The organism is Polaromonas sp. (assembly GCF_036676035.1).
Taxonomy (GTDB): Bacteria; Pseudomonadota; Gammaproteobacteria; order Burkholderiales; family Burkholderiaceae_C; genus Polaromonas.
Window position 1 is genome coordinate 1 of sequence record NZ_JAKFDR010000059.1, and the last position, 54,332, is coordinate 54,332.

Below are 54,332 nucleotides of genomic sequence, written 5' to 3' on the forward strand. Positions count from 1 at the left end.
AGAGTTGGCTGGTGCGGGTACGTGGCCGTGTGCAAGGCATCGGCTATCGGGAAGCCTGCGTGCACCGCGCGCAGGCGCTGGGCATCACCGGCTGGGTCCGCAACCGCATGGACGAGTCGGTAGGGGCGATGCTGCAGGGCTCGCCCGAGCAGCTTGCGGACATGTGCGACTGGCTGCGCGATGGCATGCCCGCAGCACTTGTTGACGAGCTTGACGTCACGGAGGTGCAGCCACCGTTCCCTCGCTTCGACCACTTCGACCGCTTGCCCACCCTGTAAGGACAAGCAAACCGCGACGGAGAAAGAACGAGTTCATACAGTGAAACTTCTCCGACGGACTTTTATTTAACCCGATGGACTTTATTCATGGCGATCACGCGCTCTGCGCGCCATGCCCGTCATTCGACAGTCACACTCTTCGCAAGGTTCCGCGGTTTATCCACATCCGTGCCCCGCGCACACGCCGTGTGATAAGCCAGCAACTGCAACGGCACCACATGCAGCAGCGGGCTCAAGGCGCCATAGTGCTCGGGCATGCGGATGACGTGCACGCCTTCGCTACTGTCGATGCGGCTGTCGGCGTCGGCCAGCATGTAGAGCACACCGCCGAGGGTCAAACGCTTGCACATGGCCGTCGTACTTCACGGCGCTATCCCGAACATTTCTGGGATCGGTTCATGAAGGCAGCCTCTTCACAGGATGAACCCGGTATTGATGAAGTTTGATGCGTGGGTGCGGACGATCGAGTTCAGCAAGCGCTTGCCGGCCTCGGTCTCCTTGACCGCTACCATCGAGCGGATGGAGAAGGCGCGCAGTGCATCGGAAACAGAAAGGGTGCCCTCGGCGGAGTCCTTGCGGCCTGCGAAGGGGAATACGTCCGGACCCCGCTGGCACTGGGAATTGATATTGACCCGGCAGACCTGGTTGACCAGCGGGTCGACCAGTGCACCGATCTGCACCGGGTCCGAGCCGAACACGCTGACCTGCTGGCCATGGTCCGACGAAATTACGTACTGCAGGGCCTCCTCGGCATCGTCGTAGGCCATGACAGGAACCACCGGACCGAACTGTTCCTCCCGGTACAACCTCATGCCCGCGCGCACCGGATAGACCACGGCAGGATGGAAAAGGGTGCCGCAGTAGGTGCCACCCTTGCTGTTGATGATTGAAGCGCCCATGCCTGTCGCTTCCTCAATGGCCGACGTCATGTACGCCGTGCGGTGGGGACCGGGCAGCGGCGTGATGTTGACACCCGGCTCCCAGGGCATGCCGATCTTGAGCTTGCTGACTTCTTCCGAGAACAGTCGCAGGAATTTGTCCACGAGGGAGCGATGCACAATAAGCATCTTGAGCGCCGTGCAGCGCTGTCCGTTGAAGGACAGGGCGCCCAGCACACACTCCTTGACCGCCAGCGCCAAGTCTGCGTCGGGCATGACGATGGCGGCGTTCTTGGCGTCGAGCCCGAGGATAGCCCGCAGGCGGTGCGACTTCGGGTGCTGCTTCTTCAAATGATCTGCCACCCTGCTCGACCCTATCAGCGCCAGGACATTGATCTTGCCCGACGCAAGCATGCGTGGCACCACAACTTCACCCGCCGCGTAGATGGTGTTGATGACGCCTTTCGGAAAGGCCGTGCGAAACGCCTCAAGCAGAGGTGAGAACAGTAAAGTCCCGTACTGAGGAGGCTTGAACACGACGGTGTTGCCCATCAGCAGCGCGGGAATCAGGGTGCAGAAGGTCTCGTTCAGGGGATAGTTGTACGGCCCCATGCACAGCACCACGCCCAGCGGTGTGCGCCGCACTTGGCCGATCGTGCCTTCCACCACGGTAAAACGGGAGCTGTTGTTGTCCAGCGCCTTTAGCGCCGCGATGGTGGCCAGGATGTACTCGATGGTGCGGTCGAATTCCTTGCGCGAGTCGGCCAGGCTCTTGCCGATCTCCCACATGATCAGTCTGACCACGATTTCCCGCTGCGCCGCCATCTGGCGCACGAAATCCTCCATGCATTCGATGCGCCCGCCCACGGACATCGTCGGCCACCGGCCCCGGCCACTGTCGTACGCGGCGACCGCCGCTTCCAAAATCTCATCGCTCTGCGCTTCTCCCATCCAGGGGTAGCTGCCAATTTTCACTTGAGAAACGCTTCCGTCTTGCGCCCGTATGCAGATCGGAGACAGAACATCCTTGGTTTCGCCATCCCACTTCTCCAGACGGCCTGCAACGACATAAGTCCTCTGGTGAATCTGCCCCTCCATGCGGTGCACTTCGGGAATTTCTTCCTCCTTAGGGAAAAGCCTGCTCAATTCTTCAAACTGATTCACTTGCATTCCAATGGTTATCGGACCGCTTACCCGATCTTTGAGGGTTGGATTGGCGAGGCAGGCTGTCTGGGTGCCTTTTTCATACTTTCGCGCGGGCTGCCCGGGACCGCCGCGTCCCGCTATTTCAAAAACTTCAGCTGGTTCGAAACCACCGTCAGCTCCACAAACGATGAGGCGCTTCGCGTGCCGCTGCTGAAGGCCAAAGGGAAACCGCTGAGGCTGAAGGCCGGCATTTGCTCCAGCGCCGCGCCCAAAGCCGCGGCGCTCGGCTCGCGGGGTTTTGCCCGCTTCAAGGCTTCCGTCAGCCACCGGGCGGCGATGTAGCCCTCCATGCTGGCGAAGTCGGGTTTGACCTGGCTGGCGGTGCAAAAGCCCAGGAACTCGCGCGAGATCGCTGTGGTGCCGCCCCACGGAAACGGCACGACCTGCGCCACGGATATTCCGACCGCGAGCTGACCCAGCTGATCGAGCAGCACCTGGCCGCCCACGGTGGACACGGTATAGAAACTCCCGCCGAAACCAGCTTTGCGCGCGGCCCGCACGAAAGCCGCGCTGGCGCTTGGGTTGGCCGCCAGGATGATGGCCTGGGGATTGGCTGCAACGAGTGCTGCAACAGCCGGGCCCACGTCGGCGCTGCCTCGGGAAACGCTGGCGCTCACGCTGCTGGCGAGCTTGGCGGTATCGGCCGCCTGGGCGAACGAATCCCTGATCTCCCATCCCGCCGATTCGTATTCGAACAGCAGTGCCACCCGGGTGATGCCGGTGGAACTGGTATGCCGGATGATCTGGCGGATTTCGTCGCGGTGGCCGGCACGCAGCAGGTAGACGTTGGTGTTGTCGCGTTGCCGCAGCACGTCCATGCCGCTGACCGGCGCGATGAAAGGCACGCCTTCTTCCATCGCTCCCTGCATTCCCTCGCGGTTGGCACCTGGCCCGGCGAAGCCGAAGAAGCCGACGGCTCCGTGCGTGCTGGCCAGGAGCTTGGCGTTGGTGGTTGCGCGCTCAACCACGCCGCCGTCATCGAGCGTAACGAGTTCGATGCGATAGCCACCCGCGCCGCCCTGGCTGTTGGCCAGGTTGAACCATCCCAACGCGGCGTCGCGGAACTGTCGCCCCACCGCGCCGTTGGAGCCCGTCAGCGCAGTCGACTGGCCCAGCCGCAGCACGCCATCCGCGGATGGCTTCCTGGCCGCGAAGCCAAGGGTCGGCCGCGCCAGCACGGCCGCCGCCGCACAGGCCAGCGTGATGGCCTGTCTTCGGTTGGTCATCATGAGAATCTCCTTTTTGATGCGGCGGCCCGGGACGGGGCGGCCGACCTACCAGCGAAGCGCAGCCGTGTGCACAGGCGCATCCCACAGGGATTTCATTTCCTCGTCCAACAGGGTGACGGTCAGCGAGGCGCCAGCCATCTCCAGCGCAGTCGTGTAGTTGCCGACCAACGACCTTGCCACCTTCAGGCCCTGGCCCGCAAGCAGTTGGTTCGCGCAGTGGTACAGCAGGTACAACTCGATCAGGGGCGTGCCCCCGAAGCCGTTGACGTGCAGCAGAACCTCTGAGCCGGGCAAGGGCCGCAGGTCGCCCAGAATGGCAGCCATCAACTCGTTGACCAGCTCCTGCGCAGGGCGCACCAGTCCGCGCCGGCGCCCGGGCTCCCCATGGATGCCCACGCCGAATTCCATCTCGTCCTCGGCGATATCGAAGGTCGCCCGCCCCGCCGCCGGCACGGTACAGCTGGTGAAGGCCACGCCCATCGACGCGGTACAACTGTTGACCTTGTCCCCCAGCGCCTTGCACTGATCCAGGCTGGCACCGGCCTCGGCCGCCGCGCCCACCAGCTTTTCCACGATCAGCGTGCCGGCCACGCCGCGCCGCCCGGTGCCGTGGGTCGAACGCTCCACGGCGACGTCGTCGTTGACGAGCACGGTCGCGCAGGGCTGCTGCATCATCTCCGCGGCCATCTGGAAGTTCATCACGTCGCCAGCGTAGTTTTTGACGATGAACAGCACGCCCTTGCCGCGGTCCACCGCCGCCGCCGCGGCCATCATCTGGTCTGGCGTCGGCGAGGTAAACACCTGGCCGGGGCAGGCCGCATCGAGCATGCCTGTGCCTATCAAGCCGCAGTGCAGCGGCTCGTGGCCTGAACCGCCACCGGATATCAGGGCCACCTTGGGTTGCGGCAACTGCTTGCGCGTGACGAAGGTTGGATCCAGGTGCAGGGTCAGCAGGTCGCTGTGCGCGGCGGCCAGTCCTTGCAGCGATTCCTGCAGCAGTTGCTCCACATCGTTGACGAATTTTTTCATGATGCTGCTCCGATGGTCAGCATGTCGCACACAGCGAACAGCGCGACCTGACTGGTCTTCGCACCGGGGTCGATATGCCCCAGGGCGCGCTCACCGAGGAAATGGGCCCGGCCTTTGGTCGCGATCATGTCGCGGGTGGCCAGCATGTTGAACTCCGCTGCTTCTTTGAGGCGGGCACACAGCGTGCCCTGGTCGCAGCCCTCGTCGGCCAGGCGCAGCAGCAGCCGCGAGGCGGGGATGAGCACGTCCAGCATCGTCTTTTCACCCAGGTCGGCTTTGCCGCGGCTCTTGATGGCTTCGACACCTGCGGCCAGGGCGCGTGCAAAGTGCTTCGCATCCGGCTCGGCCGAGCCTTCCAGCTCCCTGCCCATGGAGATGAAGAAGCTGCCGATCAGCGGCCCCGAAGCGCCGCCTATGGTGCTGAGCAGTTTCATGCCGATGCGGTTGAACGCCTGCGCCGGCGACAGCGGCACCAGTTCGGGCGTGATCACGGCGATGGCTTCGCAGCCCCGCCGTACGTTGATGAAGTGGTCGCCGTCGCCGATGGCGCGATCCAGCGATTCGATCTGCTGCTCGTTGGTCAGGATGGCGGCATGTACCGCCTGGGCGGCCGTGATGATGTCTTGAGTGTTCATGGGGTGGATCTCGTTAGGAATAGGGTCTCAGGCTGCAAGCCGCTTTCCGGCCTGGTCGAACAGCAGGCGCTGGCCAGCCGGAAAACGCAGGCGGATACGGGACTGGGGAGGAGGCGCGACGCTTTGCATCAGGCGGGCGCGCACCTCCACGCCGGCGTGCTCGGCGATGACGTGATGCTTGAGCAGGGAGGACTCGATGACTGTGCACTCGAAGCCATCGTTCTCACCTGCCAGTTCCACGTCCTCGGGCCGAATGCCGACGCAGGCCGCCGCGGCCGGATGCTGGCCGACGAACCAGCCCGCCGGCAACACGTTGATCGCCGGCGAACCAAGCCGCTGCGCCACCTGCACCGACACGGGCGCCTCGTAGATCTCCTCGGGTGTACCGACCTGCTGGATGTGGCCGGCTTCCAGGATGGCAATGCGGTCGGCCAGCGTGGTGGCTTCCACCTGGTCGTGCGTCACGTAGACCACGGTGGTGCCGCTTTGGCGTTGCAGGCGCTTGAGTTCCACGCGCAGTTCCTCGCGCAGCTTCGCGTCCAGCGAAGACAGTGGCTCGTCCATCAGGTAGACACGCGGCTCCCGCACCAGGGCGCGGCCGATGGCTACGCGCTGCATCTCACCGCCGGACAGGGCCGTGGCCTTGCGCTGCAATTTGCTTTCGATGTGCAGCGTGGCGGCGACCCGTTCCACCCGCCGCCGGATTTCGGCCTCGGGAATGCGGCGCAGCGGTGCGCGCAGCGGAAACGCCAGGTTGTCGAACACCGTCAGATGCGGGTACAGCGAATACTGCTGAAAGACGAAGGCGCAGTCGCGCTGGGCCGGCGCTGCGGTGGTGACGTCTTCGCCGTCCATGCGCACCAGGCCAGCCTCGGGTTGCTCCAGCCCGGCGATGATGCGCAGTGTCGTGGTTTTCCCGGCGCCGCTGGGCCCCAGCAGCACGAAGAACTCGCCGTCGGCGATCTCCAGCTGCAGATCGGTCAACGCCGCGATGTCGCCAAAATGTTTGTGGATGCCGTGTAGGGAAATACTAGCCATGGCGCATACTCGGTTGGTGGGCGATAGTGGTGGCGCTGGGCAGCAAGCGTTCGGTGGCCGCGTCGAAAAGCACCACCCGTTGGGTGTCGAAGGCCAGGCCGACCTGCTCTTTCAGGACCGGCCGTACCGACTTGTCGGCCAGCACTTTCAGCGGCCCCGCATCGGTCTGAACCTCGGCGACCCAGTGCGAGCCGAAGTACTCGACGTGCTGCACGCGGCCGTCCAGGCTGCCCTCGCCCGGCGCCCGCAGGCGCACGTGTTCGGGCCGCACACCCATCAGCACCGATGAGGAGGGGGCCTCGACCGCAGGCACGTCAATCTTTGTCCGTGCCACCCATACGCCCGTGTTGCCGCGTACCACGGGCGCATCGACGTTGAGCAGGTTCATCGGCGGGCGGCCGATGAATCGCGCCACAAAGAGGCAGGAGGGGAAGCTGTAGACGCCATGCGGGTCGTCGGCCTGGAGGATTTCGCCCTCGTTCATCACCACGATATGGTCGGCCAACGCCATCGCCTCGTTCTGGTCGTGCGTGACGAACACGGTGGTGGTCTTCAGCCGGTCGTGCAGCCTGCGCAGCTCCACGCACATCAGTTCGCGGAACTCGGCGTCCAGCGTGCCCAGCGGTTCGTCCATCAGGAAGGCCTTGGGCTGGCGCACGATGGCGCGGCCCAGCGCCACGCGCTGCCGGTCACCACCGGCCAGGCCGGTGACCCGCGAACCCAGCAGGTGCTCGATGCGCAGGATGGCGGCGACTTCATTGACGCGCCGGTCTATCTCGGCGCGCGACACGCCCTCATTGCGCAGCGGAAACTCCAGGTTGCCGCGCACCCCCATGTGGGGATAAAGCGCGAACAGCTGGAACACCATCGCGATGTCGCGCTCGCGCGGCCTGAGATAGGTGACGTCCTGGTCGTCCAGCGTGATGCTGCCGCCCGTGGGGTACTCCAGGCCGGCGATCATGCGCAGCGTGGTCGTTTTTCCGCAGCCCGAGGGGCCGAGCAGCACGACGAACTTGCCGCTTTCGAGCACCAGCGATGAGCCGCGCACTGCGGTGAAGTCGGCAAAGCGCTTTTGCAGGTTTTGGATTCGTATTTCAGACATATCAGTGTTCCGGAAGCTTGCCTGCGATGGAGTAGCCAATCACGCCGGCCAGCAGCACGGTGAAGGCATAGCTGTAGACCTCGATGGACCAGGGCTGCATCAGCATCACCAGGCCCAGGCCGATCAGGGTGGCGGTGCCACGTTCCCAGGGCGCGCGGCGCAGCCAGCGGGGGGATTTGCGGGACTTCATTTTCGAATGGCTCCGAAGGTCACGCCGCGCAGCAGGTGCTTGCGCAGCAGCACGGTGAAGACCAGCACCGGCAGCAGGAACAGCGTGGTGCCGGCCGCCATGGCGGGCCAGTCCAGGCCACCCTCACCGATGATGGTGGGAATGAAGGGAGGCGATGTCTGCGCCGTGCCGCTGGTGAGCAGCAGCGCGAACGCGTACTCGTTCCAGGCAAAGATCAGGCAGAAGATCGCGGTGGTGGCGATGCCGGTGGCGGCCTGCGGCAGCACTACCTTGACGAAGGCCTGCCAGCGGGTGTAGCCGTCCACCATGGCCGCTTCCTCGTATTCGCGCGGGATTTCGTCCATGAAACCCTTGAGCAGCCACACCGCCAGCGACAGGTTCACGACGGTGTACAGCAGGATCAGGCCCAGGTGGGTGTCGTTGAGCCCCAGGTGGCGAAACATCAGGTAGACGGGAATGGCCACCGCGATCGGCGGCATCATCCGGGTGGACAGGATGAAGAACAGCCAGTCGTCCTTGCCCGGCACCCGAAAGCGCGAGAACGCATAGGCCGCCAGTGTGCCCAGCACCACCGACAGCAGGGTCGAACCAAAGCCGATCAGCAGCGAATTGAGGTAACGGTCTGAAAAGCGCGAGGGTCCGGCCAGGATCATCTGCTGTTCACGGACCAGGCCTTCGTACCAGCTCGTGGCCGGTGGTTGCGCCGCCAGTTCTTCTGCGGACACGCGCGAGCGTGTGGTGAACAGGTTGACGTAGCCAATCAGGGACGCCTCGGCCACCACCTTGGGCGGATAGGCAATGGCGTCCTGCGGGGTGCGCAGGCTCGTCATGAAAATCCACGCCAAAGGGACCAGCGAGATGATGGTATAGGTGATGACCAGGACTCCGGCGAACCATTTGGCGAGTGACGTCGGCTCCAGCGGGCTGTGGGGGATGGTTTTCATCTCTGTTTCACCTTGTCCAGGAAACGCACCGTCACGAGCGACATGCCGTAGATCGCGACGAAAAGGATGATGGCGAAGGCCGAGCTGTAGCCGGTTCGCCATTTCTCGAAAGCCTCGCGCTTGAGGTGGATCGATGCCAGCTCGGTCACCGAGCCGGGGCCGCCATTGGTGAGGTTGTCCACCAGGTCGAACATCTTGAAGTTCTCGATCGAGCGGAACAGCAGTGCCAGGATGATGAAGGGCATGACCATCGGCAGCGTGATGCGCCAGAATTTTGTCCACTCCGAGGCCCGGTCGATCTCGGCCGCCTCGTACAGATAGGGAGGAATGGAGCGCAGCCCGGCCAGCAGCAGCAGCATCACGTAAGGCGTCCACATCCAGGTGTCCACCAGCACGATGGCCCAGGGCGAGAGCTGCGTGTCGCCCAGCATGGTGAAGTTGCCGGCGCCGCCGAAGAGGCGCGCTATTGCGTTGAAGATGCCGTACTGCGGCTCGAAGAAATACTTCCAGAAGGTGCCGACCACCGCCGGCGCCAGCATCATGGGCAGCAGGATCGCCGTGCTCCAGAAGCTGTGCGACTTGAACTTGCGGTTCAGCAGCAGGGCCAATGCGAAGCCCAGCAGCAGTTGCAGGGCAATCGACCAGCACAGGAAATGCGCCGTGGTCCGCATGTTCTCCCAGATTGCCTCATCGCCAAGTACGCGCTGGTAGTTGGACAAGCCCAGCCACACCACTTCTGCATTGGGCCGGTTGGCACGGAAGTTGGTGAATGAGAGATAGATCGTCCACAGCAACGGGAAGATGTTGAAGGCCAGCAGCAGCAGGATAGTGGGGCCCACGAAGAGCCAGGCCAGCGCCCGGTCTGACAGCCCCCGCAGGGCCAGGAGCGGACGCTGCCCTGACGCGGCGGGGGCGGCCCGATGGGCGGAGCCCACCGGTTCCGGGAGACTGGCGCTGGGTACCGCCGCTTGCGGCGGTACCCATTGCGTGAATTCCGTGGATTTCACTTGATTTTCCCGTCTTCCTTGAACACCTGGGTCCAGTCCTTCAGCAGCGCGTCCAGCGCGGCGTTGGGGGTGCCCTTGCCGGCGACCACGTAGTCATGCACGCGGGCCTGCATGGCCAGCATCAACTGCGCGTAGCTCGGCTCGGCCCAGAAGTCCTTGACGATCTTCATCGAGTCAATGAACACCTTGGCATAGGGCGTGCTGGTTTCGAAGCCGGGCGCTTCCAGAATGGACTTCATGCAGGTGAATCCACCACCATCCCACCACTTCTTCTGGATGGAAGGCTGCGCGAACCACTTCATGTACTGCAGCGCCATGTCCTTCTTGTCGGAGTACTTGACCACCGAGATGCCCTGGCCGCCGAGTTGCGCGAGTTGCTTGTCGCCCTTGGGGATGGGGAAGAAGCCGGTCTTCTCGCCGCCGACCTGCGGGTCCTTGGAGATACCAGGGAAGAAGGCGATGAAGTTCATCTGCATCGCCACCTGGCCCGACTTGTAGGCGTCCAGGTCCTCGGTCATGTAGGCGTTGCTGTGGCCGGGCGGCACGCAGCAGTCGTACAGGTCCTTGTAGAACTTCAGCCCCTTCACGGCGCCGGGGCCGTTGATGTAGCCGTTCATGTCGTATGGCTTCTTCGGGTTGTCGTACTCCATGCCATGGGCGTACATGGCGTTGGTCACGCCCATCGTGATGCCTTCGGAGCCGCGCTCTGTGTAGAGCGCGGCGCCGTACACCTTCTTGCCATCAATGACGCGATTCTGGAAGAACTGGCCGATCTGCTTGAACTCGTCCCAGGTCTTGGGCGGGGCCAGTTCGCGGCCATGCTTGCTCTTGAACTCGGCCTGCAACTCGGGGCGGGCGAACCAGTCCTTGCGGTAGGTGAAGGCCACCGCGTCGCCCATGGCCGGCAGCGCCCAGTAGTTCTTCGTGCCCTTGGGCCAGGTCGAATAGCCCTCAACGGTCGCCGGCATGAAGTCGCCCATCTTGATGGCGTTCTTGTCGAAGAAGTCGTTGAGCTTGACATAGTGGCCCTCGGTGGCGGCCGAGCCGACCCACTGGCTGTCGCCGATCAGCAGGTCGCACAGCTTGCCCTTGGAATTGAGCTCGTTGAGCATGCGCTGCGCGAAGTTCGGCCAGGGCACGAACTCGTACTTCATCTGGATACCGGTCTTGGCAGTGAAGTCCTTGGACAGTTCCACCAGCGCGTTGGCCGGGTCCCAGGCGGCCCAGCACAGGGTCAGCTGCTTGTCCTGCGCGCTTGCGCCCAGCGCTGTCAATCCCAGCGCGGCCCCGGCCAGCAGGCGCCAGAGGGTTGATTTGGCTTTGCTCATGTGTTCGTCTCCTTACGGTGCGTGGCGGGCCACGCTTGGGTTGCAAATGAAAGCGGCGATTCGAGTGCATCCGCCCGCCTGTTTTTCGGCATCATCCGCCGATCAGCCTAGGTCGATTGACTTTGTCTGATGTGATTGATGGTAATCACATCATTTAATACATCAATCAATACAAACCCTAATAGTCAAGAAGATCAAGATTCCAGCCGTTTTCCAAGGCACTCCGCCTTGGGTGATCGAAATTGCGGTACATTCTGAGCAGGAAGGGCGGCCGCAAGATTGATTTATTTGCCAATCACCTTGGCCGCAAACCCATCGATCCAATGGCAGCCACCATCAACCAGATAGCGGAAGCTGCGGGCGTGAGCACCGCAACGGTCGATCGCGTGCTGAACAATCGGCCGGGCGTCAACCCGGCCACGGTGGACCGGGTCCGCACCGTGATGCAGGCGCTGGGCGCCGCCAGTCCAGCCCGCGGCCGCCCACGGTCCACGCCCAACTACCGCTTCGGGTTTGTGCTGCCCGCTTCGCGGCGTGGTTTTTTCGACATCATCGACCGCGTAGTCGCTCAGGCCGCTGGCGACTTCAGGCACCAGCACATCACTGAGATCACCCATCGCCTGCCCAACCAGGACGGCGCCGACTTCGCTCAGGAATTGGCCAAGATGACCGATCTGGACGGCATCGCCCTGCTGGCCCCTGACGTGCCGCAGGTCAAGCTGGCCATCAATGAACTGGCGCGCAGCGGCGTGCATGTGGTCACCCTGTTTTCCGACGTCGCCGGTTCGCTGCGCGAGACCTTCGTCGGCGCGGACAACCGCGCCGCCGGGCGGACTGCGGGCATCCTGCTGGGCCGCTGCCTGCCGCACGGCGAGCCCGGTCGCTGCGCCATGCTGTCCCCGGCAACACGATTCGCCGCCGAGATCGACCGGCGCATCGGCTTTGCCCAGGTGCTGGAGGAGCGCTTTCCCAATGCCCGGCTGATCGAGCTGTCCGACATGCCGGAATCGGAAGACCAGGCCTACACATTTGCCCGGCAATTCCTAGCCCCAGCCCAAACCGACGGGAAGCTGCACGCCCTGTACAACCTGGGCCCGGGCTCGCATGGCGTCAGCCGCGCCCTGCAGGAGTTGGGTTACGACAGCTCGCTGGGATTCGTGGTGCACGACCTGCTGGAGATGCACCGCTCGCTGCTGGTGGCCAACGTCGTCTCTTATGTGCTGCAGCAGGACGTGTACTACGCCATCATGACCGCCGCCAAGGTACTGCGGCTGCTGTGCGAAGACGTGCGCGGCGCGCTGGCCGTGAGCAACCCCCGAATAGAAATCATCACTGCGGAGAACCTCGCGTGACAAGGCACGCCCGCGGTGACCATAATCGGCCCACCATCCACTACGAGCCGCGATGAAGAAATTCACCAACCTCCCGAGCGACCTTGTGTTTGAAAGCATGCTGGGGTTCGGGGCCGCCCATGCCCAGCTGGTGACCGTGCATCTGGACCCGCTGTTCGTCACGCGCAAGAACCCCACGCCGTCCAAGGTGGCGCTGATCTCCGGCGGTGGATCGGGCCACGAGCCGCTGCATACCGGCTTCGTCGGCACCGGGATGCTCGACGCCGCCTGTCCCGGGCAGGTGTTCACCTCGCCGACGCCCAACCAGATGCTGGCTGCGGCCAAGGCCGTCGGCGGCGAGGCGGGTGTACTTTTCATCGTCAAGAACTACGCCGGCGACGTGATGAATTTCCAGATGGCCATGGACATGATGGACAGCGAATACGCCTGGGTCCTGGTCAACGACGACGTGTCGGTCGACGCAGCCGGGCATCCCACGGGCCGCCGCGGCGTTGCCGGAACGCTGGTGGTCGAGAAAATGGTCGGCGCGGCCGCGGAGCGCGGCGCCGACCTGGCCGCCTGCAAGCGCCTGGGTGACCGCGTGAACGCCTGCACGGCCTCCATGGGGGTGGCTTTCAGCAGCTGCACCGTGCCGGAGGCGGGCGTGCCGACTTTCGAGATCGGCCCTGACGAAATGGAGATCGGCGTGGGCATTCATGGCGAACCCGGGCGCCGGCGCGGGGCGTTCCAATCCGCCACCGTTATCGTTGAAGAGCTGATGGACGCGATCCTGAAAGACTTGAACCCGAAGCAGGGGCAAGAGGTGCTGCTGCTCGTCAACGGCCTCGGCGGAACGCCGTTGATAGAGCTATACCTGCTGTACCAGCTGGCCAGCGAGCGCCTGAGCCATGCCGGCCTGGTTCCGGTGCGGTCGCTGGTCGGCAACTACATCACCTCGCTCGAAATGGCCGGCGCCTCCCTGACCGTGACGCTACTGAACGAAGAGTTGAAGGCACTTTGGGATGCTCCGGTGACAACGCCGGCCTTGCGGTGGTAGCCGTCCTGCGGGCGCCGCCCGTCAATCGTTCCTGCCAGGAGCCTAGTTACGACTTTACCCAGCAGTCCGTAACGAAAGCGACGCCACCTATGCTGTCATTCTGAGCAACGCGAAGAGTCTTGCCGGCATACCGGGCTCCTTCGCGGAGCCTGTCCTGAGCGCGGGCTAAGGGCTCAGGATGACAAAGTATGTCGCACTACTTTCGGACTGCTGAGTAATTGCTCAGAATACCTTCCTCTGACGGCGGAGGAAAGGTGGCACACCACTTAATGCGCCCCTGACGTGGGCCGCACTGCACTGAGACAACGGTGGCGATAAAGCACTGTCGTTATGATGAATTTAGTTCCTGCGTGACACTTGGATTTATCTTGAGCATCATTCACGACATGGCGGCGCCGGCGATCTCGTCGGAATCGTATCTACTCCATCCCACTCTTCTCTCAAACGCATTTTCTCTCCACATCCACGTCTAATCTGGTAACTTCTTTCGATGGAAATATTTATTCGTGATCGTAGGTCTGCTCTTCCGCTTTCGGAGCCAACCTACCCGTGCTTAGTGCTCGAACGAGACAATTGGAACGATTATTTGTACTTCACTACTTTTGGGGCGCAACTACGCCTTAGCTCCACAGAGACCGTAGATTTGACAGAAGTTAAGGTCATGCAACTCGGTCAACCGGAAGGCATTGAGAGCCGCCCTTTTAACGCCATTTCAACCGCCCACAAAGTACCCGAAGAACTGCTGTTAGCAGTCTGTTCCTTGTCTTCTTCAAAGAAGTACTACGACACTCTCGCCACGCTAGAAAAAACCCTTGCGCGAGACGTGTTGAGTTCCCTCCGCGATGCGGCGTATCTTCCTGAAGTACGTCAGAAGTTCCAATCTGAACAATGTTTTAAGGTATCGCTTCTGAGAGATTCGACCGCTCGAGAACTACTCGATTCTGCTGGAACCCGCTTTGGAACTCAGCGGCAACTGATAGGCCAGTTCTCGACAAAAATTCTGCTTGATGGTGCGAGCGCCCCTCACAAATTTGAATTTGACTTTCTACCGCGTGGTAGTGTCCCGCGCCGAATCCACTCCATCGTTGGACTAAACGGCGTGGGCAAGACCCAGGTGATGGCGCGATTGGCCATGCTTTTAAGTCGATTCTCCAATCAAGCCACTAATGACAATCGATCAACGCTTCAATCTGAAGATGCGCTTGATCCGGTGCCGTCTATCTATACCGTGGTAGCGGTGTCATTCAGTGCGTTCGACGAGTTCGAACGACCAACGCAGGCACAGGGAGAAGAGTTCAAGTACAGCTACTGTGGGCTTCAAGGTGATGGAGGTCTGCTCAAGAGCAAAGAAGACTTGCTTAATGACATTAGAACGATGATCTCAGCCGAAATGCCACCTGAGAAACGAGCACTTCTGAAGAGCGTCCTTGGAAATTTGGTACGAGTTAACGATCTAGATGAATTTGTCGATCAACCACAGTTGCATGCCTCACTTTACGAGCGACTGAGTGCTGGGCAACGGCTCGCATTGAATTGCATCTGCCATATTCTTGCCAAGATCGGACCGCGCACCCTTGTTCTTTTCGACGAACCCGAACTTCACCTTCATCCTCAGTTATTGACCGGTTTATTGAGTTCGCTTGCCGAAATACTGGCGAATCAGGACTCCTTCGCGATCGTCGCGACTCATTCACCTCTTGTGATTCAGCAGCTTCCAAAGGAATGCGTACATGTGATTCGCCGCGACCGCATGACGCCAATGGTGCTTCAGCCAACGTTCCAAACGTTCGGAGAGAGCATCTCAGAAATTACGCGTTTTGTTTTTGCATCCACGGAATCGGACCGGGACTATAGAGCTGTTTTGGATAACATGTTTGCGGCGGCCGGGGGTGATATCGACCAAGTTCGCCAGCTTTTTGACGGCCAACTGAGCTTGAACGCCGATATATACCTGGAATCGCTCCGCGGCCATAGCAAAGGCGAGGTTGCGAAGTGAGGTATCAGAAAACAGCTGAGCTTGACGTCACCACATATTTTCCAGCGATCATTGGTGCTAAACACCTTGCAACGCGTGCTCTTCTCATTGCCGCACAACCTCAAGTCTTGGCACGCTGCCAAGCTTACGAAATCGCTTTAACTGCACTACAAGTTCCTGCTCTAGCTGCTTGGGCTGTAGACACCAAGGCTGCGTTGTTGTCCTGTTATGACAGCATGACAACCCCACTTTCCAACCTCAAAGATGGAATTCTTGAAGCATTAAAGGCTCATGCGCAGATCAATCTCCAGCGCTGCCCCTATTGCATGTTGAATGATCCCAGAACTTGGGATCATTACCTGCCGAAAGACCATTATCCAGAGTATTCCGTGTATCACACGAACATGCTTTACGTATGTTTCGGATGCAATCATCGTAAATGGAATTACTACGACCCGAACGCATTGCTCTACTGCCATCCATACTTCAGCATTCCCGAAGCCGATGCCTTGCTGCATTGCTCTATCACTGTGGCCGGAGGCCGTCTGGCGATCGAATATTACGGAGCTGGAGTTGGCGTTCTACAGCCGCAGGGGGAAATAGTTCAACGACATTTAACACGACTAGGCCTTGCGTCGCGCTTCCAAGGTGAGGCCGCAAGCTTGGTGAGCAATCTTATTGGAGAGTTGAGGCATCACTTTCCCGCCGGCATTCAGGCCGGCGCGCTAAGAAATGTGTTACTTCGACGATACGCCGACGCTCGAGCCCAACTGGGTAGCAATGCCTGGGACTCACGGTTATGGCACGGATTAGCTGCGTGCGATGACTTCTTGGTATACGTGAACACACAGATTGGCGCTGTAGATGTGCCAAATAGCGATGGATTCGACATACCCGCACCACTGCATCCTTAGCTCAGTCAGTACCGGTAGGGTAGCTACTTGCGCGGCATTGATGATCCACAGCCTTCGATGCTGGCATTCAATATGGAGGTTGTGGCCAGAGGGATTCAAGTAGTGATTGGCTATGTAACCGGGCTATTTCATCTGCCAATCAATATTTACGAACAACGCAGCTTTCTTCAGCAAAAGGGAGGCAGCATGTCGCGGCAGGTTGCAAAGGTGCATCGTGAAACGTGTCTCGTGTGCGGGTCCAAAGGGGTGGTCGGAAGTGGGAACGACGTCCCTATGAGCATAATCTCCCGCGCGGCTATTCTGAGCAATTAAAGTCGTAAACATGAACTTAGGATTCATGCGGGTTTGCGGTGTTCAAAATTTACAACAAGCAAAGCTGAAGTCGTAAACACGTTCACAAGCAGTTAGTCAAGTTGGACTGCGCTCAAGGAGCGGTCCCTCCGTGGTTTCGGCTGTGCATACGCTGCAGGGAAATGTCGTCGGCGCGGATCTCGGGCGCGCGGCCGCTCATGACGTCGGCCAGCACGCGCGCAGAGCCGCAGGCCACAGTCCAACCCAGCGTGCCGTGCCGTGCCGTGCAGGTGTTCAGGTACAGATTGGCGAACGGACCAATTGGCTGTCGTTGCCCATGTTTCGCACCCGCTCGCGGCCCGCAAACGCCGGAGTTTCGTCGATACGCTGGAGTATGAGTACATCGGCCTGCAGGCGCCAAGCGCCGGTTCAACATCTGCTACCGGGAGACGTTGAGCAAAGCGGCCCGTATGCTCCTGGACGATCTGACAGTCGCTACGAAAAGCCAGGTTTGACCTTCTGTTTAGAACAGGTCCCGCCACGGTCCACGGCTGCGGGGGCTTCGCGATCATGACGCACACAAGCGGACGCGCTCGCCTGCGGTCACCGCCGCTTCAGACTCCAGTCCCATAAGCGGACATGAAGACCCTCACCGCCTCCCGCACCAGCGCTCTTTCCTCCTTGGCGTCTGGCATGTCCAGCATCAGCAGGCCGCGGATGTGACCATCGCCCAGAAACATCGACAGGAACAGGGACGCAGTCTGCAGCGGGTGCCGCACTTTCAGCGTGCCCGCCGCGTCGGCGCGACGCAGGTACGCAGCCAGCTCGCCGTTCAGCCGCTCGGGCCCTTCCCGGTAGAAGGCCCGGCAGGCCTCTGGCTGCGCCCCCGCAGCGCCGTAGACCGACCGGAACTTGCCCAGTGCGTCCTCCTCGCGCGCCAGCGCGAGGAATCGCTCGCCGATGGCCAGTAGCGCCTTTTGAGGCTGATTGGGGTCTAGCGACTCGACGCCCGCGACACCGCCCACCACGTGCTCGGTCCGCTCGCGGACCACCGCCTCGAACAGCCCTTCCTTGGACCCGAAGTTGCTGTAGATCGTCATCTTCGACACGCCGGCTTCGGCCGCGATGGCATCTACGTTGGCGCGCTCCAGGCCGTGCGTATAGAAGTGGCTGCGCGCCGCTTCCAGGATGCGCCTGCCGCGCTCAGGGTCACGCGGCCTGCCGCGCTGGGGTTTTTGGGGGAGATCGTCTTTCTGGGCCATTGCGAAATTTAATGTACTTGACAGTTCAGTATATCCAGATCACAATTACTGTACTACTTGGTACAGTTTATGAAGAAATTCAACAAATCAATTGAGCGACACACAGCCCGCCACTCTCTTGGGCTGGTGGCGCTCGCCTTCCTGTCAGCGTGCTCGGTTGCTCCTGTGCAGCCACCGTCGCCCAGCACGCCTTTGTCTGCTGCCTTCAGTCAGGGAGCGCCGGCGGCCGCAGCCACCCGGGACGTTGACGCTGCCTGGTGGGTGGGTTATGCCGACCCGACGCTGACAGCGTTGGTCGATGAAGCGTTATCCGCCAACCAGGACGTGGGCATCGCCCTGCAACGCGTGATCCAGGCGCGGGCGGGCAGTGATGCCCAGGCCTCTCGTCTGTGGCCTACGGTCGGTCTGCAGGCTTCGGCTTCACGCAGTGAAAGCGGCCTGCCCGCTCCGGTCAAGCAGGGGCTGCCGGACACGCGTGCGCTGCGCGCTGGTGTAGAGGTGGCCTGGGAGATCGACCTCGCCGGTGGCGTGCGAGCGGCACGCGACGCTGCGCAGGCCGATGCCGCCGCCGCAGTGGTCGGTGTGGAAGGCGCTCGGCTGCTGGTGGCCAGCGAGGTGGCTCGGCAGTATTTCGTGCTGCGCGGCGCCGACGAGCGGCTTCGCATCGTGCAAGCGCTTGCTGCGGCGCAGCGCGAAACCGCTACACGCGTGGCCAGCCGCCTGCGCGAAGGCCAAGCCAGCGCCTTCGACCTGGACCGCGCGCGTGCCGAGGCCGACGCGCTCGACGCGCAGGTGGCGTCACTGCGGACGCTGGCCGGCGTCTCACAGACGCGGCTCGCCGTGCTGCTGGATCGCAACCCCTCGGTACGCGTCATCGTCGACACGCCGTCGTATGCATGGCCCCGGACACGCGAGATCGGCACCGGACAGCCCAGCGAACTATTGATGCGCCGTCCCGACCTGATCGCCGCCGAGGCGCGCTTCGCGGCCGAGACGCTCCGCGTCAACGAAGCCCGGGCCCAGTGGTGGCCCAAGCTTTTCCTGAGCGCCTTGCTCGGCCGCCAGGACCTGCGCTTGAACGCGCTGGACCTTGCGCCGGTGCACTTCTCCAACGTCGCGCTTGCTTTCGCCGCGCCGCTCTTCAATGCGGGACGAATTGACGCCGGCATCCGCGCGCAGTCCGCGCGTGCCGAAGAGGCACTGCTGACCTGGCAGAAGGCGGTGCTGGTGGCGGTTCAGGAAGTGGAGGACAGCCTTCTTGTGCGCAGCGAAGAGGCCAGGCGCAGCGCAGCGCTGGCCACCGCCGTGGAACACCGCCGCCGCTCGCTGCAGCGCGCCCAGTCGCTGCAGCGTGAAGGACAGATCGACCTGCTGGTGCTGCTGGACGTGCAGCGTTCGGCGCTGTCCAGCGAACTCGCGCTGTCGGACAGCCGACTTCAGCAGGTGCTGGCCGACGTGCAACTTTACAAAGCGCTGGGCGGCGCCTTCGCGCCGGCCAGTGTCAGCCATGCCATGACTTCCCCTACCGAAAGGACGCCCCCGTGAACAGAATTCCCCTCCCCGTATCCCGTTTGACGATGGTCACGGCGGCCTTGCTCCTGGCTGCGTGCAGTGACGCCCCCGTCCCTGCCGCCGTCGTCAAGCCGGTCTTCGTGACCACCGTGACCGAGGCCGTGTCCCCGCAAACGCGCTCGTTCACCGCCGTCGTCCGGGCCCGTGTCGAAACAGACATGGCTTTTCGCACCGGCGGCAAGGTGGTGGACCGGCTGGTCGAGGTGGGCGACGTCGTCAAGGCCGGCCAGCCGCTCGCCCGGCTCGATCCAGTCGACTACCAACTGGCCATGCGGGCCGCCGCTGACCAGGTGCAGGCTGCTTCCGTCGATGCGCAGCAGGCCGCATCGGACGAGGCCCGCTTCGGGAGGTTGCTGACGGACGGATCGGTGGGCGCGGCCGATCACGAGCGCCAGAAGGCACGCGCCGACGCGGCTGCGGCCCGGCTGGACCAGGCGCGTCGCCAACTCGATCTGGCGCGCAACCGCGAGGGCTACGCCACGCTGGTCGCACCCTACCCCGGCGTGGTCACTGCGTTGCGGTTCGAGCGTGGCCAAGTGGTTGCCGAGGGCCAGTCCGTGCTCTCGCTGGCCCGCGACGGTGAACGAGAAATTGTCGCCGACCTCCCGGAGGAATGGGTCAGCCGGGCGCGCACGCTCGCCGCCACAGCCACGCTCTGGCACGACGCGGCGCAAGATGCAAAGGCGCCTCTGCGGCTGGCGCTGCGCGAACTCTCGCCGCTGGCCAACGCACAGGGCCGCACCTTCCGCGTGCGCTACGCTGCCGCTCCGGAATCGCGCGCACAAGTCGCCGCCCTGCCCCTGGGCAGCACCATGCAGCTGAACCTGTCCGGCCCGACCGCGGGCGCGGCGAGTGCCGCCCTGCCGGTCACGGCGCTGGTGAAGGCCAGCGGCTCTGCGGGCGTCTGGGTGCTGGATACCAAGGGCTCGGGCCTCGTGTTCCAGCCCGTGCAGGTAGTCGGCATGGACGACGCGTCGGTGCGCGTCACCGGCCTGGCCGCCGGCAGCCGGGTGGTCAGCGTCGGTGCCCAGAAGCTCGATGCCGGCATCCCCGTGCGTGCGGTCGAACGCACCACCGAAGCCCCTCCCGCCGTCGCCACCAAAAGCACCTCATGAAGCGCTTCAACCTCTCTGAATGGGCCGTCACGCATCGGCCGATGGTGCTGTTCCTCATCATCGCGACCCTCATCGTGGGCGGCATCTCCTTCAGCCAGTTGGGCCGACTGGAGGACCCCAACTTCGACGTTCCGCAGATGACGGCCATCGTCGTGTGGCCGGGCGCCAGCGCGCAGGACGTGCAGGACCAGGTGCTCAACCGGATCGAGCGCCGGCTACAGGAACTGAATCACTTCGACTACGTGCGCAGCTTCTCGCGCCAGGGCTACGGCGGCATCACGCTGTGGATGAAGGGGGGCCGAAGCAAGGAAGAGCTGGAAAACGCCTGGTACCAGGTGCGCAAGAAGATTGGCGACGTGCGCCAGGAGTTCCCCGAGGGCGTGCGCGGGCCGTTCTTCAACGACGAGTACAACGAGCGCTACAGCGTGCTTTATGCGCTGAGCGCGCCAGGACTGTCGATGGCCGAGTTGCTGGCGGTGACTGAAGACGTGAAGCGGCGCATCCAGGGGGTGACGGGTGCGGGCAAGGTCGACATACTGGGCAAGCAGTCCGAGCGCGTGTACGTGGAAATCTCCACGCGGCGGCTGGCCGCACTCGGCATCGCGCCGGCGGCGGTGTTCGACGCCCTGGCGCGCCAGAATCTTGTGGCTCCGGCCGGCTCGGCCGACGCCACGCACGACCGCGTGCAAGTGCGCGTCGACGGCGGGCTGCGCAGTGCCGCGGACGTTGCTAACGTGCCGCTGGAGGTGGGCGGGCAACTGCTTCGGCTGGCGGACATCGCCACCGTGCGCGCCGGGTACGAGGATCCTCCGAGCATGACCATCCGCCACAACGGTGTGCCGGTGCTGGTCATCGGCGTGACGATGCAGGCCAACGGCAACGTGCTGGCCTTTGGGCGCGCGATGGAAGAGCGGCTGGCGCAACTGCGGCAGGAACTGCCTGCGGGAGTCGAAATTCAGCAATATGCCGACCAGCCGCGCGTCGTGGCGGACTCGGTATGGGAGTTCGAGCGCGTGTTCCTGGAGGCGCTGGCCATTGTGCTGGCTGTATCCTTCCTGTTCCTTGGTTGGCGCACCGGCATCGTGGTGGCCGCTTCGGTGCCGCTGGTGCTCGGGCTGGTGGCAGGGGTCATGTACGCCGCAGGCTGGAACCTGGACCGCATCTCGCTGGGCGCGCTGATCATCGCGCTGGGATTGTTGGTGGACGACGCCATCATCGCGGTGGAAATGATGGTGGTGAAGCTGGAGCAAGGCTGGAATCGGATGCGCGCGGCCACGTATGTCTATACGTCCACCGCATTCCCCATGCTCACCGGTACGCTGATCACGGCCGCCGGCTTCATGCCGGTGGGGTTCGCGAAGTCGATCGCCGGGCAGTACGCGGGCGGCATCTTCTGGATCGTGGGCGTGGCGCTCATCCTGTCCTGGATCGTGGCCGTGGTCTTCACGCCCTACCTGGGCGTGCTCCTGCTGCCGAAGAACCTGACAGCCGGCACACACCACGACATCTACGACCGGCCTGTCTACCACCGGCTGCGACGTGTGGTCGACTGGGCGGTGGCGTATCGGGCTTGGGTGCTGGGCATCACGGTACTGGTCTTCGCCATTGCTGGCGCCGGCATGCTGACGGTGCAGCAGCAGTTCTTCCCCACCGCGTCGCGGCCGGAACTGCTGGTGGACCTGCGGTTGCGCGAAGGCGCGTCGTTCGCCGCCACCGAACGCCAGGTGAAGGTGCTCGAAGCGCAACTGGCGAAGGACCCGGACATCGAGTTCTTCACCGCCTACACCGGGGCCGGTACGCCGATCTTTTATCTGTCGATCCTGCCGGAGTTGCCCAACCCGGGTTTTGCGCAGTTCGTCGTCAAGACAGCAGGCATCGAAGAGCGCGAACGCGTGCGCTCCCGACTCATGGAAATGTTCGCCAAGGATGAAGTCCTGCCCGACGTCAAGGCCCGCGTCACGCGTCTGGAGTTCGGCCCGCCGGTGGGCTTTCCGGTGCAGTTCCGCGTCGTCGGCCCCGACAAGGCGCAGGTGCGGGAAATCGCCTACCGGGTGCGCGACGCGGTCCGCCAAAGCGCGCTGGTGCGTGACACGCAACTGGACTGGAACGAACAGGTCCGCTCGGTGCAGGTCCGGGTCGATCAGGACAAGGCACGCCTGCTGGGCCTGTCCAGTGCCGACATCCAGGGTTTGGTGCAGACGGCGCTGGACGGAGCCACCGTGACGCAGATCCGCCGCGGCGAGGAACTCGTCGACGTGGTCGTGCGGGCAACGCCCGAGGAGCGCAAGAGCATTGGCCAGCTGGGCGACCTGCAGGTGTTCACGCGCAGCGGGGTCAGCGTGCCGCTGTCTCAGTTGGCCCGTGTTGAGCCGGGCTTCGAAGAGCCAGTACTGTGGCGACGCAATCGCGACATGGCACTTACCGTGCGCAGCGACGTGGTCGACGGCGTGCAGGGGCCCTATGCCACCGCCAAGATCCGGCCGTCGCTGCAACCCATCATCGACGGTCTGCCCGCCGGCTACCGCATCGAGGAGGGCGGCGCGATCGAGGAGAGCGACAAAGCCAACGAGGCGCTGTTCGCAATATTTCCCGTGATGTTCGCCGTGATGCTCACCTTGCTGATGATCCAGCTGCAAAGCTTCTCCAGGGTTTTCATGGTCTTCATGACAGCACCACTGGCGTTGATAGGCGTGGTTCCGGCGCTGCTGCTGTTCCAGGCGCCGTTCGGCTTCGTCGCACTGCTGGGCGTGATTGCACTCGGCGGCATGATCATGCGCAATTCGATCATCCTCGTCGACCAGATAGATCAGGACATCGCGCGCGGCGTGGCGCCGTGGACGGCCATCGTCGACGCCACGGTGCGGCGCTCACGCCCGGTAGTGCTGACAGCCGCCGCCGCGGTGCTGGCCATGATCCCGCTGTCGCGCAGCGTCTTCTGGGGACCAATGGCGATCTCGATCATGGGCGGCCTCGTCGTGGCCACGGCGCTCACCCTCGTGTTCGTACCGGCGCTGTACGCCGCCTGGTTCCGCGTGCGGCGCGAATCCTCCGCCGAGGCGCAAGCCATCGAGCCGGGCTCCCTGGTCGCACAAAACGCGAGCGGAGGGTCTCATGCTTGAGCTCGCCGACACCGGCGGCCGTCGACGCAAACAGGCGCGGCCTCGGGAACTGCTCGATGCCGCACTGGCCGTCTTTGTGGACAAAGGTTTTGCGGGATCCCGGGCGGAAGAGATCGCCGCGCGGGCCGGCGTGTCCAAGGGAACGCTGTACCTTTACTTCGATAGCAAGGAAGACCTACTCAGGACGCTCATTGCCGAGGGTTTTTCGACCCGGATTGACGGGCGGTCCCATCAGATGGCCATGAGCGCCGAAGCAAGCAGCGAACTGCTTCGTCAGGCCTTGACGATGTGGCAGGCTTCGCTGGTGGAAGGCCGAGCCGGCGGCATCTTCAAGCTGGTTCTGACAGAAGTGCGCCACTTTCCTGGACTGGCAGACTGCTGGAACCGCGAAGTGATGGGGCCGGTGCGCGCGCAGGTTTCTCACATCCTCCTGCGCGGCATCGACCGCGGGGAGCTCCGCCCAGTCGATGTCGACCTCGCAGCGCACGCGCTGATCCTGCCCATCATGATGACGTGCTTGTACCGGCACACGATTGGATCACTCATACCGGACGACTTCCTGATGCACACCCCCGATCTCCTCGGCCGCCATATCGAACTTGTCCTGGATGGCTTGTACCTGCATTCAGATCCCCGCCGGGAAGACGACGCCCCAAGCACAGGTACCTAAACTTTTTCTCAACACAGGAGCAACCAATGTCCAATCGACAAAAACAGCAACCCACCCCCGTGGCGATAGTGACGGGAGCATCAGGCGGTATCGGAGAGCTAACCGCGCGGGCGCTGGCACAGGCCGGATACCGCGTGTTCGGTACCTCGCGCAAGCCCCCGTCGCAGCCAACCCCGGGGGTGGAACATGTGGCTTGCGATGTGACCCGCGATGACTCGGTCGAGGCCGCGATCACGGAGGTCCTCGCGAAAACCGGTCGCATCGACTTGCTGGTCAACAATGCCGGGGTCGGCCTTATTGGAGCGGCCGAGGAATCATCGATCGAACAGGCGAAGGCGCTCTTCGACGTCAACCTGTTCGGCGTCATTCGAACCATCAAGGCCGTCCTACCGGTGATGCGCCGGCAGAGGTCGGGCCGAATCGTCAATATCAGCTCCGTGCAGGGATTTATCCCGGCACCCTACTTCGCGCTGTATGGGGCGAGTAAGCACGCGCTGGAAGGCTACTCGGAATCGCTGGACCACGAGGTTCGGGACGCGGGCGTCAGGGTGATACTCGTGGAACCCGCCTACACGCGCACATCGTTCGAGAGCAATTTGATCCAGGCCGACCAGCCGTTGGGCGATTACGCGTCCGCGCGTTCCAATGCGGAAACCGTGACGCGCGAGGTGATGCTGACTGCCGACTCGCCGGAGGTGGTCGCAAAGGCTGTCCTGAATGCGGCGACCACGGCGAAGCCGGGCACCCGGTACACCGCGGGCGGCTTCGCCAGGCAAGTGAGCCTGCTGCGTCGCTTCGTCCCGCGGTCCGCGTTCGACAAGAGCTTGCGCAAGCAACTGCGGATGCCCGCCTAGGCCGCGGTATCCGGCGCGGGAGGTGGACACGCTGCTGCGCCGGCGCGAGCAGCGTTAGGCGAAAGATTCGACCTTCAAAACGGCCCAGGAGCCGTGATCGTTGTTTGGGCGTCAGGTACTCCCTCAATCAGCCCCAAGACCGCACCGACCGAGTTTTTCAACACTATCGGGCAGAAGCGGACATCGCACTGTTTGGCTGGCGAAAACCGCTAGCGTTCGGCTTCGCGCTGGACTTGCCTCAGGAAATCTGCCGCGGAGCCCGCAAAGGGCGTGTTGCTGGCAGCCAGCAAGGTGCCGCGCAGGCCGGGGTCGCGCAGGACAGCATCCACTTCGCGATTGAGCTGCTGCACCACGGTAGCGGGCGTGCTAGTGGGCGCAAACAAACCGAAGAGTGAATCGAGGTTCGCCTCCGGGAAACCCAACTCCGCCAGGGTCGGCACGTCGGGAAGCGCGGGCAGGCGGGCGGGCGGGCGGGTGCGCCCACGGCCAGGGCCGTCAAGCGTCCACGCCGGATGGCTTCCAGCTGCTGCGGAGCGACGTTCGTGGACAGGACCTCGAAGTGGCCGCCGAGGGCGTCCGTGATCTGCTGGCCGCCGCCCTTGTAGGGGATGTGCACCAGGTGGGCGCCACTCGCGCGACGCACCCGCTCCAGCACGTTGTGGCCTGTCGTCCCAGCGCCGGTCGTCGCCCACCGGACGGCGCTGGATCGCACACGCGCGAGTGAAAGCATTTCGGCGAAGGTCCGCGCGCGAAGGGCCGGCGTCCCCGCCACGAGCACCGGTGTGCGCATCACACCGGCCACGGGTGTGACGGGCAGCAGCCCCGGGTCGCGCCGCCCGCTTGCGGTCATCAGCGCCACTGCCGTCGCCGCTGCAAAGCCCAGCACGTGGCCGTCGGCGGGGCTGCCTGCCACCCGCTCCATGGCGAGCGTGCCGCTCGCGCCAGCGCGGTTCTCCACGAGGACGGGCACGCCCAGCCGCGCCGCGAGCAGTTCGGCGAGCTCGCGCGCGACGAGGTCGCTCACGCCACCGGGTGGATAGGCGACGATGATTCGCACCGCCTTCCATGGCCACGCAGGCTGCGCACCGGATCGCCCGTGAATCGCCGCGGCAAGCACCGCGAAGAGCAGGCACCGCCTCCTAACGAGCCACTGCATGCAATCTCCTCATCGCACTCGCGCCCGGTGCCCCGCGGCCACCTCACGCGCGAGCGAGATGAAGGTCCCCGTCGGGCCGTCGCAATCGTGCTTGCGGTAGACCAGGGTCAGCGGCGCGCTCAGCTTCCCAGGGTCGGCCAGCGGCCGGTAGACGATGGCGTGGGGGTGCGCTCCGCGCATGGAGGCCGGCACGAGGGACAAGCCCACGCCGGCGGCGACCAGGTTGATGTTGGTGGTCATGCGCTCGACCTCGGCGGCGAGTTCCACCTCGATGCCGTGCCGCGCGCACGCGGCCAGCAAGTTCGCATACAAGCCCGGCGCGCCGGGCCGCCGCACGAGGATGAGCCGCTCGGCGCGCAGTTCCTTGAGTTCCACCGGCTTGGACTTTTCGCGCGCCAGCCGGTGGTCGATCGGAATCGCCAGCAGCGACTCCTCCTGCAGCAGCTCCTCGAAGACGAGCCCGGTCGGGCGCGCCACTGGCACCCGCAGGAAGCCGCAGTGCAGGCGCTTGTCGGCCACCGCCTCCGTGATCTCCGCGGCATTGTTCTCGCTGACCTCCACGCGAATGTCCGGGTGCAGCTTGCGACAGGCGCGCAGGACCTCGGGCGTGAACGCATGCGCAGCGGCCGAACTGGTGAAACCCAGCGCGATGCGGCCGTGCTCCCCCTTCACGAAAGCGGCCATCCGCTGCTGCATGGCCGAGAAGTCAGCCAGCAGGCGCGACGCCTCGGACATCAGCTGCCGGCCCGCGTCCGTCAGCTCCACGCCCTTGGGATGCCGATTGAAGAGCGGGGCGCCCAGTTCGCGCTCCAGGGCGCGGATCTGCTGCGACAACGGCGGCTGCTGCATCCCCAGCAGTTCCGCCGCGCGCGTGATGTGACCCGCCTCGGCGACGGCCATGAAATATCGGAGATGTCGCAGGTCCATATTTAAAAAGTATTCAATCCAGATTCTAAACATCTTTGCAATCTTCGGCTGTTCTTTCAACAATCGGCCACCGACCACCACATACCGGAGACCCACCTTGCACGACATCACCGTCATTCGCGGCATTTCCCTGGCCGCGCTCATCGCCATCACTGGCTGCGGCGGGGGCGGCGGTCCAAGCGCGATTGCGGCAACGCCACAAGCTGCGCCTGGGAGCCATCCATGAATCCTCGTCCATTCTCGCTAGCCTTCTGGATTGCAATGAGTGCCGTGGCCCTTGCACAGGTTGGCTGTGCGTACAAGGCCGGAAGCGCAATCGATTCAGGCCGCTCGACCGTAACAACCGAGAACGGCAGCGTCAAAGGCCTTGCGAAAGGAGACGCGGAGGTGTACCTCGGACTGCCTTTCGCAGCACCACCAATGGGAAGCCTGCGTTGGGCACCGCCCGAGAGAGCCGCTTCCTGGCAGGGCGTACGCGACGGGACGGTCGCGGGACCCAGTTGCCCGCAGCGCGCTGCATCCCCGGTCATCGGTCGAACGGAGAATGAGGACTGCCTTTATCTCAACCTCTATCGACCCGCAGGCGCGGCTTCGGGCGCATCGCTCCCCGTACTTGTGTATGTCCACGGTGGGGCCAACACCGTCGGCGGCGCCGTCCAGATCGACGGCGCTCGCATGGCGGCAGAAAACGGGGTTGTGGTCGTTGCCATCAATCACCGCCTGGGATCACTCGGTTTCTTGAATCATCCCGCGCTCGCCCAGCAGGCCAAGGATCGCCTGGCGGGAAATTATGCATTGCTCGACATCAAGGCCGCGCTGGAATGGGTTCAACGCAACATCCGTGCATTTGGCGGCAATCCCAACAAGGTGACGTTGGGAGGAACCTCGTCGGGCGGAACGAACGTTTGCGCGGTCCTTGTCAACCCTGGTACCGCTGGGCTTATTCATGCGGCGATTATTTCCAGTGATGATTGCTTGCGGGACGTTGACACGGTCGCGCAGTCGGAGGCGCGGGCGGCAGCCTTTGCAGCCAAGCTTGGGTGCGCGAGCCCTGAGAACGTCGTGACCTGCTTGCGCTCCAAGAGCGTCGGCGAGTTGGTGACTGCTGGCGGCGCCTGGAATCCACATGTCGACCCCAAAGGCTTCCACCGCAAACCTGCGATCGACGCGATCGCGGCAGGCGAGTGGAGGGCGGTGCCTGTATTGATGGGCAGCACGCGTGAAGAAGGCCGTAGTTCCGGCACGGCTTTCGCCAACTTCACGGCGCAGGCGTACGCGGCCTGGGTCACCCGGCTCGTCGGGGCTGAGCGTGCACCAGCGATGCTGGCAGCCTATCCAGCGGACAAATACTCCGGCCAGTTCGCGCTGCCCTACGTCATCGGCGACTTCATTACCGACAGCGGGATGCGCGGTCTCGGCGGTTGCACCAACCTGGCGCTGGCAAGATATCTCGCGCGGCAAACGCCCACTTACTACTATCAGTTCGAGGATCCAAATCCGCCGGCGGGCTCGACGCCGCCCGGCTATGAGTTTCGCGCATCACATGGCCTCGATACCCCGTTCACGTGGCCCGATTCGCCTCACATGGCGCAGTTCTCCTCCTCACGATTTACCGAAGCGCAGTGGCAGTTGTCGAAGGGAATGAATCGCTACTGGGCCGCTTTCGTCAAAAATTTCAACCCAGAGGTTCCCGGTCAGGCGGCGTGGCCTCGATTGACCGCGGACGGATCGTTGATGTCGCTGCGGCCGGGCGGACAGAGCCAAGCCACGCCTGTCGCACAGTTTGCGGAGCTGCACAAGTGCGCGCTCTGGGAGAAGATGCCCTGGGTGCTCGATCGCGGCGAGCGCTGATCTGCCGGGAAAACTGCGATGTGGTACGTGGTCGTTACCGTGTATTCGGCACTGGGCTGTCGTTGAGACCGTAGATCGGACAGTGTGTAGATGGCTACTTCTACCGGCTGTAAACCAGAATCATCCACCAAGTTGCACTCGAACACAGGGGAATCACAAATGTTTTACAGCAGCATTGTCGAGAATCGAATCCGACAGACCTTTGACCACGTCAATCACCATCGCTGGGATGAAGCGCTCGAAGCAGTCGCGCCGCATGTCCACCATCGCGTATCCGGCGTCCACGCGCTCAGTGGTGAGCGCCACGACAAAGAAGCCATGCGCCGCTGGTTCGAGCGTTTCGGCCGCGTCCAGCCCAATCTCCAGATCAAGGTCAACAAAGTCTGGGTCATGGGCTGGCCGTGGCATAGCCAATCTGCATGCGCAAGTCGAGCTATTGAACCTGCCTTTGCCGCCAGGTGTGACAACCCGCGGATTTTTCAGGCGGCCGCCTAATGGGCAATGGTCGAACCATCTACAGGCCCCCGTTGAGCTCGGACTGACGTGCGCGAAGATTCACGAAGCGAAGGGCCGTGAATACAATGCGGTGTGTGTAGTGATTTCACCGAATCGGGCACCTGGCAACTACACCGAAACGCTCCTCCAGTGCTGGACGGACAGGGTCGATGCAGAAGCAAAGCGTGTGATTTATGTTGGTGTGACACGCGCCCGATACCTGAGTGCGCTTGCAGTGCCAATTGCCTTCGCTGATCGCTGCATCGCCGTGCTGGATGAAGATCAAGTGCCTTACACAAGGAGAAATTTGTAATGCCAGATATTTTTTTCCGGTGGTCAGAAATTTGATGCCGGCGAGGAGGTTTACTACGACGGACCGAGTTATCTGTCCCCGGCCGACATTTCTTACGCCCAACTGCATATGTCGCTTAGGCAGTTTTGTTTCTGCGGTCAGATCCTTCTTTCGAAATACAGGAATTCAATCTTGGGTAACCGGTATAGCCCAAAAGGACACCGTTAGAAAATGATTCACACGCGAATAGCAAAACTGAAATTCATGGCAGAAGAAATGCAGCTTGCGCTTCACCTCTCCAGGAATTTGACTGATCCATTCGTCGCGCGCATGCTCGCACGCCACATTCTCATCAGGGCGGAAAACTTTATCGAGCATGCTCGAGCTCTACGCAAACCACTTAAAGACGCAGCCTATGAAACGCGGGGCTTTCATAAGACAAAAGAATCTTATGCGTCTGCCTTCGAGGAATACTTCAAGATTGCTAGACACAAGTTAGGTGCGCATGTTCAGGACTTCGACTTCGGCAAGCGTATCGAGCTGTGGAACGAGATAGAGATCGTCAAGGTCAGCTTTTTTGTCGAAGGCGCGCAAGAGATTTACCAGAGCCTCGCAGCCCTAAACGTTCCGGGATATGTTCCCTATGCTGCACTGCCCGAACTGACCGATCCGGTCGTGCTCGAGACGCTGCGCCAGTTCCAGTGCACCATCGACAACCGCAGTGGAGTCGAACTCGGGGCGGATCCCTTGGCAATGGCACGAAACAACACCGTCGCGCTCTTGAACATGACACCCATACACGCACGCGCAGGACAGCTTGCGCTTATCCGCCGTTGGATCGACATACAGAGAGACCTTCTCGTCAGGTTCGTCGTTTATCCCCAGATTGCCCGTATCCTCAAGGCACGCGTTATTACTGACCTTGTCAGTTTTTGCGACTGCCTTGTGACTCGTCCGCTCCCGCCTGGCGCGCTTCAGGAGATGGACGGGCTTGACAAGCTCATCGTGGCCAGCGGAGGATCGCCGGCGCCAATCGACAATTTCGTTGCTGTCTCAAATTTTCAAACGGAGCTTCAAGTGTCGCGATCCGTTCGAGACACCATTGGCGCTCACCTCGAAATCGACGATGCCCGCCCGATCGATTCTTTGCTCACGGACATTGACTCTTACGACTTCAGTAGTGGACTCAGGTTCTATGAGCGTATTAGTGCCGTGTTCACCAAGACATGTCACAGCATTCACTTTTTGCGGATGTACGCAGCCGATGGTCAGCGCATGTACGGTGTAACTGCGGGGCAAGCGCCAGCTTTGGCCTATGCGAACAACAGCGTTGTGGAGCCGCCGGATCGACCAGAAGCACCTCCAATCAACGATGAAGCGGCCTACCGTCACAATCTGGCACGCTGGCTCGATGGCGACGATGCTCAAAAAGCGGAGGTCCGCCAATTTTTCTGGCAAGCCTTTGCTCATTCGGAGCCCGTCGAGATGATCGGGGAAGTCGAAAACTACGACCCGGGATGGCGCCGATCGACGCATGAGTTTAGAAAAGCCCATCAATTTCTTTACTCGATGCTGTCTGAAGGAATTTCAGATGTTGAGTTCAGGGGTGTTATTGATCTGATTCTCTCTTGCAGCAATGGTTGGCCATACCCACTTGCGGAAATTCTTGTCCGTTACGGCGAGAACGCTTCGGAGTTGAGACGATTGTCGGTCTGCTATGCACTTGGCGAAATCGGAAGTGCCCCACACGCGTCCATGAGCACTTTTTTGGAAGTGCATGCCCGCTCCCAACACTGGTCTGTTCGTCTTCAGGCCGCGCTCGCGCGTTTCAAGACGTTCGTAAAGGCCGAAGGGCTTTTCCGCGTCAATCATAGGGGGCAATCGAAGGTTGACTACAACTCCATCGTGGTTCCGTTAACGACGCGTATGTCGGAACCGGAACGGCTGATTTGCCTGCTGGCCTTTGCGAGCATTCTCTGCAGCCCCCGTATCGGCTCGTTTGCTCAACCCTTCCAAGAGAACTATTCAGCGCTTCAGAGTGAAATCGAGGCGCTTTGCCTTCCATATCTAAAGGACGACGACACGAAATCGAAGGCGACGACGCTAAATCAACTGAGCCAAACCAACGACTATCTCGGAGTCTGCATCCTTGTTGCGATCGATCTCGACAATGGCGACCAGCACCCCTTGTATTCCGCACTTATGGATAGTTGTTGCAACGGATCTATCGTTGCGGCAGGCCACGACCAGGCGTTGCGTCACCTCGCAGTGTGTTTCCTTATGAAGAAAGAGTATCGTCAGGCATATGAAATAGCCGAGGAGCTGGCGTCTCGAAATCCAGATGAGACGGGGACCCAGATCTTCTTGGCGGAGATCCTAGGTGATACCCCCGGGGCGGAAGAAGAAGCCACCCTCAAGATTTCTAACATCCGCCATACATACACGCTGACTTGCGAGTTAGATAAGCGCCTTACCGCCGTCCAAGCAGTTATCGCGGAGCGGAATGCCTCGCGTTAGGCGTTCGAGTCAAAGTGCCGCTCATCCCATTTAGAGCATTCAAGCAACCTCCTTGCAGCGGGGAGGATTTCCAGAGCGAGACAGCCCTGGACCTTCTCGACAGAAGCAAATCGTTGAGGATACGCAATGCCTAAGTCACGGACCAAAGTTGTTTACGACTTTATAAATGCACGAGAAATACTCGCCCCCGCCAAATCCGCATGAATGCTAGAGCCGTGTTTACGACTGTAATTGCCTGTTTACGACTTTAATTGTCCAGAATAGCGCGCTTGGCGCGCCGTGCCCATCATTCGACAGTCACGCTCTTTGCAAGGTTTCGCGGCTTGTCCACATCCGTCCCCCGCGCACAGGCCGTGTGATACGCCAGCAACTGCAGCGGCACCACGTGCAGCAAGGGGCTCAAAGCGCCGTAGTGCTCGGGCATGCGGATGACGTGCACGCCTTCGCTGCTGTCGATGCGGCTGTCGGCGTCGGCCAGCACGTAGAGCACGCCGCCGCGGGCGCGTACCTCTTGCAGGTTGCTCTTGAGTTTTTCCAGCAGGCTGTCATTGGGCGCCACGGTGACCACGGGCATGGCGCTGGTCACCAGGGCCAGCGGGCCGTGCTTGAGTTCGCCGGCTGGGTAGGCCTCGGCGTGAATGTAGCTGATCTCTTTCAGCTTGAGCGCACCCTCCAGCGCAATCGGGTAGTGCAGGCCACGGCCCAGGAACAGGGCGTTTTCCATCTTCGCAAAGTCTTCGGCCCAGCTGATGACCTGCGGCTCCAGCGCCAGCACGGCCTGCAGTGCCGCCGGCAGGTGGCGCATGGCCTTGAGGTGAGCGGCCTCTTCGTCGTCGCTCAGGCGGCCCTTGCTTTGCGCCAGTGCCAGCGTCAGCAGGAACAGGCCGGCCAGCTGCGTGGTGAAGGCCTTGGTCGACGCCACGCCGATTTCCACACCGGCCCGCGTGATGTAGGCCAGCTTGCACTCACGCACCATGGCCGAGGTGGCCACGTTGCAGATGGTCAGCGTGTTGGTCATGCCCAGGCTTTGCGCGTGGCGCAGCGCGGCCAGCGTGTCGGCGGTTTCGCCGCTTTGCGTGATGGTGACGACCAGGGTCTTGGGGTTGGGCACCGAGGTGCGGTAGCGGTACTCACTGGCCACCTCCACTTGCGTCGGGATGCCAGCAATGGACTCCAGCCAGTACTTGGCCGCGCAGCCGCTGTAGTAGCTGGTGCCGCAGGCCAGGATGAGCACGGAGTCAATCTCCTTGAACACGCGGTGCGCAGCGTCGCCAAACAGCTCGGGCACTATGCCTTCGACGCCTTCGAGCGTGTCGGCGATGGCGCGCGGCTGCTCGAAGATTTCTTTTTGCATGTAGTGGCGATAGGGCCCCAGCTCTGCCGCGCCGCTGTGGGCCTGCACGGTTTTGACCTCGCGCTGCACCGCTTTGTGCGCACGGTCTATCACCCAGTATTTGCCGAGCTGGATGTCAACCAGGTCGCCTTCTTCCAGGTAGACGATCTGGTCGGTCACGCCGGCCAGGGCCATGGCATCGCTGGCCAGGAAGTTTTCAGAGTTGTCCTTGCCCACGCCCAGGATCAGCGGTGAACCGGCACGCGCGCCGACCACGCGGTGCGGCTCGTCCTTGCTGAACGCGGCAATCGCGTAAGCCCCGTGCAGCTGGGCCACGGCGGCTTTCACGGCGTCAAACAGGTCGCCGTCGTACAGGCTGTCGATCAGGTGCACGATCACTTCGGTGTCGGTCTGGCTGTCAAACACATAGCCCTTGGCCTGCAGGGCCGTGCGCAGTTCCTCGTGGTTTTCAATGATGCCGTTGTGCACCAGCGCCACCTTGCCGGGGCGCGCCTGGCTGCCGGCACCCGCGCCATGGCTGAAATGCGGGTGGGCGTTGTGCACCGCCGGCGCGCCGTGCGTGGCCCAGCGGGTGTGGGCGATGCCGGTGCCGCCTTCGAGTTTGTCAGCACTCACCTGCGCCTGCAGCTCGGCCACGCGCGAGGTGCTGCGTGCGCGCTTGAGGCCGTCGGCATACACCGCCACGCCGCAGGAGTCATAGCCGCGGTATTCCAGCCGCTGCAGGCCCTGCACCAGGATGGGAACGATATTTCTTGTAGAAACCGACGCAACGATGCCGCACATGGGGAAAGCTCCTGAAAAAACAATTCGCTGATGCTACGTGCTTACGGTTTTTTAATGTGATTGATTTATTGTTGTTTATGGAATTAAATTTCATAAATTTCTACATATTTAATTAAATTCCATAAATAATATAAATATGGAACAAATAGGCATTGACGAGACCGACATCAAACTGCTGGAGGCCTTGCAGCAAGATGCGTCTCTGAGCAACCAGGCGCTGGCCGAGCGCGTGCACGTGTCGCCGCCCACCTGCCTGCGGCGCGTCAAGCGGCTGCGCGACGCCGGGCTGATTGAGCGCGAGGTGGCCCTGCTGAGCCCCGACAAACTCGCCGCGGTGCTGGGGCACGGCCTGACCGCGATTGTCGAGATCACGCTGGACCGGCAGGGCGCCGAGCTCCTGGACGCGTTCGAGCTGCGGGTGGCGGCCGATGAGGCGGTGCAGCAGTGCTACCGCGTGTCACCGGGGCCGGACTTTGTGCTGCTGGTACATGTGGCCGACATGCCGCGCTACCTGGCGCTGGCGCAGCGGCTGTTTACCAGCGACGCCAATGTGCGCAACGTGAAGGCTTTTTTCAGTACCAAGCGCGCAAAGTTTGAGCCAAAAGTGCTTCTAGCCCAATAAAATCCTGCGCAAACAGCTATCAAATCAGTAGCGAATTACTCAGCAGTCCGTAACGAAGGCGACGCCGCTCATGCTGTCATTCTGAGCAACGCGAAGAATCTTGCCAGCATACCGAGATCCTTCGCTGCGCTCAGGATGACAACGCATGTCGCACTACTTTCGGACCACTGAGTAATAGCGCTCAAACCGCCTTGCGCTGCGCCTTGGCCATCTCCCAAAGCGCCCGCGCCAGTGGCGACAGCTTGGCCACATCCAGGCACGCCAGCCCCACCGTGCGCGGCTGCGCGGGCAGCAAGGGCCGGTAAACCACGCCTTTGGGTGCATCAGGCAGCGCCAGGCGGGCTGCGACCGATACCGCCAGGCCGCGCTGCACAAACTGCAGGATGGAGATGATCTGCGTGAAGTGATACAGCACCTTGGGCAGCGCAATGTTTTTCTGGAGAATGGGCACGATGACCGGGCCGCAGCCGGCTTCGGTCAGCACAAAGTCCAGCCCCGTGAGCGCGCTGATCGGCACCGCCTTGTGTTTGGCCAGCGGATGCCCGGCCGGCAGGATGGCGACGAATTCATCCTGCACCAGCGGCAGCACTTCAAAACGTTCATCGGGTACCACGACAAAGCCCAGCTCCACGCGCTTTTGCAGCAGCCAGTCATCCACCACCTCATCGCTTTCTTCCTCGATACGCACCTGCGCGCCCGGGTGGCGCTTTTTGAAAGCCGCGAGCAGGGGCGGCAACAGGTTCACGGTGGAAGTCGGGCCAAACGAGCCGATGCGCAGCGTGCCGGTTTTCAGCTCCCGGGCATCGCCCAGCTCCTGCGTCATGGTGGCCGCCAGCGCCGTCATTTCGCGGGCTCGCAGCAGCAGACGTTCGCCGGCGTCTGTCATGGCCACGCCGGAGGCATCGCGCTGCGCCAGCTTCACGCCGAACTGCGTTTCCAGTGCGCGCAGGGCGTGGCTGACGGCCGACTGTGTGGTGCCCAGGCGCATGGCCGCACGCGAGAAGCTGCGGCATTCGTCCAGGGTGATCAGCACTTCGAGTTGGGCCAGGGTCATGATTTCATGATGAGTGAATGCTCATTTGATAGTGAATAATTTAACAACTAATCTCATGCATAAATTTACTTCATTTATTGCTCTTCGCCAACAAAAGCACCATGACGACTGCCACCACGCTACCCCCCGACGCCTCCACACTTACTTCCACCGCCAGCACCAAGCTGCTGGGCATTTACCTCCGTTTGACTTGCGTGCCCATCCTTTGGGGCGGGACTTTTATCGCCGGCCGCGTCATCTCGGCCCACCTGCCCCCTGCCACCGCGGGCTTCGTGCGCTTTGTGTTTGCCACCCTGGCCTTGCTGGTGGCGCTGCACTTCACCCAGGGCCTGCGCGCCATCACGCAGGTCACGCGCGGCCAGCTGCTGGGCACCATGGCGCTCGGCGCCACCGGCATCTTCATCTACAACCTGCTGTTTTTCACGGCGCTGTCGGTGCTGCCGGCGGGGCGCACCTCGCTCATCATCGCCCTCAACCCGGTGGTGACGCTGCTGATCGCCGCCGCATTGCTGGGCGACCGGCTGTCCATGACGCGGTGGCTGGGTGTGGCCCTGGCGCTGCTGGGCGTGTGGGTGGTGGTCACGCGCGGCGATCTTTCACAGATCATGCAGTCGCTGGGCAAGGGCGAACTCTCGATGTTTGGCGCGGTGTGCGCTTGGGCGGTTTACACCTTGCTGGGCCGCAAGTTGCTGCAAGGCCTGTCGCCGGTGCTGGCTACGCTGTGGGCGGCCATCTGGGGCACGCTGTTTTTGGGGCTGCTGGCCTTGCGCGACCTGCCCAGCGTGCATGCCGGATCTTTCACGCCAGAGGTGTGGGCCGGCCTGGCCTTTCTGGGCGTGCTGGGCACGGCGGTGGCCTTTGTCTGGTACTACGAAGGCATACGCCAGCTGGGCGCGGCGCGCACCGTGGTGTTCAACAACCTGGTGCCCGTCTTCGGCGTGCTGCTGGGCTGGCTGGTGCTGGGCGAGCCGCTGAGCGTCAGCCTGATCGCCGGCGGCGCCATGGCGGTGGCAGGCGTGTTTCTGGTCAACCGCGTCAAGTAATCAGCCGGGCCCGCAAGGCATCGAGCAAATATTCCACCAGCCCAATAAATATGGGCACAAATAGCTATCAAACTTATAGCGATCAGGGTTTGATTTTCTGCGGCCGCTTCCAGTTGGGCAGGCTGACCTGCTTGCCGCGGGCGACGCTGAGCGAGCCGGCGGGAGTGTCCTTGGTGATGGTGGAGCCGCCGCCCACGGTGCCGCCCTGGCCGATGGTGACCGGCGCCACCAGCACGCAGTTGCTGCCGATGTGCACGTCGGCCTCGATCACCGTGCGGTGCTTGTTGGCGCCGTCGTAATTGGCCGTGATGCTGCCGGCGCCGTAATTGACGCGTTCACCCACCGTGGCGTCACCCAGGTAAGCCAGGTGGTTGGCCTTGGCGCCCTTGGCCAGCGTGGAATTCTTGACTTCGACAAAGTTGCCGATGTGCACCTCGGCGCCCAGCTGCGCCCCGGGCCGCAGGCGTGCGAAGGGGCCAATCAGCGCACCCTCGCCGACCTGCACGCCGAGTTTTTCACCGTCGATATGGGTGAAGGGATGAATCACCGCGCCGGCGGCGATGGCGGCATTGGCAATCACGCAGTTGGCGCCAATGCGCACCCCGTCCCCAAGCGTGACGCGGCCTTCGAACACGCAGTTCACATCAATCTCGACATCCTGCCCGCACACCAGTGCGCCCCGCACATCGAAGCGCGCCGGGTCGGCCAGCCGCACGCCCTGCGCCATCAGCGCGCGCGCCTGGCGCAGCTGGAAAGCGCGCTCCAGCTCCGCCAGCTGCAGGGGGCTGTTGACACCATCGACCTGCAGCTTGTCGGCGGTCTTGGTGGCGATCACATCGGCCCCGTCTTCCACCGCGAACTTGACGATGTCGGTCAGGTAGTACTCGCCCTGGGTGTTGTCGTTGCGCAAGCGGGCCAGCCAGCGCTTGAGCAGCGCGGCGGGCACGGCCATCACACCGGTGTAGATCTCGTGGATCGCGCGCTGCTGCGCGCTGGCATCCTTGTGTTCGACGATGGCCAATACGGCATGGCCCGAGCGGATGATGCGCCCGTAGCCCGTGGGGTCGGGCATGTCCACGCTCAGCAGGGCCAGCCGGCTGCCGCCGCAGTCGGCCATCAGCCCGCGCAGCGTATCCGCCTCGATCAGCGGCACATCGCCGTTCAGGATCAGCACGATGCCGTCGTCGGGCAGCACGGGAACGGCCTGCTGCACGGCATGGCCGGTGCCCAGCTGCGGCTCCTGGCGCACAAACGTCAGGTTGACGGACGCCGCATTCGAGGCCTTGAGCCCGGCCTCCACCTCGGCGGCCCCGTGCCCGGTGATCACCACCACGTGGCGCGCCTGCAAGCCGGCCGCCGTGTCAATCACGTGCTGCACCAGTGCACGACCGGCCAAACGGTGTAACACTTTGGGCATGCTGCTTTTCATCCGGGTGCCCTTGCCCGCGGCCATGATGACGACATCAACTGGGATTGCCATGAGATTTCCTGTGAACTTTCAGTTTTTCAAGCGAATGGCAGGGATTATCAGCCTGCTGGCACTGGCGGGCCTGCTGCAGGGCTGCAGCGCGGTAAAAATTTTCTACAACCAGCTGCCCGATTTTGCTTACTGGTACCTCGATGCCCACCTGGACTTCACCGAAAGCCAAAGCCTCAATGTCAGACAGGCGCTGCTCAAGCTGCAGCAGTGGCACCGGCAGACCCAGCTGCCCGCCTACATTGAAGCGCTGCAAAAACTGCAGCAGCAAATGCCCGCCGACATGGCGCCGGCGCAGGCCTGCACGGTGTTTGCCGATGTAAGCCACAAGCTGCAGGCGATCTCCGCACAGGTCGAGCCGGCCATGGCGGCGCTGGTCCCCACGCTGAACGCCCGCCAGCTTGTGCAGCTGGAGCGGGAATTTGCCAAACGCAATGCCGACTACCGCAGCGACTTCATGGAAGGCAGCCCCAAAGCACTGCGCAACAAGCGTTTCAAGCAGGCTGTCAAACGCGCCGAAATGCTGTACGGCAGCCTGGAAGACAAACAGCTGACCGTGCTGGCCCGGCGGATTGACGACTCCCCGTTTGATGCAACACTGTCATACGCCGAAAAGCTGCGCCGCCAGCAAGACACACTGCAAACCCTGAGACCGCTGATTGCCGGCCAGGCCAGCCCGGAGAAGACGCAGGCAATGGTGCGAGGCCTGCTGGAGCGGGCACTGCAATCGCCCAACCCGGGCTACCTCAGCCATTTTGAAACCATGACGCAAGAGGCCTGCGAAACCTGGGCCGACCTGCACAACAGCGCCACCGCGGCGCAGCGCGGCAAGGCCGGCGAAACGCTGAGGCGGTATGAGGAGGATTTCAGGGCGCTGCACGCCCAGCGGTCCTGAGCGTTTTGCAATCCCACATGCCAACGGGTGAATCCGCGCCTGGTTTACTGGCTCAAGTCTGCAGCGCGTCCCACATTTCCTTGTCGCGCTGCGCCGTCCAGATGCGCGGGTTCTTGATGCCCTTGGCCTCGTCGTAAGCGCGGCTCACGTCGAACGGCAGGCAGTGTTCGTAGATGAACACATGGCCAAACACCGGGTCCATGCTTTTGCGGGTGTGGTCCATGGCGGCCTTGAGGTCCATGCCGGCGGCGGCGGCTTCCTTGCCGGCCTGGTAGAGCATTTCGACCCAGCGCTTGGTGTAGTCCAGCGCCTTGTTCACCTCGGCGGCGCCCTTCATGGCCTCGCCGCGGCCGGGCACGATGGCTTCGGCCTTCAGCGCGCGCAGGGCTTCGAGGGTAGCAGGCCACTCTTCGAGCTGGGCGTCGCCGGTGTAAACGCCGGCTTCATACTCCACCAGGTCGCCCGAGAACAGCACTTTTTCGGCTTCCACCCAGGCAATCGTGTCGCCGCGCGTGTGGCCCGGGCCCGGGTGCCAGATCTGCACCTTCACGCCGCCGAGATCGACCACCAGCTTGCCGGGCACCTCGCCCTTGACGGGGTTGCCGCCGGCAATCACCATCGTCGGCCAGGTCAGGCCGGGCACGCTCTCGGCGTTGCGAAACAGGCGCGGAAAACGCTCCATCTCGCTTTGCATGTCCTGCGCACCGCGCTCGACGATCAGCTCGTAAGTGCCCTGGCTGGCGATGATCTCGGTCGCGCCTTCGGCCGCATAGGCGCTGGCGCCCAGCACGCGCACGGCGTGGTAATGCGTGAGCAGCACGTATTTGATGGGCTTGTCGCTCACCGTGCGGATGCGCGCAATCAGGTCTTGCGCCATGGCCGGTGTGGCGGTGGCGTCGCTGACCATGATGAATTGGTCGCCAATGATGACGCCGGAGTTGGGGTCGCCCTCGGCGGTGTAGGCCCAGCAGTGGGCGCTGAGCTGCTCAAACGTGATTTTTTTGTCGACCAGATCGGCCTGGCTGGCGAAGGCTTTGGACATAGGGGGGCTTCTTTCGTGGGAGGCTTGAATTTTACTATGCGTAACTTATTACGAATAGTAAAACAGATTATGCCCTTGCCCAACTCCGGCATTCACCCGCCCCAGGGACCGCGCACTGCGCTACAGTGCGGCATGCGCCCTGATCTGTCGTTTGCCAATTACTGCTGTGAACTGCTCTCCAGTGTGGGGCCCTGCACGGCGCGGCGCATGTTTGGCGGCTTTGGCATCAGCACGGGCGGCCTGAGCATTGCCCTGGTTGCCGACCTGGGCCAGGGTGAAAAGCTGTGGCTCAAGGCCGACCAGGACACCCGCCACCTGTTTGAAGCCGCCGGCTGCGAGCGCTTTGTCTATAGCGTCACCAAAGACGGCGTGAAGGTGGCCAAAAGCATGAACCACTACAGCGCGCCCGAAGACACGATGGAGTCGCCCGAGCTGATGGCCCCCTGGGCGCGGCTGGCGCTGGACTGCGCCCTGAAAGCGCGAAAACGCTAGGCCCCCACGTTCGCTCACTTGCGTGTAACTCTCTGGACGTGCCGCCGCGAGACGCAGCGGCTCTTCCCGTCCGTCCAAGCCTGCGCAGGCAGGTTTGGAGCCGCGGACGTCAGCCCCTCGGGGGCTGTGCTTGCTTGGGGCAGCCCTGCGCTGCGCACGTGGCTAGTGTCAAATCCTCCTCAAAACCTGCCCCAAAACGCTTCAAGGCGGGTTAGATTCCAGCGGCGGCAGCACCCGGCCGCGACCGGCCACCAGGTACTCGGCATAGCCGGCAATGCCGACCAGCAACCGGCCCAAGGCCAGCGTGGCCACACCCAGCGCCAGGCACAACTCGCGCAAAGGCTGCACCACCGCCGCCTGCCCGCGCGTGGTTTTGGCCGGTGCTGCCGCTTGCGTGGGCCGCGTGGACTGCGGGGTCCAGCTGAAATAAACCGGCGAACAGGCCGGCACATCGCTCCCCGACTCGCTGCTCCACGACTCCATCACCAGGCGCTTGCCCGCAGGCAAGGCCACCTCCTGTCCGCTGCGCAAGAAGTGGTCGCCCAGGTCGTCCACCAGGCCGTGATGCGGCGCGTCGAACGTGACCCAGACCTGCCCCTGCTCGACACGCAGGACACCGCTCTCGCGCGCCTGCAAGGTCAGGGCCCGGCCGGTCCCCAGCTTCCAGCGGCCGGGGAAAAGGCGTTTGCCCAGAGAAGACGGCAACAAATCCTGCGAAGGCAAGGTGTTCAGTGAGGCCATGATGTGCTCCAAAATCTACCGTTGAATCAGCCCGGACACCCGGGAACAAGTGCTCAGCGTTCGCAAGTCTGCGCACTGAAAGTACGCTCAGGCGAAGTGCAACGTGCGCGGACAGCTACAAAACTGATAGCAAGACCGGTCGCTACCGGCTCCACGGCCCGACCCGCCAACCGCAGTACGCCGCCGGCCAGCGCGCGGCCCAGGCGGCCCATCGCCCTGGCGGCCAGACCCGAGGCCAGGCGCAAGTCCACCAGCGGCTGGGCCACAGCGGCGCGCGAAACGGGCACGGGACTGGCCGCCCGCGCCGGCTCCCAGCTGAAGTAGGCCGATGACGCATGGCCAATGCCGAAGGACTCCATCACCAGGCTCTCGCCGGGCTGCAAGGACAGGCTTTCGCCGCGGCTCAGGAAATGATCGCCGGCGCGTACACTGCTGTCCTGCTCGGCGTGGTCAAACGTGGCCCATACCCGCCCGTGGGCAATACGCAACACACCGGCGTGCCGGACCTGCAAGGTCAGCGCACGGCCCGCGCCCAGCTTCCAGCAACCCGCCAAACCTTCGACCTGGCCGATGGTGGCGTCAGGGGCTTGCTGCAGAGAGTGATCGATTGGGTGGTTCATGGTGTGCTCCTTAAAAGACGTTTGGTGCATGAATGATCGCGTCCGGACACTTTTCAGTCCAATGAATTCGGGCTAAGCTATTGATTCCATAAACGCATTAATCATGTAACCGACTGTCATGCTGCATTCACAAACCCATCTGCGCTCCCGGCCCATTTCCGCCGGCCAGCTACGCGCCTTCGAAGCGGTCGCCCGCCACCTGAACTTTCGCGCCGCCTCCGAAGAGCTGGCCCTGACGCAATCGGCCGTGAGCCGGCAAATCCAGGCGCTCGAGGAAGAGGTGGGCGTGAGCCTGTTCCTGCGCCACACCCGGGCGGTGGAGCTCACCAATGCCGGCGGCGTGCTGCTGCGCGCGGTGACGCCCTCGCTGGAGCGCATCGACAGCGCCGTGCGGCAGATCCGCCAGAGCTCCGGGCGCAAAAGCGTTTCGCTCACCACCTTTGCGTCGCTTGCATCGATGTGGCTGATTCCCCGGCTGGAGGTTTTCCAGCGGGACAACCCCGACATCGATATCCGGATTGATGCGTCAGATGTGTCCGTTGACCTGGATGTTTCGGACCTGGACCTGGCCTTGCGCTATGCCCCGGCGACCCACATCCCGCCGCACGCGATACGCCTGTTCGGCGAGCAAATCACCCCGGTGATCAGCCCCTGGCTGCTTAAAAGCGGCCCGCGCCTGAAAAAGCCGGAGGACCTGACGCAGTTCACACTGATCGAAGCGGGCGATGCCCATCACACCCACCTCGAATGGCTGACCTGGCGCCGCTGGCTTGACCAGCATGCCGCGCCCAAACTGGAACCCAAACGCTGGCTTTACTTCAACTACGCCTACCAGATGGTGCAGGCAGCGCTGACGGGCCAGGGCGTGGCGCTGGCGCGCCTGCCGCTGATTGCCGAAAGCCTGGCCTCAGGCGATCTGGTGGAGCCTTTGCCGCAACTGCGCCTGGAGTCGCCCATGGCTTACTGGCTGATCATCGGCCCGCGCAATGTGGCGCGGCCCGAGGTGCTCGCATTTTGCGAGTGGATCAAAGGCCAGGCGGCGCAGACCCGCCAGGCGACTGGCGATGTGCCTGACCCTGAAACGCTGGACAAGCTTGACTAAGGGCCCCCACGCTTTTCACTTCGTGTAATGCGCTGCCCCCCGAGGGGGCGCTGCGCCTGCGGCCCGGCTAAGCCGGCTCCGCGGCCCTGGCTGGAAAGATACCGCCCCCACGCTCCCCACTTCGTGTAATGTGCTGCCCCCCGAGGGGGCGCTGCGCCTGCGGCCCGGCTAAGCCGGTTCCGCGGCCCTGGCTGGAAAGATACAGCCCCCACGCTCCCCACTTCGTGTGGTTCGCTGCCCCCCGAGGGGGCGCTGCGCCTGCGGCCCGGCTAAGCCGGTTCCGCGGCCCTGGCTGGGGTGGGGAGCCCTTTATTGCGTGCAGGGTTCAGGGTTGCGTCGTATGGCGCTTCAACAGGCGGCCGGCGCGGGCTTGCACCTTGGCATTTGCCGCATCAGCGTTGCCGGCCACATAGGCCAGTTCGCCATTGACGAAGACCTTCTCAATGCCTTCGGACAGGGCGATCGGGTCCTCGTAGGTGGCGACATCCCGCACCCTGGTCGGGTCCAGCACCACCACGTCGGCGTGCCAGCCGGGCTGCAGTTGCCCGCGCTGGTGCAGCCGGAAATTGCGGGCCGACAGGCCGGTCATCTTGTAGATGGCCGTTTCCAGCGAGAAGAGTTGCTGCTCGCGCCAGTAGCGCGCCAGCACGCGCGGAAACGCGCCCCACAGCCGCGGATGCGGATGCTGGTCATGCGGCAAGCCGTCCGAGCCGATCATGGTCAAGGGGTGGGCAATGACGCGTCTCACGTCGTCCTCGTGCATCTGGAAATAGCAGGCCCCACCGGGCTGCAGGCGACGGCATACCGTCTTCTGGTCAACGCCCCACTCGGCCGCGATGGAGGCCAGTGTGCGGCCCGTCATTTCAGGATAGGGCGTGGACCAGCTCACGAGCACGTCGATCACGCCATCCACCAAGTCTTCGCGCAGCACGGTGGAACCGGCCAGGTAGGGATAGACATCCATGCCCACAGGCTGGCGGCTGGCGAGCAATTCAATCAGCGGCAGGGTTTGCAGGGTACGGCCCCAGTTGGCGGGGCCGGCGCATTTGTGGTGCGACACGATGAGCGGAACACCGGCGCTGAACGCCGTGTCGCCCGCCTCGTGCAGGGCCTCCACGATGGTGGCCATCTCGTCGCGCAAATGGGTGCTGTAGACGCCGCCAAAGCGCGAGACCACCTGGGCCAGGCGCACCACCTCGTCCGCCGGGGCGGCAAAAGCCGGTTCGTAAAAAAGGCCCGACGACATGCCGGCCGCACCGCCTTCCATGCACTGCGTGAGCAGCGCACACATGGCGTCGAGCTCGCTGGCGCTGGCCGCGCGGGTCAGGTCGCCCACACAGGCAAAGCGCAGGGTGGTGTGGCCGATCAGCATCGCCACATTGACCGCCGGCTGCGCGGCGGCCAGCGCGCGCTCATAACTGGCCACCGAGTCAAAGCGGAATGAATCGTTACCCAGCAAATTGAGCGGCGGCTCGGGCTTGTCCACCACAAAAGGCAGCAGCGAAATGCCGCAGTTGCCGGTGATCACGGTGGTGATGCCTTGGGACACCTTGGGCAGCATGTCGGGCTGCTTGAGCACGATCGCATCGTCGTGCGTGTGCACATCGATGAAGCCGGGCGCAATGACCAGGCCGGTGCAATCCACGCAGTTCAGCTCTTCCAGTTTCAGGCCTTCGGGTAACTGGTGGCGCACATCCTTGCCCACCGCCGCAATGCGGCCCGCCAGCAGCAGGACATCGCCGGCCCAACCGCCGGCACCGGTGCCATCAATCACCAACCCGTTCTCAAGCAAGGTAGCACGCGTCATTTGAGTTTGCTTTCATGGACCGCAGCGACCGTGTCCCAATCGAGCTTGGGGTAGTGCCGCATGTCCACACCGCGCGTGCTGAGCACGTCGCGCACGCCGCCCAAACGCTTGACGGCCAGATCGCCCAGGCGCTGGGCCACCAGCACCGTGACGATTTCAATCACCGTGAGGTGCACCAGGTAGGCCTCGGTGCCCACATGCATGACCGGATCTTCCGGGACATGAATGCCCAGCACAATGTCGGCGCGCTCGGCCAGGGCGGTCCCCTGCTGGGTCAAGGCAATCACCGTGGCGCCTTGCGAGCGGGCCACGTCCACCGCCTCGAGCAGAGACGGCATGCCGCCCACATGCGAAATGGCAAACACCACGCCCTGGGGGCCCATGGTGGCCGCGGAGACCAGCTGCAAATGAATGTCCAGATAAGCATTGGACACCAGCCCCAGCCGGAACAACCGGGCCTGCATGTCGGAGGCCATGAAGCTGGAGGTCACGCCCACGCTGTAGCAGTCCACGCGGCTGGCTCGAACAATGGCGTCGGCCGCCGCTTCCACCGCCGCCACGCTGAGTTGGGCCTGCACACCGCTGACCGCGGTGGTCGCCCCCTTGATGACTTTGGAGATGACTTCCTTGGTGTCGTCATGGAGTTGCACCCGGCGATGCAGGGGCGAACCGCTGACGGCCATTTCCTGCGCCAGCGCCAGCTTGAACTCGCGCAGTCCGGGGTAGCCCAGATCGCGGCAGGTGCGCATGACAGTGGGCACCGAGCTGCCCGCCCGCTGCGCCAACTGCTCAAAACTCTCATCCAGCACACGCTGGGGGTCCTGCAGGATCAGCGCCAGCACGCTGCGCCTGGACGTCGGCGCGCTCGCGATGGCTTCGGCAATTTTGGCAAGAACTTTGGAGGTCATGGCATCTTTAAAAACAGGTCACGAGCGCATCGCAAACGGTGTAGTTTTCATCCACCACCGGCATCCAGCGCCATTTATCAAACGTGGTGCAGGGGTGTGAAATGCCCAGCGCCACCAGGTCGCCCACTTTGAGCGCTGCGTGCTCGGGGCCGGTGCCGCGCAAATAGGCATGCTGATCGTTCAGGCCGCTGACCTTCCAGTCGGCCGGCGCATCAGTAACGACAGCGCCGCCGGGCTGGCAAAAAGCCAGCGGGACAGGCAGGTCAAGATCATAGGAAATGTCGCGTTTGCCCACAGCAAGAATCACCAGGCCCGGCTCGGGGCAGGACTGCACTGCAGCCCAGACCTCCATCGCGGCCTGCAGGCCGTCGCTGCAGCGCAGGCGTGAATTGACGGCGCTGACCATGCGTTTATAAAAACCGTGGTCGTGCGTCACGTAGCAGCCTGAGCGCAGCAGGCCGCGCACCGGCAGCGAGAGTTCGGGCTTGAGCCGACTCGCCACCAGGTCAAAAATCGCCGAGCCGCCGGCGGTGACCAGCACTTCCTCATTGTCGAAAAAATGCTGCTGGTCACAGGCGACGGCAATGTCGCCAACACGCTGCATCAGCGCCGCGGCATACGCCTCGTCCGCCGCGGATTGCCCGGTGGCGCCCAAGCCTTCATAGCACTCGATGCCGACCAGGCGGCAGGCCGGGCTGTCCTTGATGAGCTTGGCCAAAGTCAGGGCATCGTGCTGGCTGCGGCAACCGGTGCGGCCGCCCTCCACGCCGATTTCCAGCAACACCTCAAAAGGCCGCAGGGCTGACTGGGCATCTGGTTGGGCATCTTTCTGCGCATCTTTTTCTGACAAATACCAGGCTTCAATCAAGGCCAGTTGCGCAGGCGAGTCCACCAGGAACGCGACGCGCAGACCGGTGTACTCGCGCTGCATGTCCGCAATGCCGGCCAGGTCCACCGCGGTGAAGACCTGGTTGGCAATCATGCAGCGGCGCGCGCCCACCGACACACCGGCGCGCACCTGGGCCACGGTGGCAAAAGTCAGGCCCCAGGCCCCTTCATCGAGCTGGCGCTTGAGCAGCTGCGGCGACATGGTGGTTTTGCCGTGCGGCGCCATGTCAAGGCCCTGATCGGTCGCGAAGCGCTGCATCCACGACAGGTTGTGCTGCAGGGCCTGCTGCTTGACCAGCGCCACGGGCAGCGGCAAATCGCCGTCCAGCACGCGCCAGCGCTGGGCGGCAATTTGCGAGCGGCGCAGCGGCCCGCTGGTGTGCGGAAAGCCCTTGAAGGAGCGGTCGATCTGCGGGTCGAGAATGTCTTGCAAAGTGGTCATGGGATGAGCTTTCAATTATCAGGCCGCCGCATGAAGCGATATCGTTGCGATGTCATCGCGGATGCAGGCCTTGAAGCGGCCCTGCCCCATGTCCCGCAACTCGGGACGGGTGCTGGCGCAAGCCTCGATCGCGTGCGGGCAGCGGGTGCGAAACACGCAGCCCGAAGGCGGATTCACAGGGCTGGGAATGTCGCCCTTGAGCGCAATGCGTTCGCTTGTTTGCTCGGGGTCGGGCTTGGGCGAGGCGGCCAGCAGTGCCTGGGTGTAGGGATGCAAAGGCCGCGCAAACAGCTCGGCGGTGGGCGCCACTTCCATCACGCGGCCCAGGTACAGCACCACCACGCGGTCGCACAGGTACTCCACCACGTCCAGGTCATGCGAGATGAACAGCATGGTCAGCGACAGGCGGTCGCGCAGGTCGCACAGCAGGTTGACCACCTGCGCCTGGATGGACACGTCCAGCGCAGACAGGGGCTCGTCGGCCACGATGAATTCGGGCTCGACCGCCAAGGCGCGCGCCACGCCAATACGCTGGCGCTGGCCGCCGGAGAACTCATGCGGGTAACGATCGGCGTGTTCCGCGCGCAGGCCGACCAGGGCCAGCAACTCGGCAATCCGCTGTTCGCGCGCCGCCTTGCCTTTGGCCAAGCCATGCACCTGCAGCGCTTCCCCGAGGATGTCCTTGACGCGCATCTTGGGGTTCAGGCTGGCGTAGGGGTCCTGAAAAATCATCTGCAACTTGCTGCGCAGCGTGCGCATGCGGCTGCTGGAGGCGGCCCCGAGGTCTTCGCCCCGATACAGCACCTGACCCGACGTGCTCTCGATCAGGCGCAGCAAGGTGCGGCCTATGGTGCTTTTGCCGGACCCGGATTCACCGACCAGCCCCAGCGTTTCGCCGGGCTGGATCGTGAAGGACACGTCGTCCACCGCGCGCACGGGTTTGGCCGACGCACCGAAATAGCGGTGCAGGCTTTTGACTTCGATCAACGGGGCGCTCATGGGGTCTCCACAGCAACAGTTGGAACAATTGCGGTCTCGCGGACCCGAATGCAGCGTGCGCTGCGGTGCAGGCCGGCACTTTCCAGCGCCGGCATGGCCTCGCGGCAGGCCGCCAGGGCATGGTCGCAGCGGGGCTCGAACGCACAGCCGGGCGGCGGCGCGAGCGGGCTGGAGACCTGGCCCCGAATGGCGTACAAGCGGCGCTTGGCACCCACCTCACCGGCGGCCAGTTCACGCTTGCGCTGCTGCGCCGGCAGGCAGGCCAGCAGGCCCTGCGTGTAGGGATGGCGCGGCAATGCAAACAGCTCGCGCACCGGCGCCGACTCGACAATGCGGCCCGCATACATCACCGCCACGTCGTCGGCATGGTGGGCCACCACGCCGAGGTTGTGCGTGATGAACAAAATGCTCATGCCGGTCTCGGCCTGCAGGCGGCGCATCAGCTCCAGGATCTGCGCCTGGATGGTCACATCCAGCGCCGTGGTCGGCTCGTCGGCAATCAGCAGCGTCGGGTTGCAGGCCATGGCCAGCGCAATCATCACGCGCTGGCGCATGCCGCCCGACAGCTGGTGCGGGTACTCGTGCAGGCGCTGCGCGGCAGCCGGAATCTCCACCAGTTCCAGCATGCGCAGCGCATGGGCCAGCGCGGCGCTGCGGTCCAGCCCCATGTGCAGGCGCACCGACTCGGCAATCTGCTCGCCCACCGTAAAGACCGGGTTCAGGCTGGTCATGGGCTCCTGGAAGATCATGGCGATTTCATTGCCGCGGATACGGCGCATGGCCGGCTCGGGCAGGGCCAGCAGGTCCAGCGTTTCGCCGGCGCGGTTGGTAAACAGCGCCTGGCCGCTGACCTGCGTGGCGGCGGTGCGTGACAGCAGGCGCATCAAGGTCAGGCTGGTCACCGATTTTCCCGATCCGGACTCGCCCACCAGCGCCGTGGTCTTGCCGGGACGGATGCTGAAGCTCACATCAGCCACCGAGCGGATCAGGCCTTCATCGGTGTCAAAAAACGTGCTCAGATGGCGGACATCGAGCCGCGGAGGAATGGAAGAAGTGATGGGCGAATTCATGGGGTCTGGCCTCTGATTTCTTACAGCGACTTCTTGAGCCGCGGATCCAGCAGGTCGCGCACGCCATCGCCCAACAACTGCAATGACAGCGCGGTCAGGATGATGGCCAGGCCGGGAAACAAAACAATCCAGAGCGCTTCGTGCGCATACTGCTGGCTGCCGGCCACCATGGTGCCCCAGGTCGGGATTTCGGGCGGAACGCCCACGCCCAGAAAGGACAGGGCGGCCTCCGCCAAAATGGCATAGGCAAAGATGAAGGAGGCCTGCACCAGAATGGGCGACATCAGGTTGGGCAGGATGTGGCGCCACAAGATGCCGGCGGTCGACACGCCCACGGCCCGCGCCGCTTCGACAAACAGCAGCTCACGCACCACCAGGGTGGAGGCGCGCACCACGCGGGCCACGCGCGGCGAGTACACCAGCACCAGCGCCAGCACCACATTGAGCATGGAGGGACCCAAAATGGCCACCAGGGCAATGGCCAGCAGGATGTCGGGCAAAGACATCATGGCGTCCACCACGCGCATGATGGGCGCATCGAGCCGGCGGAAAAAACCCGCCACCAAGCCAAACAGCGTGCCCAGCACAATGGCGCCGATGGCCGTCAAGGCAGCAATGGTCAGTGAATAGCGGCCGCCGAAGGCAATGCGCGCAAACAGGTCACGCCCCAGTTCGTCGGTGCCCATCAGATGACTGGCCGTGGGAACCGACAGGCGCTCGCGCACTGCGGTTTCATTGGGGTCGTAGCCGGTGATCACATTGGCCAGCAAGGCGATCAGCACCACGATCAGCAGGCAGATGCCGGCAGCCAGCACAATGCGGCGCCGGAACAGTTTCTTGAGGGTCAGCGGGATTTTCATACAGCAAGTCGATCAGTACGTCAGTCAATCCATCAGTCAGTACTTGACCCGGGGATCGACCACCATATAAAGCAGGTCGGTCAGGAAATTGATCACCACATAAATCATGGAAACGACCAGCAGGGCGCCCTGAATCACCGGGTAATCGCGCCGCAGCACGGCGCTCACCACCAGGTTGCCGACACCCGGCAGGCCAAACACGGTTTCGGTCACCACCGCGCCGCCGATCAGCAGCGCCACGGTCAGGCCCAACACCGTGACGATGGGCACCAGCGCGTTGCGCAGCGCATGCTTGAGCACGACGACTTTTTCAGACAGGCCCTTGGCACGGGCCGTGCGCACATAGTCTTCACCCAGCACGTCGAGCATGGAAGCGCGCGTGAACCGGATGATCAGCGCGGAGTTGAGCACGCCCAGCACCACCGAAGGCAGCACCAGGTAGTGGATGCGCGCCATCAAGCTGGCACCCGGGTCGCCGTAGCCGGACACCGGAAACCAGCCCATGGACACCGCAAAAATCTGCATCAGCACCAGGCCGAACCAGAAGCTGGGAATGCTGGCACCCAGCATGGCAAAGCCGGTGAGCAGCTGGTCGATGAACTTGCCGCGAAAGACCGCCGAGACAATGCCGCAAGGCACACCAATCGCCGCGGCGATGAAGAGGGACAGCAGCGCCAGCAGGGTCGTGGGTTCGGCCCGCTCCCACAGCGCCTGCGTGACCGGGCGCTGCAAAAAGATGGACTGGCCTAGATTGCCCTGCGACAACTCCTTGAGCCAGTAGCCAAACTGCACCGGCAGCGGCTTGTCCAGGCCATACTCTTTTTGCACGCGCACAATGTCTTCGGCCGTGGCCTGGTCGCCCAGCAGCACCGTGACGGGGTCACCCGAGGCGGCGCGCGTGAGCACAAACACGAGGACCGCCACCAGCGCCATGACCACCACCATGCCCATCAGGCGCGACAACAAATATCGGGTCATAACCTTGTTCTATCCAAAAGGGGTGAAATCTTTTTATCCATTCGAAGGCGTCCCCGTCAACATCACTAAACCCGGCCCAAAACGAAGCGAAGCAAAAGCCAGTCAAGCCGCGGAACCGGCTCTGCCGGGCCGCAGGCGGGCGGCCCCCTCGGGGGGCAGCGCAGTACGCGAAGCGACAAGCGTGGGGGCTCAATTTTTCAGACCCGTGTTCCAGAAGAAGGGCCAGGTGGCAGGCACATAGCCTTGCAGCGCCGGTGACCTGGCCGACAGGCTGTTGAACTTGCCGACGTTGATGTAAGGCACTTCGTCGTACACCACCTGCTGCACGGCACCCCACAAGGCGCCGCGCTTGGCGGGGTTGGTTTCCTGGTTCAGTGCGGTCAGCGCGGCCTGCTTGGCCGGGGAGCTCCACCAGCCCGGGGCGCCTTCGCCCAGTTGCGGCGGCGACAGCATGGGCTCGGGGAACTGGCCCGAATGGGTGATGTAAATATCCCAGAGCCTGGAGTCGTTGCGGCGCTGCACCAGCGTGGCCCAGTCCACCACGTTCAGCTCGGCCTTGAAGCCGGCGCGCTTGAGCTGCTCGGCCATGATCAGCGCCATGTTGTAGTGAAAGTCGTACTGGCGGCTGGTCAGGATGCGGATGGTTTCGCCCTTGTAGCCGGCCTGGGCGGCCTGGCCTTTGGCCTTGGCCGCATCACGCTCGTTGTAGCTGGCCGAGCCGGCGGCTGAATAGAAAGGCGTGCCTTTGGGAAAATGGTTGGGCTCGGCCACAAAGAAACGCGTGTCGCCAAAGCCGGCGGCCAACATTTCACCCACGCCAAAACTGGTTTGCACCGCCTTGCGCACGGGCTGGGAGGCCATCACGCCTTCCTTGGTGTTGAAAACGAAGTAAGGAAAACCGAAAGACTGCGTCAGGATGGGAACGGTCTTGCCGCCGGATTTCTCAAGGCGGTTCAGTGCCTCCGTAGGCAGCAGGTCGGCAAAGTGGTATTGCCCGGCCAGTGAGCCCTCCACACGCGTGTTGGCGTTGGGCACGGGGATGAAACGCAGCTCATCGGCAATGGCGGTTTTCTTGCCGCCGTAGCCACTGGGCGCCTCCTTGCGCGCGCTGTACTGGTCAAAGCGCGTGAGCAGCACATACTGGTCGGGACGGCGCTCCTTGAATTTGTAGGGGCCGGTGCCGACGTATTCCTTCAGCGGCGTGGCGATCGACTCCTTGGCCATGATGGCGGCCATGCCGGAGGGCAGTGCCAGCTGTGGCAACAGGGGGGCATATGGGGCTTTCAGCGTGATCTCGACGCCATGGCTGCCATTGACGGACAGGTCGGCAACCTCTTTGGACAGTGCCTTGCCGCGCGGCGACACTTCCATCCAGCGTTTGAGGCTGGCCACCACGTCGTCGGCATTGAGTTCGCGGCCACTGTGCAACTGCACGCCCTTGCGCAGCGTGATGCTGTAGCGCTTGCCGTCGGCCGACACCTTGGGCAGGCTCTCGGCCAGCATGGGCACCATTTTCCAGTTGGCGTCAAAGGTATAGAGTGGCTCATACACATGCTGCATGATGGTGCCCACCAGGTCGGCAGTGGACGCCATCGGATCCAGCGTTTGCGGCTCGGCAATCATGGCCAGATTGAGGGCCGATTTTGAAAGCGCCTGCGCCTGGGCACCCATAGGCAACAGAGCCGTACCACCCACCACCAGCGCCAAAGCGACCGCCTTGCGACGGCTGATCCAGAGTTTTTGCAGCATGCTGATCTCCTTAAAAATGAAAGTATTTTTCAATTTGCAAAGAATATGCCAGCAATAATTCAGAAAAAATTGGTGAAAACCCTAGGTTAAACCAATAAATATGAAAATATATTTCAGTTTTTGATTTAAGCTGCATAGGCTTGGGGCGCAGCGCACCGTCCTGCGCACCAGTCTGGTGTTTTCCGCCCTTCGTTTACTGTTCACCTCACAAGGAGCTTTCCGCAATGTCCGCACTCGAATACTTTGGCAACCCCCCCATCGCCTCTGACCACCAGCCCCGACCGTTTTCGCCCGCCGTACGCGCTGGCGACTTTGTCTATGTGTCGGGCCAGGTGCCGGGCGACGAAAAAGGCGAAATCGTGCAGGGCGGCATTGAAGTGCAGACGCGCCAGGTCATGAAAAACCTCTCCGCCGCGCTGGCGCTGGCCGGCTGCACGCTGGACGACGTCTGCAAAACCACGGTGTGGCTGCAGGACGCACGCGACTTCGGCAGCTTCAACCGGGTCTACATGAGCTACTTCGGCGACAAAAAGCCGGCCCGCTCGACCACCGAGGCGCGGCTGATGGTGGATGCGCGGGTTGAGATTGATGTGGTGGCTTACAAGCCGCGTTGAGTGTTTTTTGCCTGTAGTCCAATAAACTCGGGCGAAGGAAGCTATTTAATTGATAGCAATCTTTCTTCACGACCAGGCCGGGTCTCGCCCCGGCGGGCGAGGCACTTGTTCTTTGCTTCGCCAAAGAAAAGTACCCAAAAGAAAGGCGACCCGCAGTCTGGGTCCCTACGCTGCGCTCCGGGCACCTTGCGCTGCTCGGAGCGGACGGAAATTTTAGAAACTTGTCGGCTTCGCCGCCTTCGGACATCTAAAATTTTTTATCCGTCCCCTCCTGTGCTGCTCAGCCCAGCCAGGACGGGTTGGGAGCAAAAGAAATCGGAATCGGGGAGCAGAACGCGCAAAGCGCGTTCTGCAGAATTTGGCTGTTGGTATTCCTCCCACCCCCTTCTGTATGCGCTGAGGAGCGGAGCTTCAGGCGGATCAAGGGCCGCGCGTGTTTGAGCGCAGCGAGTTTGCGCGGACCCCGCCTGAAGCGAGCACCGCAGGGTGCCCGTAGCGCAGCGAAGGGTCGCAGACAGTAGGGTCGCCTT

At 62.9% G+C, this 54,332-nt stretch carries 46 protein-coding genes and 2 pseudogenes; 19 read left to right on the plus strand and 29 right to left on the minus strand.

The window, feature by feature from the left end:
* Positions 1 to 8: 8 nt before the first annotated feature.
* Positions 9 to 278 carry an acylphosphatase gene (locus V6M61_RS09525; protein ID WP_332776376.1) on the plus strand — a complete coding sequence of 90 codons (270 nt, stop codon included), beginning with the start codon at positions 9 to 11 and terminating at the stop codon, positions 276 to 278.
* Between the two features lie 119 nt (positions 279 to 397).
* Here the strand turns inward: V6M61_RS09525 and V6M61_RS09530 are convergent.
* The 11 genes and pseudogenes from V6M61_RS09530 to V6M61_RS09580 all read right to left on the minus strand — a co-directional run.
* Positions 398 to 607: pseudogene (locus tag V6M61_RS09530) on the minus strand (glutamine--fructose-6-phosphate transaminase (isomerizing)); the annotation flags it as partial.
* 84 nt (positions 608 to 691) lie between these two features.
* Entirely contained in the window at positions 692 to 2,326 is a 1,635-nt protein-coding gene (locus tag V6M61_RS09535; protein ID WP_332776332.1) for an NADP-dependent glyceraldehyde-3-phosphate dehydrogenase, read from the minus strand.
* 113 nt (positions 2,327 to 2,439) lie between these two features.
* Positions 2,440 to 3,591: an ABC transporter substrate-binding protein gene (locus V6M61_RS09540; protein WP_332776333.1), complete on the minus strand. Its 1,152-nt coding sequence runs from the start codon at positions 3,589 to 3,591 to the stop codon at positions 2,440 to 2,442.
* Between the two features lie 45 nt (positions 3,592 to 3,636).
* The gene (gene dhaK, locus V6M61_RS09545; protein ID WP_332776334.1) at positions 3,637 to 4,620 is read right to left on the minus strand and encodes a dihydroxyacetone kinase subunit DhaK; all 984 of its coding nucleotides are present in this window, start codon (positions 4,618 to 4,620) and stop codon (positions 3,637 to 3,639) included.
* Positions 4,617 to 5,255, minus strand: coding sequence for a dihydroxyacetone kinase subunit DhaL (gene dhaL, locus V6M61_RS09550; RefSeq protein ID WP_332776335.1), 639 nt, complete (start codon positions 5,253 to 5,255; stop codon positions 4,617 to 4,619). The genes dhaK (V6M61_RS09545) and dhaL overlap by 4 nt, the downstream gene beginning before the upstream one ends.
* Before the next feature lie 27 nt (positions 5,256 to 5,282).
* A complete protein-coding gene (locus tag V6M61_RS09555; RefSeq protein WP_332776336.1) occupies positions 5,283 to 6,293 on the minus strand; it encodes an ABC transporter ATP-binding protein in 1,011 nt (336 codons plus the stop codon).
* Positions 6,286 to 7,395, minus strand: coding sequence for an ABC transporter ATP-binding protein (locus tag V6M61_RS09560; RefSeq protein ID WP_332776337.1), 1,110 nt, complete (start codon positions 7,393 to 7,395; stop codon positions 6,286 to 6,288). Before V6M61_RS09560 ends, V6M61_RS09555 begins: the two co-directional genes overlap by 8 nt.
* A 1-nt stretch (position 7,396) precedes the next feature.
* Positions 7,397 to 7,585 carry a hypothetical protein gene (locus V6M61_RS09565; RefSeq protein ID WP_332776338.1) on the minus strand — a complete coding sequence of 63 codons (189 nt, stop codon included), beginning with the start codon at positions 7,583 to 7,585 and terminating at the stop codon, positions 7,397 to 7,399.
* Positions 7,582 to 8,529: a carbohydrate ABC transporter permease gene (locus V6M61_RS09570; protein WP_332776339.1), complete on the minus strand. Its 948-nt coding sequence runs from the start codon at positions 8,527 to 8,529 to the stop codon at positions 7,582 to 7,584. Before V6M61_RS09570 ends, V6M61_RS09565 begins: the two co-directional genes overlap by 4 nt.
* A complete protein-coding gene (locus V6M61_RS09575) occupies positions 8,526 to 9,536 on the minus strand; it encodes a carbohydrate ABC transporter permease (RefSeq protein WP_332776340.1) in 1,011 nt (336 codons plus the stop codon). Before V6M61_RS09575 ends, V6M61_RS09570 begins: the two co-directional genes overlap by 4 nt.
* Positions 9,533 to 10,864, minus strand: coding sequence for an ABC transporter substrate-binding protein (locus V6M61_RS09580; RefSeq protein ID WP_332776341.1), 1,332 nt, complete (start codon positions 10,862 to 10,864; stop codon positions 9,533 to 9,535). The genes V6M61_RS09575 and V6M61_RS09580 overlap by 4 nt, the downstream gene beginning before the upstream one ends.
* Positions 10,865 to 11,187: 323 nt before the next feature.
* Here V6M61_RS09580 and V6M61_RS09585 point away from each other — a divergent pair, with 323 nt between their 5' ends.
* The 4 genes from V6M61_RS09585 to V6M61_RS09600 all read left to right on the plus strand — a co-directional run bounded on the left by V6M61_RS09585 (position 11,188) and on the right by V6M61_RS09600 (position 16,141).
* Entirely contained in the window at positions 11,188 to 12,216 is a 1,029-nt protein-coding gene (locus V6M61_RS09585; protein ID WP_332776342.1) for a LacI family DNA-binding transcriptional regulator, read from the plus strand.
* Positions 12,217 to 12,268: 52 nt separating this feature from the next.
* The gene (dhaK, locus tag V6M61_RS09590; RefSeq protein WP_332776343.1) at positions 12,269 to 13,252 is read left to right on the plus strand and encodes a dihydroxyacetone kinase subunit DhaK; all 984 of its coding nucleotides are present in this window, start codon (positions 12,269 to 12,271) and stop codon (positions 13,250 to 13,252) included.
* Positions 13,253 to 13,913: 661 nt separating this feature from the next.
* Positions 13,914 to 15,248, plus strand: a complete 1,335-nt coding sequence (locus V6M61_RS09595; RefSeq protein ID WP_332776344.1) for an AAA family ATPase — start codon at positions 13,914 to 13,916, stop codon at positions 15,246 to 15,248.
* Positions 15,245 to 16,141, plus strand: a complete 897-nt coding sequence (locus tag V6M61_RS09600) for a hypothetical protein (protein ID WP_332776345.1) — start codon at positions 15,245 to 15,247, stop codon at positions 16,139 to 16,141. The genes V6M61_RS09595 and V6M61_RS09600 overlap by 4 nt, the downstream gene beginning before the upstream one ends.
* Before the next feature lie 905 nt (positions 16,142 to 17,046).
* On the opposite strand, the gene V6M61_RS09610 is transcribed toward V6M61_RS09600, so the two are convergent.
* Positions 17,047 to 17,694 carry a TetR/AcrR family transcriptional regulator gene (locus V6M61_RS09610; protein ID WP_332776346.1) on the minus strand — a complete coding sequence of 216 codons (648 nt, stop codon included), beginning with the start codon at positions 17,692 to 17,694 and terminating at the stop codon, positions 17,047 to 17,049.
* A gap of 69 nt (positions 17,695 to 17,763) precedes the next feature.
* On the opposite strand from V6M61_RS09610, the gene V6M61_RS09615 reads away from it, so the two are divergent.
* From V6M61_RS09615 to V6M61_RS09635, 5 genes are read left to right on the plus strand one after another with little or no spacing between them, the layout of a single operon-like run.
* On the plus strand, positions 17,764 to 19,239 hold the full coding sequence (locus tag V6M61_RS09615; protein WP_332776347.1) for an efflux transporter outer membrane subunit: 1,476 nt from the start codon (positions 17,764 to 17,766) through the stop codon (positions 19,237 to 19,239).
* Positions 19,236 to 20,381, plus strand: coding sequence for an efflux RND transporter periplasmic adaptor subunit (locus V6M61_RS09620; protein ID WP_332776348.1), 1,146 nt, complete (start codon positions 19,236 to 19,238; stop codon positions 20,379 to 20,381). Before V6M61_RS09615 ends, V6M61_RS09620 begins: the two co-directional genes overlap by 4 nt.
* Positions 20,378 to 23,500, plus strand: coding sequence for an efflux RND transporter permease subunit (locus V6M61_RS09625; RefSeq protein WP_332776349.1), 3,123 nt, complete (start codon positions 20,378 to 20,380; stop codon positions 23,498 to 23,500). The genes V6M61_RS09620 and V6M61_RS09625 overlap by 4 nt, the downstream gene beginning before the upstream one ends.
* Positions 23,493 to 24,170, plus strand: coding sequence for a TetR/AcrR family transcriptional regulator (locus tag V6M61_RS09630; RefSeq protein WP_332776350.1), 678 nt, complete (start codon positions 23,493 to 23,495; stop codon positions 24,168 to 24,170). Before V6M61_RS09625 ends, V6M61_RS09630 begins: the two co-directional genes overlap by 8 nt.
* Before the next feature lie 26 nt (positions 24,171 to 24,196).
* Complete coding sequence (locus V6M61_RS09635; RefSeq protein ID WP_332776351.1) at positions 24,197 to 25,024, plus strand: oxidoreductase; 828 nt, start codon at positions 24,197 to 24,199, stop codon at positions 25,022 to 25,024.
* Between the two features lie 209 nt (positions 25,025 to 25,233).
* Here V6M61_RS09635 and V6M61_RS09640 read toward each other — a convergent pair whose 3' ends face one another.
* The 3 genes and pseudogenes from V6M61_RS09640 to V6M61_RS09650 form a co-directional block, all read right to left on the minus strand.
* Complete coding sequence (locus tag V6M61_RS09640) at positions 25,234 to 25,464, minus strand: tripartite tricarboxylate transporter substrate-binding protein (RefSeq protein WP_332776352.1); 231 nt, start codon at positions 25,462 to 25,464, stop codon at positions 25,234 to 25,236.
* Positions 25,465 to 25,520: 56 nt separating this feature from the next.
* Positions 25,521 to 26,180 (minus strand): annotated as a pseudogene (locus tag V6M61_RS09645) (Bug family tripartite tricarboxylate transporter substrate binding protein); the annotation flags it as partial.
* A 9-nt stretch (positions 26,181 to 26,189) separates the two neighbouring features.
* Positions 26,190 to 27,107: a LysR family transcriptional regulator gene (locus tag V6M61_RS09650; protein ID WP_332776377.1), complete on the minus strand. Its 918-nt coding sequence runs from the start codon at positions 27,105 to 27,107 to the stop codon at positions 26,190 to 26,192.
* A gap of 222 nt (positions 27,108 to 27,329) precedes the next feature.
* Here V6M61_RS09650 and V6M61_RS09655 point away from each other — a divergent pair, with 222 nt between their 5' ends.
* From V6M61_RS09655 to V6M61_RS09665, 3 genes are all read left to right on the plus strand, one after another.
* The gene (locus V6M61_RS09655; RefSeq protein WP_332776353.1) at positions 27,330 to 28,958 is read left to right on the plus strand and encodes a carboxylesterase/lipase family protein; all 1,629 of its coding nucleotides are present in this window, start codon (positions 27,330 to 27,332) and stop codon (positions 28,956 to 28,958) included.
* A gap of 159 nt (positions 28,959 to 29,117) precedes the next feature.
* Entirely contained in the window at positions 29,118 to 29,453 is a 336-nt protein-coding gene (locus tag V6M61_RS09660) for a nuclear transport factor 2 family protein (RefSeq protein ID WP_332776354.1), read from the plus strand.
* Between the two features lie 523 nt (positions 29,454 to 29,976).
* The gene (locus V6M61_RS09665; RefSeq protein WP_332776355.1) at positions 29,977 to 32,262 is read left to right on the plus strand and encodes a hypothetical protein; all 2,286 of its coding nucleotides are present in this window, start codon (positions 29,977 to 29,979) and stop codon (positions 32,260 to 32,262) included.
* A gap of 286 nt (positions 32,263 to 32,548) precedes the next feature.
* Here V6M61_RS09665 and glmS read toward each other — a convergent pair whose 3' ends face one another.
* The gene (gene glmS, locus V6M61_RS09670; protein ID WP_332776356.1) at positions 32,549 to 34,399 is read right to left on the minus strand and encodes a glutamine--fructose-6-phosphate transaminase (isomerizing); all 1,851 of its coding nucleotides are present in this window, start codon (positions 34,397 to 34,399) and stop codon (positions 32,549 to 32,551) included.
* Positions 34,400 to 34,535: 136 nt separating this feature from the next.
* On the opposite strand from glmS, the gene V6M61_RS09675 reads away from it, so the two are divergent.
* Positions 34,536 to 35,021 carry an Lrp/AsnC family transcriptional regulator gene (locus V6M61_RS09675; protein WP_332776357.1) on the plus strand — a complete coding sequence of 162 codons (486 nt, stop codon included), beginning with the start codon at positions 34,536 to 34,538 and terminating at the stop codon, positions 35,019 to 35,021.
* 181 nt (positions 35,022 to 35,202) lie between these two features.
* On the opposite strand, the gene V6M61_RS09680 is transcribed toward V6M61_RS09675, so the two are convergent.
* The gene (locus V6M61_RS09680) at positions 35,203 to 36,075 is read right to left on the minus strand and encodes a LysR family transcriptional regulator (protein ID WP_332776358.1); all 873 of its coding nucleotides are present in this window, start codon (positions 36,073 to 36,075) and stop codon (positions 35,203 to 35,205) included.
* 101 nt (positions 36,076 to 36,176) lie between these two features.
* Between V6M61_RS09680 and V6M61_RS09685 the strand changes: the two genes are divergently transcribed.
* Positions 36,177 to 37,118 carry a DMT family transporter gene (locus tag V6M61_RS09685; protein ID WP_332776359.1) on the plus strand — a complete coding sequence of 314 codons (942 nt, stop codon included), beginning with the start codon at positions 36,177 to 36,179 and terminating at the stop codon, positions 37,116 to 37,118.
* Positions 37,119 to 37,200: 82 nt separating this feature from the next.
* Here V6M61_RS09685 and glmU read toward each other — a convergent pair whose 3' ends face one another.
* A complete protein-coding gene (gene glmU, locus V6M61_RS09690) occupies positions 37,201 to 38,598 on the minus strand; it encodes a bifunctional UDP-N-acetylglucosamine diphosphorylase/glucosamine-1-phosphate N-acetyltransferase GlmU (RefSeq protein WP_332776360.1) in 1,398 nt (465 codons plus the stop codon).
* A gap of 34 nt (positions 38,599 to 38,632) precedes the next feature.
* On the opposite strand from glmU, the gene V6M61_RS09695 reads away from it, so the two are divergent.
* Positions 38,633 to 39,490, plus strand: a complete 858-nt coding sequence (locus tag V6M61_RS09695) for a DUF6279 family lipoprotein (protein WP_332776361.1) — start codon at positions 38,633 to 38,635, stop codon at positions 39,488 to 39,490.
* A gap of 52 nt (positions 39,491 to 39,542) precedes the next feature.
* Here V6M61_RS09695 and V6M61_RS09700 read toward each other — a convergent pair whose 3' ends face one another.
* Complete coding sequence (locus tag V6M61_RS09700; protein ID WP_332776362.1) at positions 39,543 to 40,532, minus strand: MBL fold metallo-hydrolase; 990 nt, start codon at positions 40,530 to 40,532, stop codon at positions 39,543 to 39,545.
* Between the two features lie 132 nt (positions 40,533 to 40,664).
* Between V6M61_RS09700 and V6M61_RS09705 the strand changes: the two genes are divergently transcribed.
* Entirely contained in the window at positions 40,665 to 41,024 is a 360-nt protein-coding gene (locus tag V6M61_RS09705; RefSeq protein WP_332776363.1) for a TfoX/Sxy family protein, read from the plus strand.
* Between the two features lie 201 nt (positions 41,025 to 41,225).
* Here V6M61_RS09705 and V6M61_RS09710 read toward each other — a convergent pair whose 3' ends face one another.
* Both V6M61_RS09710 and V6M61_RS09715 read right to left on the minus strand, forming a co-directional pair.
* Positions 41,226 to 41,765, minus strand: coding sequence for a DUF2917 domain-containing protein (locus V6M61_RS09710; RefSeq protein ID WP_332776364.1), 540 nt, complete (start codon positions 41,763 to 41,765; stop codon positions 41,226 to 41,228).
* Between the two features lie 53 nt (positions 41,766 to 41,818).
* Positions 41,819 to 42,385 (minus strand): DUF2917 domain-containing protein, encoded by a 567-nt coding sequence (locus V6M61_RS09715; RefSeq protein WP_332776365.1) that lies wholly within the window; start codon positions 42,383 to 42,385, stop codon positions 41,819 to 41,821.
* A 118-nt stretch (positions 42,386 to 42,503) separates the two neighbouring features.
* Here V6M61_RS09715 and V6M61_RS09720 point away from each other — a divergent pair, with 118 nt between their 5' ends.
* Complete coding sequence (locus V6M61_RS09720; RefSeq protein ID WP_332776366.1) at positions 42,504 to 43,487, plus strand: LysR substrate-binding domain-containing protein; 984 nt, start codon at positions 42,504 to 42,506, stop codon at positions 43,485 to 43,487.
* 325 nt (positions 43,488 to 43,812) lie between these two features.
* Here the strand turns inward: V6M61_RS09720 and V6M61_RS09725 are convergent, their stop codons facing one another.
* The 8 genes from V6M61_RS09725 to V6M61_RS09760 all read right to left on the minus strand — a co-directional run bounded on the left by V6M61_RS09725 (position 43,813) and on the right by V6M61_RS09760 (position 53,188).
* On the minus strand, positions 43,813 to 45,294 hold the full coding sequence (locus V6M61_RS09725) for an N-acyl-D-amino-acid deacylase family protein (RefSeq protein ID WP_332776367.1): 1,482 nt from the start codon (positions 45,292 to 45,294) through the stop codon (positions 43,813 to 43,815).
* Positions 45,291 to 46,202, minus strand: a complete 912-nt coding sequence (locus V6M61_RS09730; protein ID WP_332776368.1) for a MurR/RpiR family transcriptional regulator — start codon at positions 46,200 to 46,202, stop codon at positions 45,291 to 45,293. The genes V6M61_RS09725 and V6M61_RS09730 overlap by 4 nt, the downstream gene beginning before the upstream one ends.
* Positions 46,203 to 46,209: 7 nt before the next feature.
* Positions 46,210 to 47,532, minus strand: coding sequence for an amino acid deaminase (locus tag V6M61_RS09735; protein WP_332776369.1), 1,323 nt, complete (start codon positions 47,530 to 47,532; stop codon positions 46,210 to 46,212).
* 18 nt (positions 47,533 to 47,550) lie between these two features.
* Positions 47,551 to 48,531: an ABC transporter ATP-binding protein gene (locus V6M61_RS09740; RefSeq protein WP_332776370.1), complete on the minus strand. Its 981-nt coding sequence runs from the start codon at positions 48,529 to 48,531 to the stop codon at positions 47,551 to 47,553.
* A complete protein-coding gene (locus V6M61_RS09745) occupies positions 48,528 to 49,601 on the minus strand; it encodes an ABC transporter ATP-binding protein (protein WP_332776371.1) in 1,074 nt (357 codons plus the stop codon). The genes V6M61_RS09740 and V6M61_RS09745 overlap by 4 nt, the downstream gene beginning before the upstream one ends.
* A 20-nt stretch (positions 49,602 to 49,621) precedes the next feature.
* Positions 49,622 to 50,461, minus strand: a complete 840-nt coding sequence (locus V6M61_RS09750; protein ID WP_332776372.1) for an ABC transporter permease — start codon at positions 50,459 to 50,461, stop codon at positions 49,622 to 49,624.
* Between the two features lie 36 nt (positions 50,462 to 50,497).
* A complete protein-coding gene (locus V6M61_RS09755) occupies positions 50,498 to 51,439 on the minus strand; it encodes an ABC transporter permease (protein ID WP_332776373.1) in 942 nt (313 codons plus the stop codon).
* Between the two features lie 189 nt (positions 51,440 to 51,628).
* Positions 51,629 to 53,188 (minus strand): ABC transporter substrate-binding protein, encoded by a 1,560-nt coding sequence (locus tag V6M61_RS09760; protein ID WP_332776374.1) that lies wholly within the window; start codon positions 53,186 to 53,188, stop codon positions 51,629 to 51,631.
* 224 nt (positions 53,189 to 53,412) lie between these two features.
* Between V6M61_RS09760 and V6M61_RS09765 the strand changes: the two genes are divergently transcribed.
* Positions 53,413 to 53,802: a RidA family protein gene (locus V6M61_RS09765; RefSeq protein WP_332776375.1), complete on the plus strand. Its 390-nt coding sequence runs from the start codon at positions 53,413 to 53,415 to the stop codon at positions 53,800 to 53,802.
* Positions 53,803 to 54,332: the final 530 nt, after the last annotated feature.

Excerpts from the sequence above, each read along its gene's own strand:
- V6M61_RS09755 (WP_332776373.1), bottom strand. The coding sequence starts at position 51,439 with ATGACCCGATATTTGTTGTCGCGCCTGATGGGCATGGTGGTGGTCATG.
- V6M61_RS09660 (WP_332776354.1), top strand. The coding sequence starts at position 29,118 with ATGTTTTACAGCAGCATTGTCGAGAATCGAATCCGACAGACCTTTGAC.
- V6M61_RS09750 (WP_332776372.1), bottom strand. The coding sequence starts at position 50,461 with ATGAAAATCCCGCTGACCCTCAAGAAACTGTTCCGGCGCCGCATTGTG.
- V6M61_RS09710 (WP_332776364.1), bottom strand. The coding sequence starts at position 41,765 with ATGGCCTCACTGAACACCTTGCCTTCGCAGGATTTGTTGCCGTCTTCT.
- V6M61_RS09700 (WP_332776362.1), bottom strand. The coding sequence starts at position 40,532 with ATGTCCAAAGCCTTCGCCAGCCAGGCCGATCTGGTCGACAAAAAAATC.
- V6M61_RS09635 (WP_332776351.1), top strand. The coding sequence starts at position 24,197 with ATGTCCAATCGACAAAAACAGCAACCCACCCCCGTGGCGATAGTGACG.
- V6M61_RS09580 (WP_332776341.1), bottom strand. The coding sequence starts at position 10,864 with ATGAGCAAAGCCAAATCAACCCTCTGGCGCCTGCTGGCCGGGGCCGCG.
- V6M61_RS09720 (WP_332776366.1), top strand. The coding sequence starts at position 42,504 with ATGCTGCATTCACAAACCCATCTGCGCTCCCGGCCCATTTCCGCCGGC.
- V6M61_RS09535 (WP_332776332.1), bottom strand. The coding sequence starts at position 2,326 with ATGCAAGTGAATCAGTTTGAAGAATTGAGCAGGCTTTTCCCTAAGGAG.
- V6M61_RS09715 (WP_332776365.1), bottom strand. The coding sequence starts at position 42,385 with ATGAACCACCCAATCGATCACTCTCTGCAGCAAGCCCCTGACGCCACC.
- V6M61_RS09630 (WP_332776350.1), top strand. The coding sequence starts at position 23,493 with ATGCTTGAGCTCGCCGACACCGGCGGCCGTCGACGCAAACAGGCGCGG.
- V6M61_RS09765 (WP_332776375.1), top strand. The coding sequence starts at position 53,413 with ATGTCCGCACTCGAATACTTTGGCAACCCCCCCATCGCCTCTGACCAC.
- V6M61_RS09610 (WP_332776346.1), bottom strand. The coding sequence starts at position 17,694 with ATGGCCCAGAAAGACGATCTCCCCCAAAAACCCCAGCGCGGCAGGCCG.
- V6M61_RS09540 (WP_332776333.1), bottom strand. The coding sequence starts at position 3,591 with ATGATGACCAACCGAAGACAGGCCATCACGCTGGCCTGTGCGGCGGCG.
- V6M61_RS09735 (WP_332776369.1), bottom strand. The coding sequence starts at position 47,532 with ATGACCACTTTGCAAGACATTCTCGACCCGCAGATCGACCGCTCCTTC.
- V6M61_RS09615 (WP_332776347.1), top strand. The coding sequence starts at position 17,764 with ATGAAGAAATTCAACAAATCAATTGAGCGACACACAGCCCGCCACTCT.
- V6M61_RS09680 (WP_332776358.1), bottom strand. The coding sequence starts at position 36,075 with ATGACCCTGGCCCAACTCGAAGTGCTGATCACCCTGGACGAATGCCGC.
- glmS (WP_332776356.1), bottom strand. The coding sequence starts at position 34,399 with ATGTGCGGCATCGTTGCGTCGGTTTCTACAAGAAATATCGTTCCCATC.
- V6M61_RS09570 (WP_332776339.1), bottom strand. The coding sequence starts at position 8,529 with ATGAAAACCATCCCCCACAGCCCGCTGGAGCCGACGTCACTCGCCAAA.
- V6M61_RS09740 (WP_332776370.1), bottom strand. The coding sequence starts at position 48,531 with ATGAGCGCCCCGTTGATCGAAGTCAAAAGCCTGCACCGCTATTTCGGT.
- V6M61_RS09625 (WP_332776349.1), top strand. The coding sequence starts at position 20,378 with ATGAAGCGCTTCAACCTCTCTGAATGGGCCGTCACGCATCGGCCGATG.
- V6M61_RS09560 (WP_332776337.1), bottom strand. The coding sequence starts at position 7,395 with ATGTCTGAAATACGAATCCAAAACCTGCAAAAGCGCTTTGCCGACTTC.
- V6M61_RS09745 (WP_332776371.1), bottom strand. The coding sequence starts at position 49,601 with ATGAATTCGCCCATCACTTCTTCCATTCCTCCGCGGCTCGATGTCCGC.
- V6M61_RS09675 (WP_332776357.1), top strand. The coding sequence starts at position 34,536 with ATGGAACAAATAGGCATTGACGAGACCGACATCAAACTGCTGGAGGCC.
- glmU (WP_332776360.1), bottom strand. The coding sequence starts at position 38,598 with ATGGCAATCCCAGTTGATGTCGTCATCATGGCCGCGGGCAAGGGCACC.
- dhaK (WP_332776343.1), top strand. The coding sequence starts at position 12,269 with ATGAAGAAATTCACCAACCTCCCGAGCGACCTTGTGTTTGAAAGCATG.
- V6M61_RS09685 (WP_332776359.1), top strand. The coding sequence starts at position 36,177 with ATGACGACTGCCACCACGCTACCCCCCGACGCCTCCACACTTACTTCC.
- V6M61_RS09695 (WP_332776361.1), top strand. The coding sequence starts at position 38,633 with ATGGCAGGGATTATCAGCCTGCTGGCACTGGCGGGCCTGCTGCAGGGC.
- dhaL (WP_332776335.1), bottom strand. The coding sequence starts at position 5,255 with ATGAACACTCAAGACATCATCACGGCCGCCCAGGCGGTACATGCCGCC.
- V6M61_RS09595 (WP_332776344.1), top strand. The coding sequence starts at position 13,914 with ATGCAACTCGGTCAACCGGAAGGCATTGAGAGCCGCCCTTTTAACGCC.
- V6M61_RS09655 (WP_332776353.1), top strand. The coding sequence starts at position 27,330 with ATGAATCCTCGTCCATTCTCGCTAGCCTTCTGGATTGCAATGAGTGCC.
- V6M61_RS09665 (WP_332776355.1), top strand. The coding sequence starts at position 29,977 with ATGATTCACACGCGAATAGCAAAACTGAAATTCATGGCAGAAGAAATG.
- V6M61_RS09730 (WP_332776368.1), bottom strand. The coding sequence starts at position 46,202 with ATGACCTCCAAAGTTCTTGCCAAAATTGCCGAAGCCATCGCGAGCGCG.
- V6M61_RS09760 (WP_332776374.1), bottom strand. The coding sequence starts at position 53,188 with ATGCTGCAAAAACTCTGGATCAGCCGTCGCAAGGCGGTCGCTTTGGCG.
- V6M61_RS09650 (WP_332776377.1), bottom strand. The coding sequence starts at position 27,107 with ATGGACCTGCGACATCTCCGATATTTCATGGCCGTCGCCGAGGCGGGT.
- V6M61_RS09565 (WP_332776338.1), bottom strand. The coding sequence starts at position 7,585 with ATGAAGTCCCGCAAATCCCCCCGCTGGCTGCGCCGCGCGCCCTGGGAA.
- dhaK (WP_332776334.1), bottom strand. The coding sequence starts at position 4,620 with ATGAAAAAATTCGTCAACGATGTGGAGCAACTGCTGCAGGAATCGCTG.
- V6M61_RS09555 (WP_332776336.1), bottom strand. The coding sequence starts at position 6,293 with ATGGCTAGTATTTCCCTACACGGCATCCACAAACATTTTGGCGACATC.
- V6M61_RS09705 (WP_332776363.1), top strand. The coding sequence starts at position 40,665 with ATGCGCCCTGATCTGTCGTTTGCCAATTACTGCTGTGAACTGCTCTCC.
- V6M61_RS09585 (WP_332776342.1), top strand. The coding sequence starts at position 11,188 with ATGGCAGCCACCATCAACCAGATAGCGGAAGCTGCGGGCGTGAGCACC.
- V6M61_RS09725 (WP_332776367.1), bottom strand. The coding sequence starts at position 45,294 with ATGACGCGTGCTACCTTGCTTGAGAACGGGTTGGTGATTGATGGCACC.